45 protein-coding genes, 1 CRISPR repeat array and 1 riboswitch (2 of these 47 only partly in view) are annotated in these 57671 nt (G+C 59.7%); of the genes, 25 read left to right on the top strand and 20 right to left on the bottom strand.

The features are described 5' to 3' along the window. Positions 1–159 carry the 3' portion of a multidrug resistance outer membrane protein MdtQ gene (gene mdtQ / locus CMQ96_RS09430; protein WP_064371598.1) on the top strand. It extends 1281 nt beyond the left edge of the window, so only the last 159 of its 1440 coding nucleotides appear in the window; the start codon falls outside the window, past its left edge; it ends in the stop codon at positions 157–159. Between the two features lie 105 nt (positions 160–264). Here the strand turns inward: mdtQ and CMQ96_RS09435 are convergent, their stop codons facing one another. Then, entirely contained in the window at positions 265–834 is a 570-nt protein-coding gene (locus CMQ96_RS09435; RefSeq protein WP_024359200.1) for a DedA family protein, read from the bottom strand. A gap of 155 nt (positions 835–989) precedes the next feature. On the opposite strand from CMQ96_RS09435, the gene CMQ96_RS09440 reads away from it, so the two are divergent. Together CMQ96_RS09440 and pbpG are read left to right on the top strand one after the other, a co-directional pair. Further along, the gene (locus CMQ96_RS09440) at positions 990–1577 is read left to right on the top strand and encodes a Yip1 family protein (protein WP_004122818.1); all 588 of its coding nucleotides are present in this window, start codon (positions 990–992) and stop codon (positions 1575–1577) included. 174 nt (positions 1578–1751) lie between these two features. Continuing rightward, positions 1752–2699: a D-alanyl-D-alanine endopeptidase gene (gene pbpG / locus CMQ96_RS09445; RefSeq protein WP_004138574.1), complete on the top strand. Its 948-nt coding sequence runs from the start codon at positions 1752–1754 to the stop codon at positions 2697–2699. A gap of 138 nt (positions 2700–2837) precedes the next feature. On the opposite strand, the gene CMQ96_RS09450 is transcribed toward pbpG, so the two are convergent. Together CMQ96_RS09450 and dld are read right to left on the bottom strand one after the other, a co-directional pair. Further along, on the bottom strand, positions 2838–3392 hold the full coding sequence (locus CMQ96_RS09450; RefSeq protein WP_004138576.1) for a GNAT family N-acetyltransferase: 555 nt from the start codon (positions 3390–3392) through the stop codon (positions 2838–2840). A 97-nt stretch (positions 3393–3489) separates the two neighbouring features. Then, a complete protein-coding gene (gene dld, locus CMQ96_RS09455) occupies positions 3490–5232 on the bottom strand; it encodes a D-lactate dehydrogenase (RefSeq protein ID WP_004138578.1) in 1743 nt (580 codons plus the stop codon). A gap of 194 nt (positions 5233–5426) precedes the next feature. Here dld and bglX point away from each other — a divergent pair, with 194 nt between their 5' ends. From bglX to CMQ96_RS09480, 5 genes are all read left to right on the top strand, one after another. Next, positions 5427–7724, top strand: a complete 2298-nt coding sequence (gene bglX / locus CMQ96_RS09460) for a beta-glucosidase BglX (RefSeq protein WP_064342994.1) — start codon at positions 5427–5429, stop codon at positions 7722–7724. Positions 7725–7891: 167 nt separating this feature from the next. After that, entirely contained in the window at positions 7892–8809 is a 918-nt protein-coding gene (locus CMQ96_RS09465; RefSeq protein ID WP_024359196.1) for an ABC transporter substrate-binding protein, read from the top strand. A gap of 7 nt (positions 8810–8816) precedes the next feature. Continuing rightward, on the top strand, positions 8817–9974 hold the full coding sequence (locus CMQ96_RS09470) for an ABC transporter permease (protein ID WP_098066655.1): 1158 nt from the start codon (positions 8817–8819) through the stop codon (positions 9972–9974). Then, a complete protein-coding gene (locus CMQ96_RS09475; protein WP_024359194.1) occupies positions 9967–10914 on the top strand; it encodes an ABC transporter ATP-binding protein in 948 nt (315 codons plus the stop codon). The genes CMQ96_RS09470 and CMQ96_RS09475 overlap by 8 nt, the downstream gene beginning before the upstream one ends. Beyond that, positions 10898–11635, top strand: coding sequence for an ABC transporter permease (locus CMQ96_RS09480; protein ID WP_024359193.1), 738 nt, complete (start codon positions 10898–10900; stop codon positions 11633–11635). Before CMQ96_RS09475 ends, CMQ96_RS09480 begins: the two co-directional genes overlap by 17 nt. On the opposite strand, the gene CMQ96_RS09485 is transcribed toward CMQ96_RS09480, so the two are convergent. Next, positions 11610–11723, bottom strand: a complete 114-nt coding sequence (locus tag CMQ96_RS09485; RefSeq protein ID WP_004103838.1) for a protein YohO — start codon at positions 11721–11723, stop codon at positions 11610–11612. The two genes, CMQ96_RS09480 and CMQ96_RS09485, sit on opposite strands and share 26 nt — an antisense overlap. A 416-nt stretch (positions 11724–12139) precedes the next feature. Then, positions 12140–12898 (bottom strand): MerR family transcriptional regulator, encoded by a 759-nt coding sequence (locus CMQ96_RS09490; protein ID WP_004138594.1) that lies wholly within the window; start codon positions 12896–12898, stop codon positions 12140–12142. Positions 12899–13108: 210 nt separating this feature from the next. On the opposite strand from CMQ96_RS09490, the gene CMQ96_RS09495 reads away from it, so the two are divergent. The 3 genes from CMQ96_RS09495 to CMQ96_RS09505 are packed head-to-tail and all read left to right on the top strand — an operon-like array spanning position 13109 to position 16031. Next, complete coding sequence (locus tag CMQ96_RS09495; RefSeq protein WP_004138597.1) at positions 13109–14797, top strand: sensor histidine kinase; 1689 nt, start codon at positions 13109–13111, stop codon at positions 14795–14797. Continuing rightward, the gene (btsR, locus tag CMQ96_RS09500) at positions 14791–15510 is read left to right on the top strand and encodes a two-component system response regulator BtsR (RefSeq protein WP_098066657.1); all 720 of its coding nucleotides are present in this window, start codon (positions 14791–14793) and stop codon (positions 15508–15510) included. The genes CMQ96_RS09495 and btsR overlap by 7 nt, the downstream gene beginning before the upstream one ends. A 53-nt stretch (positions 15511–15563) precedes the next feature. After that, complete coding sequence (locus CMQ96_RS09505) at positions 15564–16031, top strand: DUF1456 family protein (RefSeq protein ID WP_004138601.1); 468 nt, start codon at positions 15564–15566, stop codon at positions 16029–16031. 110 nt (positions 16032–16141) lie between these two features. On the opposite strand, the gene CMQ96_RS09510 is transcribed toward CMQ96_RS09505, so the two are convergent. From CMQ96_RS09510 to metG, 8 genes are all read right to left on the bottom strand, one after another. Next, entirely contained in the window at positions 16142–16603 is a 462-nt protein-coding gene (locus CMQ96_RS09510; RefSeq protein WP_004138602.1) for a YehR family lipoprotein, read from the bottom strand. Between the two features lie 12 nt (positions 16604–16615). Further along, complete coding sequence (locus CMQ96_RS09515) at positions 16616–18622, bottom strand: SWIM zinc finger family protein (RefSeq protein ID WP_098066659.1); 2007 nt, start codon at positions 18620–18622, stop codon at positions 16616–16618. After that, positions 18619–19755 carry a VWA domain-containing protein gene (locus CMQ96_RS09520; protein ID WP_098066661.1) on the bottom strand — a complete coding sequence of 379 codons (1137 nt, stop codon included), beginning with the start codon at positions 19753–19755 and terminating at the stop codon, positions 18619–18621. Before CMQ96_RS09520 ends, CMQ96_RS09515 begins: the two co-directional genes overlap by 4 nt. After that, a complete protein-coding gene (locus CMQ96_RS09525; protein ID WP_098066663.1) occupies positions 19755–22040 on the bottom strand; it encodes a DUF5682 family protein in 2286 nt (761 codons plus the stop codon). The genes CMQ96_RS09520 and CMQ96_RS09525 overlap by 1 nt, the downstream gene beginning before the upstream one ends. 10 nt (positions 22041–22050) lie before the next feature. Beyond that, a complete protein-coding gene (locus CMQ96_RS09530) occupies positions 22051–23139 on the bottom strand; it encodes an AAA family ATPase (protein WP_004138609.1) in 1089 nt (362 codons plus the stop codon). Between the two features lie 77 nt (positions 23140–23216). Continuing rightward, positions 23217–26813: a DUF4132 domain-containing protein gene (locus CMQ96_RS09535; RefSeq protein WP_098066665.1), complete on the bottom strand. Its 3597-nt coding sequence runs from the start codon at positions 26811–26813 to the stop codon at positions 23217–23219. A 14-nt stretch (positions 26814–26827) separates the two neighbouring features. Beyond that, a complete protein-coding gene (locus CMQ96_RS09540; protein WP_098066667.1) occupies positions 26828–30547 on the bottom strand; it encodes a WGR and DUF4132 domain-containing protein in 3720 nt (1239 codons plus the stop codon). 142 nt (positions 30548–30689) lie between these two features. After that, the gene (gene metG, locus CMQ96_RS09545) at positions 30690–32723 is read right to left on the bottom strand and encodes a methionine--tRNA ligase (RefSeq protein WP_004138615.1); all 2034 of its coding nucleotides are present in this window, start codon (positions 32721–32723) and stop codon (positions 30690–30692) included. Positions 32724–32874: 151 nt separating this feature from the next. Between metG and apbC the strand changes: the two genes are divergently transcribed. Together apbC and CMQ96_RS09555 are read left to right on the top strand one after the other, a co-directional pair. Next, on the top strand, positions 32875–33984 hold the full coding sequence (apbC, locus tag CMQ96_RS09550) for an iron-sulfur cluster carrier protein ApbC (RefSeq protein WP_004122768.1): 1110 nt from the start codon (positions 32875–32877) through the stop codon (positions 33982–33984). A gap of 350 nt (positions 33985–34334) precedes the next feature. Then, positions 34335–34664, top strand: coding sequence for a hypothetical protein (locus CMQ96_RS09555; protein WP_024359185.1), 330 nt, complete (start codon positions 34335–34337; stop codon positions 34662–34664). 59 nt (positions 34665–34723) lie between these two features. Here CMQ96_RS09555 and CMQ96_RS09560 read toward each other — a convergent pair whose 3' ends face one another. After that, positions 34724–35041, bottom strand: coding sequence for an RcnB family protein (locus CMQ96_RS09560; RefSeq protein WP_024359184.1), 318 nt, complete (start codon positions 35039–35041; stop codon positions 34724–34726). Positions 35042–35210: 169 nt separating this feature from the next. Here CMQ96_RS09560 and CMQ96_RS09565 point away from each other — a divergent pair, with 169 nt between their 5' ends. Together CMQ96_RS09565 and CMQ96_RS28865 are read left to right on the top strand one after the other, a co-directional pair. Next, positions 35211–36131: a LysR family transcriptional regulator gene (locus tag CMQ96_RS09565; RefSeq protein ID WP_024359183.1), complete on the top strand. Its 921-nt coding sequence runs from the start codon at positions 35211–35213 to the stop codon at positions 36129–36131. A gap of 25 nt (positions 36132–36156) precedes the next feature. After that, entirely contained in the window at positions 36157–36285 is a 129-nt protein-coding gene (locus CMQ96_RS28865; protein ID WP_255256985.1) for a hypothetical protein, read from the top strand. 2 nt (positions 36286–36287) lie between these two features. On the opposite strand, the gene CMQ96_RS09570 is transcribed toward CMQ96_RS28865, so the two are convergent. Next, on the bottom strand, positions 36288–37631 hold the full coding sequence (locus CMQ96_RS09570; RefSeq protein ID WP_024359182.1) for an NCS2 family permease: 1344 nt from the start codon (positions 37629–37631) through the stop codon (positions 36288–36290). Positions 37632–37633: 2 nt separating this feature from the next. Further along, positions 37634–39445: an adenine deaminase gene (locus CMQ96_RS09575; protein WP_064410732.1), complete on the bottom strand. Its 1812-nt coding sequence runs from the start codon at positions 39443–39445 to the stop codon at positions 37634–37636. A 120-nt stretch (positions 39446–39565) separates the two neighbouring features. Here CMQ96_RS09575 and CMQ96_RS09580 point away from each other — a divergent pair, with 120 nt between their 5' ends. Next, positions 39566–40492 (top strand): LysR family transcriptional regulator, encoded by a 927-nt coding sequence (locus CMQ96_RS09580; RefSeq protein ID WP_162685374.1) that lies wholly within the window; start codon positions 39566–39568, stop codon positions 40490–40492. Between the two features lie 176 nt (positions 40493–40668). Beyond that, positions 40669–41063: a CRISPR direct-repeat array (repeat unit 28 nt; unit sequence GTGTTCCCCGCGCCAGCGGGGATAAACC). Positions 41064–41130: 67 nt separating this feature from the next. Here CMQ96_RS09580 and CMQ96_RS09585 read toward each other — a convergent pair. Then, positions 41131–43107: an alkyl/aryl-sulfatase gene (locus CMQ96_RS09585; protein WP_049087126.1), complete on the bottom strand. Its 1977-nt coding sequence runs from the start codon at positions 43105–43107 to the stop codon at positions 41131–41133. 232 nt (positions 43108–43339) lie between these two features. After that, a riboswitch (TPP riboswitch) is annotated at positions 43340–43436 on the top strand. 34 nt (positions 43437–43470) lie between these two features. On the opposite strand from CMQ96_RS09585, the gene thiM reads away from it, so the two are divergent. The 3 genes from thiM to fbaB all read left to right on the top strand — a co-directional run bounded on the left by thiM (position 43471) and on the right by fbaB (position 46242). Next, positions 43471–44244, top strand: coding sequence for a hydroxyethylthiazole kinase (thiM, locus tag CMQ96_RS09590; RefSeq protein ID WP_004138623.1), 774 nt, complete (start codon positions 43471–43473; stop codon positions 44242–44244). After that, positions 44241–45041 carry a bifunctional hydroxymethylpyrimidine kinase/phosphomethylpyrimidine kinase gene (thiD, locus tag CMQ96_RS09595; protein WP_004138624.1) on the top strand — a complete coding sequence of 267 codons (801 nt, stop codon included), beginning with the start codon at positions 44241–44243 and terminating at the stop codon, positions 45039–45041. The genes thiM and thiD overlap by 4 nt, the downstream gene beginning before the upstream one ends. A gap of 148 nt (positions 45042–45189) precedes the next feature. Next, positions 45190–46242 (top strand): class I fructose-bisphosphate aldolase, encoded by a 1053-nt coding sequence (gene fbaB / locus CMQ96_RS09600; protein WP_004103793.1) that lies wholly within the window; start codon positions 45190–45192, stop codon positions 46240–46242. 598 nt (positions 46243–46840) lie between these two features. On the opposite strand, the gene CMQ96_RS09605 is transcribed toward fbaB, so the two are convergent. Together CMQ96_RS09605 and CMQ96_RS09610 are read right to left on the bottom strand one after the other, a co-directional pair. Beyond that, on the bottom strand, positions 46841–48448 hold the full coding sequence (locus CMQ96_RS09605; RefSeq protein WP_024359178.1) for an FGGY-family carbohydrate kinase: 1608 nt from the start codon (positions 48446–48448) through the stop codon (positions 46841–46843). Between the two features lie 30 nt (positions 48449–48478). Then, positions 48479–49228 (bottom strand): SDR family oxidoreductase, encoded by a 750-nt coding sequence (locus CMQ96_RS09610; protein WP_024359177.1) that lies wholly within the window; start codon positions 49226–49228, stop codon positions 48479–48481. A gap of 256 nt (positions 49229–49484) precedes the next feature. Here CMQ96_RS09610 and CMQ96_RS09615 point away from each other — a divergent pair, with 256 nt between their 5' ends. Beyond that, positions 49485–50486 carry a substrate-binding domain-containing protein gene (locus CMQ96_RS09615; protein ID WP_049087594.1) on the top strand — a complete coding sequence of 334 codons (1002 nt, stop codon included), beginning with the start codon at positions 49485–49487 and terminating at the stop codon, positions 50484–50486. A gap of 21 nt (positions 50487–50507) precedes the next feature. Here the strand turns inward: CMQ96_RS09615 and CMQ96_RS09620 are convergent, their stop codons facing one another. Then, complete coding sequence (locus CMQ96_RS09620; RefSeq protein WP_024359175.1) at positions 50508–51449, bottom strand: sugar-binding transcriptional regulator; 942 nt, start codon at positions 51447–51449, stop codon at positions 50508–50510. A gap of 206 nt (positions 51450–51655) precedes the next feature. On the opposite strand from CMQ96_RS09620, the gene dalD reads away from it, so the two are divergent. The 5 genes from dalD to CMQ96_RS09645 all read left to right on the top strand — a co-directional run. Beyond that, the gene (gene dalD / locus CMQ96_RS09625) at positions 51656–53023 is read left to right on the top strand and encodes a D-arabinitol 4-dehydrogenase (RefSeq protein WP_024359174.1); all 1368 of its coding nucleotides are present in this window, start codon (positions 51656–51658) and stop codon (positions 53021–53023) included. A gap of 9 nt (positions 53024–53032) precedes the next feature. Continuing rightward, complete coding sequence (gene xylB / locus CMQ96_RS09630) at positions 53033–54496, top strand: xylulokinase (protein WP_064371592.1); 1464 nt, start codon at positions 53033–53035, stop codon at positions 54494–54496. A 68-nt stretch (positions 54497–54564) separates the two neighbouring features. Beyond that, positions 54565–55842: a D-arabinitol transporter gene (gene dalT, locus CMQ96_RS09635; protein ID WP_004138639.1), complete on the top strand. Its 1278-nt coding sequence runs from the start codon at positions 54565–54567 to the stop codon at positions 55840–55842. 48 nt (positions 55843–55890) lie between these two features. Continuing rightward, the gene (locus tag CMQ96_RS09640) at positions 55891–56553 is read left to right on the top strand and encodes an HAD family phosphatase (protein ID WP_049087591.1); all 663 of its coding nucleotides are present in this window, start codon (positions 55891–55893) and stop codon (positions 56551–56553) included. 299 nt (positions 56554–56852) lie between these two features. After that, positions 56853–57671: the 5' portion of a mandelate racemase family protein gene (locus tag CMQ96_RS09645; protein WP_024359170.1), read on the top strand. 336 nt of this gene lie beyond the right edge of the window; 819 of the gene's 1155 nt are visible here — the first part of the coding sequence; the start codon lies at positions 56853–56855; the stop codon falls past the right edge of the window.

Below are 57671 nucleotides of genomic sequence, written 5' to 3' on the forward strand. Positions count from 1 at the left end.
ATGAATGCCGGGATTATTTCCGGTTCGCGCGTCAGCCTGGCGAAGCTGCCGGCGCTGCAGGAGCGCGTCACCGCGCTGCGCCTGCGCGGCCAGTGGCTTGATGCCAGCATTCAGCTGACCTCCGCGCTGGGCGGCGGGTATCATCAGGCGGCGAAGTAGTTCTGTTTCCCCGGCTCGCGCTGCGCTTAGCCGGGCTACAGATTACGTGGTCTGTGGAGTTTGTAGCCCGGATATGGCGTTTACGCCGCCATCCGGGAACTCTCGTCACTCTTTCTTCTTTGCCTCGCGACGCTTTAGCCACCAGTGCGCCGCAACCACCAGCGCCACCGCCAGAATCAGCCAGATCCAGTGTTTCAGATGCGCGTCCAGATGATGCAGCCACGGGCCGATCGCTTCGCCGCCGAGATAGCCGAGCGTGGTAAAAATTAACGCCCAGATAATCGCGCCGACAATATTCAGCGGCAGAAACACCTTCGGCGGCAGGCGGCTGGCGCCAATTAACAGCGGGCCGATAACCCGAAAGCCGTACATAAAGCGGGTACCGATGACGAACAGATAAGGACGCCGTTGGATCATCCGCTGGGCCTTCTGGATCCGTTTTTTCTGGCGCGCAAACCGCCGCAGGATCCGTCCGCCAAAGCGCCTGCCGAGCAAATAAAGCAGCTGATCGCCAATCATGCCCCCGAGGGCGACCGAAATAACCACCAGCCAGAACTTCAATAATCCCTGATGTGCCGCCACGCCGCCGAGCAGCGTGATGGTTTCGCCTTCCGCCATGCTGCCAATGACCAGCGCCGCGTAGCCGTACTGGGAAATCAGGTTATTGATATCCATATAAAGATTAACTCCATAAAACGTCAGTCCCTTAATCATACACCCTGATGCTAAAAATGCGGGGGAAGCGCATTTTTATCGCTGTACACAAAATAATCTACAAGGTGAATTATACTTGGATCAGTGCTGTACCACGCCGTGACAAGGGGGACGCTATGAACCATGTCTGGGGGCTCTTCTCTCATCCTAATCAAGAGATGAGCGTTATTAAAAGCGAAAACGAAACCGTTTCGCATCACTATACGCACCATGTGCTGGTCATGGCGGCGGTTCCGGTTATCTGCGCCTTTATTGGCACCACGCAGCTGGGCTGGAATTTCGGCGACGGCACGGTGGTAAAACTGTCGCTGATGACCGGGCTGGCCCTGGCGGTGCTGTTTTATGCCGTGATGCTCGCCGGGGTGGCGGTGATGGGGCGGGTTATCTGGTGGATGGCACGAAGCTATCCGCAGCGGCCATCGCTTAAGCGCTGTATGGTTTTCGCCGGCTATGTCGCCACGCCGCTTTTCCTTAGCGGGCTCGTGGCGCTCTATCCGCTGGTGTGGCTGTGCGCGCTGGTGGGAACCGTTGCGCTGCTTTATACCGGCTATCTGCTGTATCTCGGTATTCCGACTTTCCTTGGCATCAATAAAGAAGAGGGGCTGAGCTTCGCCAGCTCGACCCTGGCGATCGGGGTGCTGGTGCTGGAAGTGCTGCTGGCTATCACCGTCATTCTCTGGGGATACGGCTACCGACTCTTCTGATTTAACTCATTGCCGGCATAAATAGATTTTTATGTCGGCAATGCAGCATTTGTTCACGATTCTTATTAGCCAGCTCGCGTTCTGACAGGGTATGATGATTTTTGCCAGCGGTGTTATCCCCAGCGCCGCGGCGTACGTTTATAACGTGCAAAAATACTTTTCAGAATGTTCACGATGACCAAATTTCGAGTTTCTTTGCTCAGCCTGACGTTGCTGCTGGCTGTGCCTTTTGCGCCCCAGGCGATGGCTAAAACTTCCACGGCGGTGACCGCCTCCCAGCCGGATATCGCTTCCGGCAGCGCGATGATCGTCGATCTTGCCAGCAAAAAAATCATCTATGCCAGCCAGCCGGATCTGGTTCGCCCGATGGCGTCGATCACTAAGGTGATGACCGCGATGGTGGTGCTTGACGCCCATCTGCCTCTTGATGAAATGCTGACCGTTGATATCAGCCAGACGCCTGAGATGAAAGGGATCTATTCGCGCGTGCGCCTGAACAGCCAAATCAGCCGCCGCAATATGCTGCTGCTGGCGCTGATGTCGTCGGAAAACCGCGCCGCCGCCAGCCTGGCGCACCATTATCCGGGCGGCTACGACGCGTTTATCCGCGCGATGAACGCCAAGGCGCAGGCGCTGGGGATGACCCGTACCCGTTACGTCGAGCCTACCGGCCTGTCGATTCATAACGTCTCTACCGCCCGCGATCTGACTAAGCTGTTGATCGCCAGCGAGCAGTATCCGCTGATTGGCCAACTGAGCACCACCAAAGAGGATATGGCGACGTTCGCCCATCCGGCCTATACGCTGCCGTTCCGCAATACCAACCATCTGGTCTACCGCGACAACTGGAATATTCAGCTGACCAAGACCGGCTTTACTAACGCGGCGGGCCACTGCCTGATTATGCGGACGGTGATTAATCAGCGCCCGGTGGCGCTGGTGGTGATGGATGCGTTTGGCAAATATACCCACTTTGCCGACGCCAGCCGTCTGAGAACGTGGATTGAAACGGGAAAAGTGATGCCGGTTCCGGCTTCCGCGCTCAGCTATAAAAAGCAGCGTGAAGCGCAGATGGCCGATGCGATGCTGAAAGGCGGCGCGCAGACCGCGCAGAACGATTAACCCCCATTTCCCCGGATTGCGGCGCGCAGAACGCTGGATACCTGTAGCCCGGCTAAGCGCAGCGCGAGCCGGGGGATTTTCCCGGAGGCGGCGCCGGCGCGCCTGTCCGGGCTACCGCTTACCCACTACGCCGAGAGGCTACTCCGGCAGCGTCCAGTCGCCATCGCCGAGCGGGCGCTGCATAATCAGGGTATCCCGCCAGTCGCCCATCTTATAGCCGACGCTGCGCAGCTGTCCCGCCACGCTAAAACCGAACTTTTTATGAATCGCAATCGACCCGGCGTTGCTATGCCCGTCGCCGATAATCGCCAACATCTGCCGCCACGGTCCCTGTTCGCATTTCTCAATTAGCCGCGAGAGCAGGGCGCTGCCAATACCGCGTCCGCCCATTCCCGCCTCAACGTAAATCGACTCTTCAAGCGTGTAGCGATAGGCCGGACGCGGGCGGTAAAAGGTGGCGTAGCAGTAGCCGACGATGGTGCCGCGCCACAGGGCAACCAGCCACGGCAGACCGCTATCGCGCACGGTTTTGATACGTTTACGCATCTCATCGACGGTTGGCGGGATCTCTTCAAACGAGGCGCGTCCATTGAGCACGTGCCAGACGTACAGCGCGGCGATGGCGTGGGCGTCATCGGGCAGCGCTTCGCGGATCTCTAAGTCAGCGTCATGTAGCTTATCCACTGCGGACATGATGGGTGGGTTCCTTAAACGGGTTTGCCGGAGAGGAGAATTCTCCGGCGTGCAGCGTAATACAGAAGCCCCGGGGCTGAACAGTCCCCCGTGCGGATTATTGCGGGTCGGCGGCGCTTGTCGTTTTATCCGGCGCTTCGCCCCAGTATTTTTGCTTACTGGTTTTACCGATCCCCGGATTCATGCTGTTGGTGGGATCGTTTTCGCGATAAAAGCGTTTTAAGCTTTCCGGCGCTTCATACAGATGGCCGACGTTATGCTCGGCCGGATACTGAGCGCCGCGCTCCTTCAGCAGCACCAGCATTTTCTCTTTCAGTTCGTGGGCATCGACGCCTTTTTTCACGATGTAATCCTGATGGAAAACGTGGCACATAAAGTGGCCGTAATAGAGCTTATGCACCAGCTGGCTATCGATATCGGCGGGAAGATGCTCAAACCAGTCGGTATCGTTACGGCGCAGGGCGATGTCCAGCGCCAGAATATCTTCCACTTCATCGGCGTGAACCGCCTGGTAGCGGATCGCCGCGCCCGCGGCGGCAAAGCGGTGCAGAAAGGCTTTGCTGCCTTCTTCCGCGGTGCAGACGAAGAAATCGCCTTCGGCGTTCTTAAAATACTCCCCGAGCCAGGCCTGGGCTTCTTCAATGCCGTCGCCCGCCATCTTCAGCAGCAGATGGTGTTCGTATTTATCGCGCCAGGTTTTCATTCGCTCCGGCAGATGCGCCGGGAAGACGTGACCCAGCTTTTGCATAAAGCGGTCGGTGAAGTGCGGCTTAAACAGCGACACTTTCTCCAGCATCGCGTCGGTGCGGCCCTTCATGGTAAAGAAGAACGGCATTTTATCGGTGCCGAGCTTATCGATCATCAGGAAGGTATCTTTCCCGTACTGCTCGGCGATATCGTAAATATCGCGATGCATGTACTCGCCCGCCACCGGCAGATGGTTGAATTCGGCGAGAATATGGCGGCGAATTTCGGTCAGCACTTCCGGGCGGTTGGTGCCGATGTAGAAGACCTGCTGGCGTTTTGCCGCCGGGAAGGTATCGAGGCGCACGGCGAACACCGCCAGCTTGCCGGCGCAGCCCGAGGATTCAAACAGGCGGTCCGGGTCGGCGTTGTAGCGCGCTGGGGTATCGGCATTCACGTCGCGCACGCGGGTGACGTAATCATGATCGTGGGCGTGGCGACCGTCGTGGCGGACATCTTCATCTTTAACCCGCTCGTCGTCGAGGCGGCTAAGAATTTGCTCCGGCGTCGTGCCGAGGTCGATGCCGAGGTGGTTCACCAGGCTGAGCTTGCCGTTTTCATCGATTTGCGCATACAGCGACATTTCGGTGTACGCCGGGCCGCGCTGGACCAGCGAGCCGCCGGAGTTGTTGCAGATCCCGCCGACCACCGATGCCCCGATGCAGGATGAACCAATGACCGAGTGCGGCTCGCGGCCCAGCGGCTTCAGCGCTTTTTCCAGCGAATAGAGCGTCGTGCCGGGATAAGCCAGCACCTGCTCGCCTTTATCCAGCAGATGCAGTTTATCCAGGCGCAGAGTGCTGATAATCACGATATCGCGGTCATAATCGTTGCCGTTCGGCGTTGAGCCTTCGGTCAGGCCGGTGTTGGCCGCCTGCATCAGAATGATTTTGTCGGCGTTGACGCAGGCGTTCAGCACGCGCCACAGCTCCAGCAGCGTACCGGGAAAGACCACCGCCAGCGCGTCGCCCTGGCCGGAGCGAAAGCCTTTACGGTAGCGCTGGGTTTTAGCCGGGTCGGTGAGCAGATGGGACGAGCCGACCAGACGGGTGAGTTCAGCCAGAAAAGCGTTGTTATTGGTTGTTGCAGATGACATGTTCCACTCCTTGTGGTGGTACAAAATTATCAAAAATAAGAATAGCGCTTTGTATGACAATTTGATGCATCAATGTTTCGAAAAATCAGAGAACAACGCGCGCTTTATTCAGGCGTCTCGTTTATGTTTATGGCAGACTTCGACTTTTGCTATCTTTTCGCCGATCTGGTCGACTGGAACAATGAGGGATAAAAATGAAATGGCTTTGTACTGTAGGCGTCGCTGTGAGCCTGGCGCTGCAACCCGCGCTGGCGGATGAATTGTTCGGCAATCATCCTCTAACGCCGCAGGCGCGGGATGCGTTTGTGACGGAACTGCTGACGAAAATGACGGTGGATGAAAAAATCGGTCAGCTGCGCTTAATTAGCGTCGGCCCGGATAACCCGAAAGAGGCCATCCGCGAAATGATCAAAGAAGGTCAGGTGGGGGCGATTTTTAACACCGTGACCCGCCATGATATCCGCACTATGCAGGATCAGGTGATGGAACTCAGCCGCCTGAAAATTCCGCTGTTTTTCGCCTATGACGTGCTCCACGGTCAGCGCACCGTTTTCCCGATTAGCCTTGGTCTGGCCTCCTCTTTTAACCTCGACGCGGTGAATACCGTCGGGCGAGTATCGGCGTACGAAGCGGCCGATGATGGCCTGAACATGACCTGGGCGCCGATGGTCGACGTCTCCCGTGACCCGCGCTGGGGCCGCGCCTCGGAAGGATTCGGGGAAGATACCTACCTGACTACCGAGATGGGCAGGGCGATGGTGGAGTCGATGCAGGGGAAAAGCCCGGCCGATCGCTACTCGGTGATGACCAGCGTCAAGCACTTTGCGGCCTACGGCGCGGTCGAAGGCGGCAAAGAGTACAACACCGTTGATATGAGTCCGCAGCGCCTGTTCAACGACTATATGCCGCCGTACAAAGCGGGGCTGGATGCGGGCAGCGGCGCGGTCATGGTGGCCCTTAACTCGCTTAACGGCACCCCGGCGACCTCCGACGCCTGGCTGCTCAAGGACGTGCTGCGCGACCAGTGGGGCTTTAAAGGCATCACCGTCTCCGACCATGGGGCCATCAAGGAGCTGATTAAACACGGCGTGGCGTCGGACCCGGAAGACGCGGTGCGCGTGGCGCTGAAGTCCGGCATCAACATGAGCATGAGCGACGAGTACTACAGCAAGTATCTGCCCGGGCTGGTGAAGTCCGGGAAGGTGACGATGGCGGAGCTGGATGACGCGACCCGCCACGTGCTGAACGTCAAATACGATATGGGCCTGTTTAACGACCCCTACAGCCACCTGGGGCCGAAAGATTCCGACCCGCAGGATACCAACGCCGAAAGCCGCCTGCATCGCAAAGACGCGCGCGAAGTGGCGCGCGAAAGCCTGGTGCTGCTGAAAAACCGTCTCGATACGCTGCCGCTGAAAAAATCGGGCACTATCGCGGTGATCGGCGCCCTGGCCGACAGCAAGCGCGACATGATGGGCAGCTGGTCGGCGGCGGGCGTTGCCGATCAGTCGGTGACCGTGCTGACCGGTATGCAGAACGCGCTGGGCGACAAAGGCAAGATTATCTATGCCAAAGGCGCCAACGTGACCGACGATAAAGGCATCGTCGACTTCCTCAATCTGTATGAGAAAGCGGTGCAGGTTGACTCGCGCTCGCCGCAGGAGATGATTGACGAAGCGGTGGCGGCGGCGAAGCAGTCTGACGTGGTGGTTGCCGTGGTGGGTGAGGCGCAGGGCATGGCCCACGAAGCCTCCAGCCGCACCGACATCACCCTGCCGCCGAGCCAGCGCGCCCTGATTAGCGCCCTGAAAGCGACCGGCAAGCCGTTGGTGCTGGTGCTGATGAACGGCCGTCCGCTGGCGCTGGTGAAAGAAGATCAGCAGGCCGATGCGATCCTCGAAACCTGGTTTGCCGGTACCGAAGGCGGTAACGCGATTGCCGATGTGCTGTTCGGCGACTACAACCCGTCGGGCAAGCTGCCGATGTCCTTCCCGCGCTCGGTTGGGCAGATCCCCACCTACTACAGCCATCTCAACACCGGTCGTCCGTACAATGCGGATAAGCCGAACAAGTACACCTCGCGCTACTTTGACGAGGCCAACGGTCCGCTCTATCCGTTTGGCTACGGCCTCAGCTACACCACCTTTAGCGTTTCCGACGTGAAAATGTCGGCGCCGACCCTGCAACGTGACGGCAAAGTGACCGCCAGCGTGCAGGTGACCAATACCGGCAAGCGCGAAGGGGCGACGGTGATTCAGCTTTATCTGCAGGACGTTACCGCTTCCATGAGCCGTCCGGTGAAAATGCTGCGCGGCTTTAAAAAGGTGACCCTTAAGCCGGGCGAGACGCAAACCGTCAGCTTCCCGATTGACGTTGAGGCGCTGAAGTTCTGGAACCAGCAGATGAAGTACGACGCCGAGCCGGGTAAATTCAACGTCTTTATCGGCGTCGATTCCGCCCGCGTGAAGCAGAGCGAGTTTGAACTGCTGTAATGGCGATTTGTCGCCCGGGTAAGGCGCCAGTCGCAGCCCGGGAACACGCTTTCCGTTATCCTAAAGGCCGATTAATCGGCCTTTTCTTTTTCCGCTCCGCCCTAAATGAACTACGCTTTTCTCTTAAGCTCCTGTTAATGGAGCGCAAATTAAAGAGGGACGCGAGGATGATAAAGGCAAGTGTTTGGTCAGGCGCGCTGGCGCTGGCGGCCCTGATTAGCCTGCCGCTGCAGGCGGCCGAGCCGGTTAAGGTCGGCTCAAAAATTGACACCGAAGGGGCGCTGCTCGGCAATATTATTTTGCAGGTGCTGGAAAGTCATGGGGTGAAAACCGTCAATAAAATCCAGCTCGGCACCACCCCGGTGGTGCGCGGGGCGATAACCGCCGGTGAGCTGGATATTTACCCGGAATATACCGGCAACGGCGCGTTCTTCTTCAAAGAGGAGAACGACCCGGCGTGGAAAAACGCGCAGCAGGGATACGAAAAAGTCAAAAAGTTGGACGCGGAAAAGAATAAGCTCATCTGGCTCACCCCGGCTCCGGCCAACAATACCTGGACTATCGCCGTCCGTCAGGATCTGGCGGAGAAAAACCACCTCGCCTCATTAAGCGACCTCGCCGGCTATCTGCAAAAGGGCGGCGACTTTAAGCTGGCCGCCTCGGCGGAGTTTATTGAACGCCCGGACGCGCTGCCGGCGTTTGAAAAAGCCTACGGCTTTACGCTCAAGCAAGATCAACTGCTGTCGCTGGCGGGCGGCGATACGGCGGTCACCATCAAAGCGGCGGCGCAGCAAACCTCCGGCGTGAATGCGGCGATGGCCTACGGTACCGATGGCCCGGTCGCCGCGCTGGGTCTGCAAACCCTGAGCGACCCGAAGGGCGTGCAGCCGATTTATGCGCCCACCCCGGTAGTGCGTGAAGCGGTGTTAAAAGCCTATCCGCAGATAGCCGACTGGCTACAGCCGGTATTTGCCAGCCTGGATGAAAAGACGCTGCAAAAGCTGAACGCCAGCATTGCGGTAGAAGGGCTGGATGCGAAGAAAGTCGCCGCCGACTATCTGCAACAAAAAGGGCTGCTGAAGTAGCGCGCGCGTGACGATTCGTTGCGGTAACCGGGTTGCGCTGCTGCTGGCGTTGCTACTGCTGCTGGCGATGGCGCTGCCGTTTATCAATTATGCCCCTAACCGGCTGTTATCCGGCGAGGGGCGTTGGCTATGGCAGGTCTGGCCGTGGCTGGCGGGGGGGCAGGCGGCGGTCGCGCTGCTGATAGCGCTGCTGAGCTGGCGTTCAGGGCGCCTCCCGCTGCTGCTTATCTTCCTGCTAGCGGATCTGCTGCTGCCTTTATTGCTGTGGGGGGCCGGCAGGGCGGCGGTGCAGCTGGCCCAGAACGGTTCTCCTTTAGCCCGCACCTCGCCGGGCAGCGGTCTGTGGCTGGCGCTGGCGCTTTGCCTGCTTATTGCCAGCGATGCGGTTCGTCGCCTGACCTCCCGCGCCCTGTGGCGCTGGCTGCTAAATGCGCAAATCTGGCTGCTGCCCGCGCTGCTGCTGGGACTCGGCGCGCTCAATGACCTCTCTTTGCTGAAAGAGTATTTCAATCGCCGCGATGTTTTTGACGATGCCCTGTCTCAGCATCTGCTCCTGCTGTTCGGCACCCTGCTGCCGGGGCTGCTGATTGGGCTACCCGTTGGCGTTTGGCTCTGGCGGTATCCCCGCTGGCAATCGCCGGTTTTTGCGGTTCTCAACGTGATTCAGACCGTTCCCTCCGTCGCGTTATTTGGCCTGCTTATCGCGCCGCTGGCCGGGCTGGCGCGGGAGTTTCCCTCGCTGGCGCAGATCGGCGTTTCCGGGACCGGCATGACGCCAGCGCTGATCGCGCTAGTGCTGTATGCGCTATTGCCGCTGGTGCGCGGGGTGACGACCGGCCTGCAGCAGGTGCCGGGTGAAGCGCTGGAGAGCGCGGCGGCGATGGGGATGAGCGGCGGGCAGCGCTTTCGCCAGATACAGCTACCGCTGGCCTTGCCCGTACTGTTGCGCAGCCTGCGGGTGGTTAGCGTGCAAACCGTCGGTATGGCGGTGGTGGCGGCTCTGATCGGCGCGGGCGGTTTCGGCGCGCTGGTTTTCCAGGGGCTGCTCAGCAGCGCGCTGGATCTGGTGCTGCTGGGGGTAATCCCGACCATCGCGCTGGCGGTGGTGGTGGATGCGTTATTCGCGCTGTGGGGCGCATTACTGAAAGGAGAGGCCGGTGATTGAGTTTGACGGCGTCAACAAAGCCTTTGCCGGACAGCCTGCGGTGAAAGACCTCAATCTGCATCTGCGCGAGGGGGCATTTTCGGTGCTGATCGGCACCTCCGGTTCGGGGAAGTCGACCACGCTGAAGATGATTAATCGTCTGGTGGAGCACGATAGCGGGACGATCCGTTTCGCCGGGCAGGATATCCGCCAGCAGCCGGTGCTCGAACTGCGCCGCAAAATGGGCTACGCCATCCAGTCCATCGGCCTGTTTCCCCACTGGACGGTGGCGCAGAACATTGCCACCGTCCCGCAGCTGCTGAAGTGGTCGCGACAGAAAACCCAGGCGCGAATCGATGAACTGATGGCCTTGCTGGGGCTGGAGCCCGGCCTGCGCGAACGCTACCCGCATCAGCTTTCCGGCGGGCAGCAGCAGCGCGTCGGCGTGGCGCGCGCGCTGGCGGCCAACCCGGAAGTGCTGCTGATGGATGAGCCCTTCGGCGCGCTCGATCCGGTGACGCGCGAAGCCTTGCAGCAGGAGATGATCCGCATTCATCGCCTGCTGGGTCGCACGATAGTGCTGGTAACCCACGATATCGATGAGGCGCTGCGGCTGGCGGACCATCTGGTGTTGATGGACGGCGGCGAAGTGGTACAGCAGGGGGAGCCGCTGCAGATGCTGCTTGAGCCGAAAAATGCGTTTGTGCAGACCTTCTTTGGCCGCAGCGAACTGGGCGTGCGCCTGCTATCGCTGCGCGGCGTCGGCGATTATCTGCGCCGCGACGAGCGCCTGGCGGGGGATGCGTTAAACGTGGCGATGACCCTGCGCGAGGCGCTGTCGCAGTTCGTTGCCCATCGCCGCGAGGTGCTGCCGGTGGTCGATGAGCAGGGAGAGGCCTGCGGGACGCTGCATTTTGCCGACCTGCTGCGCGAGGAGGCCCGGCGTGAAGGCGCTGCGTGATCCGCTGCTGTGGCTCAGCGCCATGTTTATCGCGCTGCTGCTGGCGTTGCCCTACAGCGCGCCGCTGTTCAGCGCGCTGTTTCCCGAGCTGCCGCGTCCGGTTTATCAGCAGGAGAGTTTTGTCTCTCTCACCCTGGCGCACTTTTGGCTGGTGGCGCTCTCCAGCCTGGCGGCGACGATCGTGGGCGTCGGGGCCGGGATTGCGGTCACCCGTCCGGGAGGACATGAGTTTCGTCCGCTGGTAGAGACCATCGCCGCAATGGGGCAGACGTTTCCGCCGGTCGCGGTGCTGGCGATTGCGGTTCCGGTGATGGGATTTGGCTGGCAGCCCGCGCTGATCGCGCTGGCGCTGTATGGCATATTACCGGTTTTGCAGGGCACGCTGGCCGGAATTGGGGCGGTACCGTCCGGGGTATTAACCATCGCTCAGGGGATGGGGATGAGCGGCTGGCAGAGACTGATGAAGGTTGAGCTGCCGCTGGCGGCGCCGGTGATGCTCGCCGGAATTCGTACCTCGACTATCGTCAATATCGGTACGGCGACCATTGCTTCAACCGTTGGCGCGAATACGCTCGGTACGCCGATTGTTATCGGCCTCAGCGGATTTAATACCGCTTATGTCATTCAGGGGGCGCTGCTGGTGGCGCTGGCGGCGATTATCGTCGACCGCGGTTTTGAACGGCTGAACCGGCGAATCAGCCGACACCGCCGCGAACAATAAATGAATAACCGGCCAGCATCACGCCGCCGATGCCGCTGATGGCCATAAATAAGAACAGGGTAATCACCGCAATTTTCGCTGGCTTCATAATAGGCTCCTGATGTTAACGCAGGGATTATACGGTGAAGCGCAGGTGTTAATAAAACATTAATTGCTTTTTAGCGACGACAATATCTCCGGCTCGCGCTGCGCTTAGCAGGGCTACGGATCCTACGGACCCACAGCAATCTGCGATCCGGTAGCCCGGACAGGCGCATCAGGCGCCGCCTCCGGGGATGCGCCCGGGCTGAAATCGTCTGCGTTGGTTTATCCCGGTGGTGCTGCGCTGACCGGGCTACGGACCCACAGCAATCTGCGATCCGGTAGCCCGGACAGGCGCGTCAGGCGCCGCCTCCGGGGATGCGTCCGGGCAGAGATCGTCTGCGGTGGTTTATCCCGGTGGCGCTGCGCTGACCGGGCTACAGATCTCCAGCAATCTGCGATCCGGTAGCCCGGACAGGCGCCTCAGGCGCCGCCTCCGGGAGACGCGGCGGTGGCGTGATTGAGCCAGATAATCTGCCCCTGCTGCTCCCAGAGACGCATTTGGTTGACCTGGGCGCTGCAGGGCGTCTCTCCGCACCAGACCATCAACGTACTCTCGGGGAAAAGTTCCGGCCGGAGCTGGTTTAGCGAATGGGCGAGAATATCCACCCGCCAGCCCTGCTCACTGGCTATCCATCCCTCCAGCCATAGCCGGGTAATATCGCTAACGTTCCAGCCCACAACCAGCGCATGGTTACCGGGATATTTTGCCGTGGATGACAGACTGCGGGCGATATGATTAATCAGAATACCGTCAAGGATGCCACGCAGCGCCAGCAACGTCGGCTGCGGGCTAAGCAGGCGCTGGCGCAAAGGATTAATCAGGTGCTTGACCAGAATTTGCGCAGAGTCGCTGTGGTTGCGCTCCTTAAGCCACATGCGCAGGCGATGATAGCTACCGGTTTGCAAATAGCCGAGCAGGATCTCCTGCTGAGCGCGCCAGCCGTCGGCCACCTCCTGCTCGTTATCCATCAGCAGCGTTTTCACTTTCCCGACCTGCACGCCGGAGTCAATCCAGCGTTTAATTTCGCGAATGCGGTCTATTTCATATTCGTTGAACAGACGATGACCGCCGTCGGTACGCTGGGGTTTCAGTAATCCGTAGCGCCGCTGCCAGGCGCGTAACGTCACGGGATTGATATCGCAAAGCTGGGCAACTTCGCCGATTGTATAAAGCGCCATTTTCTCCTCCCGCTGTGTTCTCCTCCATTAACTGTAGAAGCTGTTTGCCGAAGCGGGAATTTTTGTCTGTTTTTTGTACAAAAATGGACCGTCGAGACGCGGAGAAGTGTGATCTTAACCATGAATTATCATTTTCATGTATTGCTTCAAAGAAAGTTATAAGCAAGCAGTGTATGTTACGCGCTTTCAAATGAAGTGTGGTCTGCGGGTATGTACGAGTTCGATCTGGTGTTGCTGCTGCTTCAGCAGATGTGCGTGTTTTTGGTCATCGCGTGGCTGATGAGCAAAACGCGGCTGTTCATCCCGTTAATGCAGGTCACCGTCCGATTACCGCACAAGCTGCTGTGCTACGTGACCTTTTCCATTTTCTGCATCCTCGGCACCTACTTCGGCCTGCATATCGAAGACTCGATCGCCAATACGCGGGCCATCGGCGCGGTAATGGGCGGCCTGCTGGGCGGCCCGGTAGTCGGCGGTCTGGTGGGGCTGACCGGCGGCCTTCACCGCTACTCGCTGGGCGGCATGACGGCGCTGAGCTGCATGGTGTCCACCATCGTCGAGGGTCTACTCGGCGGCCTGGTGCACAGCATTCTGGTCAAACGCGGGCGGCCGGATAAAGTCTTTAGCCCGCTTACCGCCGGCGCGATCACCTTTTTCGCCGAAATGGTGCAGATGCTGATTATTCTACTTATCGCTCGCCCGTTCGAAGATGCGCTGCATCTGGTACAGAGCATCGCCGCGCCCATGATGGTTACCAACACAGTCGGGGCGGCGCTGTTTATGCGCATCCTGCTGGATAAGCGGGCGATGTTTGAAAAATATACCTCGGCTTTCTCAGCCACGGCGCTGAAGGTTGCCGCGTCGACGGAAGGGATCCTGCGTCAGGGATTTAACGAAGAGAACAGCATGAAGGTCGCGCAGGTGCTGATCCAGGAGCTGGATATCGGCGCGGTGGCGATAACCGATCGCGATAAGCTGCTGGCGTTTACCGGGATCGGCGACGATCACCACCTTCCCGGTAAACCCATCTCTTCGCTGTATACCCAAAAGGCGATAGATTCCGGCGAAGTCGTTTACGCCGACGGCAACGAAGTGCCTTACCGCTGCTCGATTCATCCCAACTGTAAGCTGGGATCGACGCTGGTTATCCCGCTGCGCGGCGAAAATCAGCGGGTGATCGGCACCATTAAGCTCTATGAAGCGAAAAACCGCCTGTTCAGCTCGATCAACCGTACGCTGGGAGAGGGGATTGCGCAGCTGCTGTCGGCGCAGATCCTGGCCGGTCAGTATGAACGGCAAAAAGCGCTGCTGACGCAATCGGAAATCAAACTGCTGCACGCCCAGGTGAACCCGCATTTCCTGTTCAACGCGCTGAATACGCTAAAAGCGGTGATTCGCCGCGATAGCGACCAGGCCGGACAGCTGGTGCAGTATCTGTCGACCTTTTTTCGCAAAAACCTGAAGCGGCCTGCGGAAATCGTCACCCTGGCGGATGAAATTGAGCATGTGAACGCCTATCTGCAGATTGAGAAAGCGCGTTTTCAGGCCAATTTACAGATTCAGATGCTGGTGCCCGAAGCGCTGGGACAGCATCAGCTTCCGGCGTTTACCCTGCAGCCAATCGTCGAAAACGCCATTAAACACGGGACTTCGCAGCACCTCGGGGTGGGCGAGATCACCATCCGCGCCAGTCAACACGAACGCTGGCTGCAGCTGGATATTGAAGATAATGCCGGGCTGTACCAGGACAAACCCAGCGCCAGCGGGCTGGGCATGAACCTGGTCGACCGCCGGCTGCGGGCGCGCTTCGGCGCCGACTGCGGGATCACCGTAACCTGCGAGCCGGAATGTTTTACCCGCGTTACGCTGAGACTGCCTGTGGAGGACAACGCATGTTAAAAGTATTAATTGTCGACGACGAGCCGCTGGCGCGTGAAAACCTGCGTATTTTGCTGGAGGCCCAGCCTGATATTGAGATCGTCGGCGAATGCGGGAATGCCGTCGAAGCGATTGGCACGGTGCACAAGCTGCGCCCGGACGTGCTGTTTCTGGATATCCAGATGCCGCGCATCAGCGGCCTGGAGATGGTCGGCATGCTCGATCCCGAGCATCGCCCCTATATCGTCTTCCTCACCGCGTTTGACGAGTACGCGGTGAAGGCCTTTGAAGAGCACGCGTTTGATTATTTACTGAAGCCGATTGAATCCGCCCGGCTGGAAAAAACGCTGGTTCGTCTGCGCCAGGAGCGCAGCCTGCAGGATATGACCGTCCTCGACGATACTCAGCAGGCGCTGAAGTACATTCCCTGCACCGGACACAGCCGGATCTGGCTGCTGCAGATGGAAGACGTGGCCTTCGTCAGCAGCCGGATGAGCGGGATTTACGTCACCGACTGCGAAGGAAAGGAGGGCTTTACCGAGCTGACCCTGCGCACCCTGGAGAGCCGCACGCCGCTGCTGCGCTGCCATCGCCAGTACCTGGTCAACATGTCCCATCTCAAGGAGATCCGCTTTGAGGAGAACGGCCAGGCGGAGCTGCTGATGCGCGCCGGGCAAACGGTACCGGTCAGCCGCCGCTATCTGAAGAGCCTGAAAGAGGCGATTGGGCTGTAAAATGGCGGAATCGTGATAGACTGAGCGGCAGAATTTTTCATCATGAAGGCAATATGATCAGTAACGATATCTTACGTAGCCTGCGCTACACCCTGAAAACCAACAACAACGGCCTGGTAAGTATTTTTGCGCTGGCGGATGCGCCGGTGAGCGCGGAACAGCTGGTTCCCTGGCTGAAAAAAGAAGACGAAGAGGGGTTTGCGCGCTGCCCGGATATTGTGCTGTCCAATTTCCTTAACGGCCTGATTTACGCGAAGCGCGGTAAAGATGAATCCGCGCCGCCGCTCGCTGTCGAGCGCCGGGTCAACAACAACATCGTGCTGAAAAAGCTGCGAATCGCCTTCTCCCTGAAGACGGATGATATTCTCGCTATCCTCACCCAGCAGAAATTCCGCGTCTCCATGCCGGAAATCACCGCCATGATGCGCGCCCCGGAGCATAAAAACTTCCGCGAATGCGGCGACCAGTTCCTGCGCTACTTCCTGCGCGGGCTGACCGAGCGTGAACACGCGAAATCCTGATATGCCTCCCCCGGCTTGCGGCGTAAACGCCTGAACCGGGCTACCCGAAGGCACGGCCCCGTAACCCGGCTTGCGTAGCGCCAGCCGGGAATTCTCCAGACCAGGCAGGGCTATTTCACTTCTTTAAAACCCTGCGATTTCAGCAATTTCTCCGACTCGCTCAGCGAAATAAACTTTTGTGAACAGTCGGAAAAGCTGGCCCCCGGCAGGTGACATAGCTCGCTGATTTTAGCCTGATTAAAGTCGATGGAGAGGTGTTCCTGCGCGACGTTCTCTTTATAGTCGACGCTGTGGGTGACGCCTTTGATTTTGCTGTAGGCCGCGCCGATGGGGTCGATGACCTTGCGCGCCTGCTCTTCGTTGCTCACCCCGAGCGATTTATAGGGGATAGTGTTATCCGCGTCCTGGCGGGTAACGACATCGTCTTTGTAGTGATAGGTGTAGGTCAGGTCAACGCCGTTGATCGTGTTGTTGAACGTTTTGACCTCATCTTTGTTGTTATCGCAGCCGACAAGCGTGGCCATCAATAGCGTTGCGCCCAGAGCGACGGTGATCCTGCGGTTAAATTTCATTATCATTCCTTGTTAATCAATCATCATCTCTAATTGTATACAGAGTTGCGCGATGGCGCTGAGCGTATCCTCGGCGGTGGCCGTTTCGCTCTCGCCCAGTTGCTGAAGCAGACGCGCAAGATGGCTAAAACCCTGGTTCGTCAACTCGCCGCCCAGCGTGGCGGCCTCGCGAAACAGGCTCTTTTGCTGATAGCGCAGGCCGTTGTGCGCTATCTGGATCAGTAGCGTCCGGGCGCGCTGCAACAGGCTCAGGGCCGGTGAGCGCGGCGGCAGTACATCGCCAACAGGCAACGGCGTGACGGGAAGCGGCTCGGCGTTCAGCGCCCAGGCGCGGGTACGGGTCATCATGACCAGCGGCTCCAGGCTAAGCTGCCCGTGATGAAAGCTGACCAACCCGGAAACCATCACCACCGGATCGTCCTCTTGTCTGAGCAGCGCCGCCATCCGCTCAACGGCATACGGCGCGCTGGCGGAGGCGGGAAGGGACAAGTACAAAACGTTGTTTTCCCCCTCGCCGCTGAGGACCTGCGCATCCAACGTTTGCCGGGCGGCGTCCCATCCGACGGCAAGGCAGGCCTCCACCGGTAGAATAAACAGGTTATCAACCTGATTGAGCGGGCGCACCCAGGCCGGGGGGCGCTGGCGCAGATACTCACGCAGGGCCGCGGCGCCCGGCTGCCGCAGCGGCGCGCTGAGCAAAAGCCAGGCATCTTCGGTGAGCGGAAGGCTGCTGCTCAGACGCTGACGGGCGCTCAGCAGCAGCTCGCCGCCGGCAGTGCGGCGCGCTGACCGGGTAATGATTTGCCCGCCCGCCAGTATGCCGGCCTGAAAGGTAAACAGGCGGCGCTGCCATAGCGGATTTTGCGCCCGTTCAGCCAGCGGCCAGCGGTGCGACAGATGCAAAATGCTGCCGGTATCCGGATCGCTAAACCAGAGACGTAAGCCGTACTGCTGGTTATCCTGCCAGCCGCGCATGCCAAGGGAAATCAGCCGCAGATGATCGAGCTGCGCTTCACCGGCAATACCCTGACCGACGACGGTGCGCCACGGCAGGGGCGGCGTCTGGCCGGCATCGGCAAGCTGCGCCATTCGGTCGGCGCTCTCAAGACGGGCATTAAGGCCCGCGAGCTGGGCCAGCAGCTGCTCAGGCACGTAGTGGCTGGCGCGCTGCTGGCAGGCATCGACGCCTTCGCGCAGCTCGGCAAGCGCGCCGATGACCCAGCGCCAGTTGGCCGCATGCGCTGCGCGCTGCGCGCGGGTGAACGCGGCTTCGAAGCTGATTGGCGGCTGGCTGACGCCGTTTTGCCACAGCAGTTGGCTTAGCTGACGGAGGCTTTGTCGACAGGCTTCGCCCTCGGGCGTAGCACAAGGTCCGCCGCGGGCGGCGACCCTGCGGCTGCGGGTTTGCCAGACCAGATGCGTAAAGCCCGGCTGTTGGGCTTCGGCGTCGGTAAAGGCCTGCACCGCCAGCGCGATATGCTCGCACAGGGAGCCTTCGATGCAGTCGCAGCGGGCAAAGCGGATACTGCTGCGGGAATAAAAACGCACATCGCTCATCGGCAGCTTTGCCGACGGCGTTTCGTTGGGTCGGCAGAACAATTCCACCGTCAGCCCTTTATCCGCCAGCTGCTGCGCCCGCTTGAGAATCGACTCGGGCAGGGTGGCCAGCTCCTCCTGCCACAGGCCGGGATGCCAGCGCTCGTCAGCGTTTGGCTCCCCTTCAGGAGCCGCGTGACCGGCGTTGGCGCGCTGATAGCTCAGGATAAGCATCACGCGATGGCGGCACATGCCGCTAGCGCCGCAGGTACAGCTGGACTCTTTGAGGGCCCGATCTTTTTCCAGCCGGGTACGGGTACCATCGCGAAAAACGGCGGTCAGCGTACCGGCCTCATCCTGCTCCAGCGCGGGGATATTGCCGTTATCCAGCTCTTTTTGAGCGCGTTTCACAAACCCGGCGTTGCTCAGCGCGGTGAGCGCCTGCGGCGTGAGCTCCAGTAATTCAGGGCGTAAAGGCATCATGATTGTAAATTCTCCGCCAGCCAGGAGGCGAGCTCGCCAGGCGTCATGGCGGCGATTTGCGCCCCGACGTTGACCAGCGACTGGGCCATTTCATGGTCATAACAGGGGGATGCCGCGTCGTCCAGCGCCGCCAGGCCGAGGACTTTGATGCCGCTTTGTACGCTCTGCTTGACCTGGTTAATCAACAGCGAGTTCGCTCCGCCTTCAAAAAAGTCGCTCACCAGCACAATCACGCTCTTGTGCGGTTGCTCAATCAGCTGCCGCGCATACTCTACGGCCTGGGCGATATGGGTGCCGCCGCCGAGCTGAACTTTCATCAGCAGCTCGACCGGGTCGGCGACATCCGCCGTGAGATCCACCACGCTGGTGTCGAACGCCACGAGGTGCGTGCGAATGCCGGGCAGCTGCCATAAGCAGGCCGCCATGACCGCGGAATGAATCACGGAATCCACCATTGAACCGCTCTGATCGACCAGCAAAATCAGCTGCCATTTTTCGCTGTGGCGCTTCACGCGGCTGATAAACTTTGGCGATTCAATGTACAGCTTGCCGCGCTGCGGGTCCCAGTGCTGGAGGTTGGCGCGCAGGGTGCCTTTGAAATCAAAGTTGCGCGCCAGCGGGATGCGCGAAGGCCGCTGCCGGTCGCGCGCGCCGGAAAACGCCTGACGAACCTCTTTTGCCAGCTGGGCCATAATTTGCTCCACCACCTGGCGCACCAGCTGTCGGGCGGCGTTCAGCACGTCAGGATTCATCAGATGTTTGGTATGCAGCACCGCGCGCAGCAGGCTTTCGGAGGGTTGAATTCGTTCCAGCACTTCCAGATTCGTCACCACCTCGTCAATGCCGTAGCGCAGCACCGCATCGCTCTCCAGCCGCTCGATAACCGGCTGCGGAAACAGCATATGAATGGCGTTGATCCACTCCGGCGTCGTCAGGTCGGACTCTTCCAGTCCGCCCAGCCGTTCGCCCCGCTGCAGCCGTTGCGGATCGCGGCCGTAAAGCCACTCCAGGGCCCGGTCTACCTGGCGGGCACGCTCGTCGAGACCGCCGAGGCTATTGTCGGCGGCCGGGCCCAGAATCAGCCGCCAGCGCTGGAGTTCACGGGTTGTCAAAATATCGGATAGCGGATGCATTAGCGTCCTCCCCAGTGGCGAAGCGCCGCCAGCGCCTGCTGCTCCAACAGCTGGTGATGGATTAACCGCTGCGGCGAGCAGGAAACCGGCGCCTGTAGCGCATGGGTCGGCAGCATGGTCATGTGATAGTGATCGAGCACCTGGCGGGCCAGCGCGCCGCGTTCGCAGGGCGGCAGCCAGGCCATCGCCGCGCGTAAATCCGGCAGCGCGAGAATAAACTCCTCTTCCGCCAGACGGGCGAGACGCTCGCTGAAGCCAGCGATAAAGGCGGGCTGACAGGCAAGCTGATGGCGGGCCAGCGCCAGCATGCCATGTACCGCCTCGCCCAGACGCTGCGCGGGCAGCCGCGTCAGCAGGGCCAGCGCCGTTTCAGCGGTAGCGGCGGGGTGCTCGAGACGCATCAGCGCGCCAAGCGCCGCGCCGCGGTCGAGCGGTGCGGCATCGGCTGCGTGAATTCGCCGTTCAAGCAGCGCGAGAGCGGCGCTGAGCGAAACGCCCGGTAAAACGCTGCCGCTGTGGAGATCGCGCAGGATGTGGCACAGGGTCTGCCAGCTATGCAGATGGGCGTGAAACTGCTTCTCGTCGGCGACGCCGCTGGATTCGCAGAGCCACAGCGTCCGGTCAAGCGCCGCGCTGAGCGTGATTTCCAGCACGACGGCGTTCTGCATGCCGCCGATATCATCCCGCTGCCAGAGGGCATACAGCACCTCCAGCGCTGGCCCCATTTCGGCAAACTGGCTCTCTTCGGCAATCAGCTGCGCCAGCTGTTCCAGCATCTGCTGGCTAAAGGTGGCGAGCCCCGCCAGCGCCGCCTGATTGAGGCTGGCGGCGAGGCTTTTGATGCCAAAGGAGGAGAGAATATTCCCTTCCAGCCGCCGTCGCGCGGCATCCGCGAGGGAGGCGCCGTAGCGGGCGGATTCAATCAGGACGGCATGCTGTTCCATGGTGCGAAACACTCCCCAGCGCTCTTCGCCATCGCCGGAAAGGGCTACCGCGCTGCCGGTTCGCTGCTGGAACCCGGGGATTTCAAGAATGGCCAGCCGGTGTAATACCTGACTTTTCGCTAATCCGTCGGGCGCAAAGCGGTTGAGGTTCAGATTCGCCGGCGGGGCAATCCCGACGCGCGCCAGCTCGCGTTCGACGTCCTGCGGCAGCGGCGGCAGCGGCGTTCCCGGCGCGAGCTTGCCGAAATCCGCCCCTGCCAGCACATCCACGATGGTCAGCAGAATAGGATCGGTTTGCGGATGGATGGCGCCGCGATAGCTCCACGGCAGCGGGGCGTTTAGCGCTTCTTTGATTAACGAGCCCGCCAGCGCGTCAAGCCAGTCGCAGCGCAGGGGCTGGGTATGGCCGCGCATCCGGGCCAGCGCCATGGCGCGCAGATGGGCGGCTGCCAAATCGGCGGTTGAGGCCGGAAGGCGATGCTGACGCAGGCGGGCGAGCAGGGTTTTCAGCAGCTGTTCCCCGGCCTGCCGCTGACCGAGCTGCCAGCACCAGCGCTGCCAGACCGGCGCCGGCATCCCGGAAAGATAGCCCGCCAGTACGTCCAGCCGCTTTTCGCTGTACGGCGTCAGATAGCAGCCGGTGACGGCATCGGGCGTCGGCGGAGGCGGTAATGCCGGCTCCTGCTCCTGCGCCGGGCAGTTCCGCCACAGGGTAGCCAGCGCCGGAGCGTGCCAGCCGCCGCAGACCACCACCACCGGGCCGTTATTTTGCCGCATCGCCCATGCCAGCCAGCGGGCCATATAAGCTTCCCGTCGCCGGCTGTTTTCGCCGCCGTCGCTGTCGCCGCGTAGCTGGACAAACCAGGTCTCCAGCGCCTGTTTCAGCCCGGCGCGCTGGTTTTCATCTTCGAACAGATGGTCCCACAGCGCGTCGGTATTCTCCATGCCGCTGACCTCGAGCAGGCGCTGATGGTCATCGGCGCGGCGGGCGTCAGAGGGATCGCTGTCGTTGTCGTCCTGCGCCCAGACGGGTAAATCGATAAAGCGGATATGCGCCCCCGTTGCCCGCGCGGCCAGCAGCGCCTGCCACTCCGGCGAGAATTCGGCGAACGGCGTCCAGGCGCTGCGTCCTGCCGCGCCGCCATGCTGCTGCTGGCAGTAGCTGTAGACGGCGATGGGCAGCTGATGGGGTAAAAAAAGCTCGTCCAGGCGATGGTTAAAATCCGCCGGACCTTCAATCAGAACGTAGCGCGGGCGCACGCGTTCTATTCGTTCTTTCACCAGGCTGGCGCAGGCCGGGCTGTGGTGACGAACGCCGATGATTAACGGCTGTTCTGGCATGCGTGTTCCCTCACGGCAGGCGGTGGCGGGCCTGATAATAGGCCTGCCAGTGGGCTTCTTTATGCGTGCCGACGCGTTGTTCAAAATAGCGGCGCAGGCGGGCGCGGTCATCTTCATTGTCTTTCACGATGGTACCGGCGATGCAGTCTACCAGGTCGGCGGGTTCGCCGGCGCGACCGGCGAGGAACCATGCCCGCACGCCGACGGCGTGGGCGACGTTGACCGCTTCGGCGGTGGACATCACCGCGCTGAGGGTATCCATCGCGGTTTTCTTACCCCCGTCGGCGCGCAGATCGCGGAAGGTCTGGATCAGCAGTTCCAGTACGACATCGGGGACTTTATGCGGGATGCCGCTATGCTCCAGCAGGCGGGCCGACGCGTTAGCCACCAGTTCCAGCTCCTGCTGAAAATCCATAATCGGAAAGACGGTTTCGAAGTCGAAGCGGCGTTTTAGCGCCGCGCTCATTTCGTTAACCCCGCGATCGCGGGTATTGGCGGTGGCAATAATATTAAATCCGGCGCGGGCATAGAGCTGGCTATCGTCGCCGGTTAGCTCCGGGATCGCCATGACGCGGTCGGATAGCATCCCCAGCAGGCAGTCCTGAACCTCCAGCGGCGTACGGGTAATCTCTTCAAAGCGGACGATTTTACCGTCACGCATGCCCTGATACAGCGGGGCGGGCACCAGCGCCTGCGTCGACGGGCCCTGGTTTATCAGCAGCGCATAGTTCCAGGCATATTTGATTTGATCTTCGGTAATCGCCGCGCCGCCCTGAATGGTGAGCCCGGCGTCGCCGCAGATGGCGGTGGCCAGCAGCTCCGAGAGCAGCGATTTAGCCGTGCCCGGCTCGCCGACCAGCATCAGGCCGCGCCCGGTCGCCAGCGTGACCAGCATCCGCTCGACGGCGGCCGGACTCATGACCACCTTGCGGCTGATGTCGCGAGCGCTATCGCCAAGGATAAACGCGCGCGCCGCAGGCAGGCTTAGCTGCCAGCCGGGCGGGCAGGGGAAACAGTCGTTCTGCTGCAGCCGGGCGAGCTCATCGGCGTAGAGTATGGCGGCAGGGGGGCGCTGAAGATGTGGTTCCTGTTGTATCATCGTTTCTTCCTTAAAGAGACCGCGGTAATGGGAGCGTTTTTATCCTATGTGCAGCGAATAGCGTAAACGCGCTTTGCTTATCCACGGAAAATGATCTCAATCGTGCTTAGCGCCTCGCTGAGATCCTGTGGATCGAGCTGTGAGAACGCAGCGGGCCGTTCGCCATCATAGAGTCTGATGGCGGCAAACCGCTGAGGAGCCTTCGCATCCATGTTGTAGTGCACGAACCCTGGCGTGATTTCCAGAATCAGTCGATGCCGCCCGACGTCGTAGCAGAAACGGTTTTCAGCGCCCTGCCACCAGCCGCGACTGCGGATGCCCAATAATTGCCCGCAGGTTGTTGATTTTCCCTGCCAGCGCGTAAGCTCGCTGCGGGCGGTTTCTTCCGCCAGCAGCTGCACCGTCTGGCGCGTCAGCTGGCGGAACGGTGGCAATAGCTGATAATCGGCAAAAATTTGGCTAAATGCTGCCCGCGTCGCGTCATCCATTTCCAGCGGATGAACAAGGCCGAACAGCGCCTCTTCCGGTAGAGCGATAGGGTCATCCTGGCCATCGCAGAATTCCTCTTCTGCGGCGACGCGAAAGGCGTTGAGCAGGCGACGGGGTTCACTGGCGGCGTAGATTCCCCATACCAGGCGCCGGGTAAGATTGTTGGTCAGCGGATGATCGACAAACAGCGATTGAAACTCCGTTCGCGTCCAGCGCCGTGCCAGCCGCAGGGCGTTTTCCAGATGCGGCAGCAGGCGTTTGGCCACCTGGGCTGCGTCTTTTTTCAGGCCTTTCAGCCTGGCCAGCGCTTCCGCGGCTTTTACCTGGTCATCTTCGGCGCGCAGGCGCGGCAGGCTCTTTTGCCGCGCTCCCTGCTGGTCGTAAATCACCGGCAGCAGATTTTCATCAAAACGGACATAAAAGCCGCGGGAACCAAAATCAAAAGCCAGCGTTTGGGGATCGTCCAGCCCCAGCGTAGGCGTTAGCCGATCCTGCAGCTGCTCTTCGCTGAGATCGCGGGCTTCGGCGACCTCTTTAAGAGACTGCCTGGCGCTTTCGCGCAGCGGGCGGGATTTGGCGCCCTGCGCGATGTGGTGCAGCTGCAGCAGCGCCATATCGCTGCCGATGCGGGTGAGAAGATGCAGCCCGCTGGCGGCGCGGGCGGATTTCCCTTCCTGCGGCCAGGCCAGGATAAGCTGGGTTAAATCACGCACTGTCGCTTCATCGCCAAAAATCCCCAGCGCCTGAAACGCCCAGTTATCTTTGGCTGGGGCTCCGGCAGTCTGCCATGCGTTAAATAAATCCCAGACGAAAGCGGCCAGCGATTGGGGCTGGCAGGCGGCTTTGGCTAAATCCAGCCCGCCGTAATGATGGCCGCCCTGGGCGAAGCGCAGCATTTCGCCAAAGATCTCCAGCGCATCGTCGGTCAACGGCTGGTCGGTGCCGATAAGCCGCGGCCTGCGCCAGAGCGTCGGTTGCCAGAAGTCAGGCACTTTTGGAATGCGGACAGGGTAGTTGTCCAGCGGATCCTGCGTCAGCAGCTGTTCCAGCTTCGTCCACAGTGCCGGTTCGTTCCAGCGTTGTGCTACCGCTTTCAGCCGTTCATGGTGGCCTTCCTGGTACAGCAGACGCAGCGCGTTAATAGCCGCCTCGCGGCTATCGCCCGCTTTATCGAACGCCAGTGGGATTAACGCGGCGGCTGCGTGCTCCGGCCACTGCAGGAGCCACTGACGAGCCAGTTGGCTGTGCGCCTGCAAGCGTCGCCAGACGCGGGCCATCGGTAGCGCCAGCTCCGTTGCGCCGAGATGCGTCAGCAGGGGGAAGATCTCCTTTGGCCGATGCTGCAGCGCCAGCAGCAGGCCGGGTAGGGCATCGGTACCGAGAATGCTCAGCGCATATTCGGCGCCGACAAATCTAAAGTTAGCGGCATTGATGCCCTGCCAGGCCACCAGCGCCCGCTCGCGAGGCAGCTGCATAAGCAGATAAAGATTCCAGCAGTCGTTAGGGTTGTAGGCCTTTACCAGGTAATCCCCCCATGCCTCCAGTAGCGTACCGATATCGAAGTTTTGCAGTGCGTGGCAGGCGTTGCCCCACCAGACATAGCGATGAAAATATTTCTCCGTATCGAAATGGTCCCGCTTGCCGCATAACGTGTACTGGTGGAACAGGTATTCAATACTCTGAAAGCCCAGCTCCTGCATGACGATGGTGCAACCTATGCTGGCGAGACGTTCATCGAGCGGAAGGTTATTAAAGAAACAGGCGGGTTTGCTGGCAGCCAGCGCTTCCCGCTCTCCTGGCTGCCAGTGCTCCTGAGGCGCAACGGTCAGCGACGTTAGCGCAAAACGCGGGGGCGCGACTTTTTTCTTTTTGCTGCGCCACGGCGGCGAGCGCAGGATCTCCGGCAGGCAGGAGCGATCGGTTGCCAGCGTAACGTCTGAAGGCATCGATGGTCGGCTGGCCGCCAGAAGTTCCTGTGCCTTCGTGCTTAGCCAGGGAGTAACCTGCTCAGCCAGCTGAGGATGCGTATTGAGCAGCGTCCGCAGCAGCATTCTCCAGCTTTCTTCACGCTTTTTCTGCTGCTGTGGACGCTTTTTCTCTGCGATCTCAGGATAGCCCGGACGAGCGGGCGGTTCCGGCAGCGCCAGCAATTCCGCTACAGCGGCCAGAGCGGCATGGGGATATTTTTTGGCGAATGTTGACACGCGCTGCTGGCTGGGTTTGTTTTTATCCGCCACCAGCAGCAGCAGCCGGATAGCCTGCGGATGGTTAATTTGCGCCAGCAGGCTGCCGCAGTCATCCCGGTGCGCATATATCGCCAGCCTGGAGATCGCCGCCAGCCCCTGCTCGCGCAGCAGGGCCGCGCAGGCGGAGTAACCGTAGCGGTTTTCGTCGCACATCTCGCTGGCCTGACAATCGGTAAAGACATCAAGCCAGCAGGATTGCTCCAGTACTGCCAGCTTAGCAGGATCTGTCGCTACCGCTTTCAACCACTCGCTTGATGAACGGCTGGCGTATTTATCAGCGTCGAGCAGGCTATTCGCAACGTCCGGTCGTTCCGGCAACAGCAGGGCAATAAACGGTTTACGATTAAGCTCGATATCAGGGAGCGCGCGGATAAGTTTGTCAGCGCAGCGTAGCCAGATCGCCTCTTCAGCCAGCGAAAGGTGTTTTCGCAGACGCAGATCGAATTCGTGGTAAGTATCGCAGCGAAAACCGTACTGGTACGCTTTTTTCGGATGAGAAAAAACGATGCTGGGTGGCTGAAGATTGCTGTGGGTCACGGTGATAAATTGCCGTTCAATCACCACTTCGGTGGCATATTCCACGCCCCTTAGCTGGACGATTTCATCGAGTAGCTCGGGACTGTCATCTTCTGCCAGCCGGGTAAGCGCCGCCAGCGCGCGGGGGGGCATTGCCGGTTTGGCTTCGCCCACATAGCCGACCGCCTGCGCAATAGCCTGCCGCCATTCGGCAGTGCATGTTTCATAGTCCCACGTAAGGGCCTGAATATGCTGATAGCGCGAGAGAATATCGTTCGCCAGTCGTTGCAGGCGTCCCTCTTCGATCGGCGGTACCGGGTCGCCAGGCCAGCGGCGATGGCTTAACGGTTGTTTGCCCTTTTTAAAGGATAGCTCCAGCTGCGCGTCATCCGCCAGCCATGGCGGGAGTGCTGTGTTGTGCATAAACGTTCCTTGTGTTACTCAAACAGCCCGTCGATATCGTTAATCAATTCGCTGAGGGTGACGTTATCCAGCACCGAAAACGTGGCCTGCTGTTTGCCGTTGCCGCCCCAGCCGTACTGGTGCGCATTTTCGGCACACAGCCATATTTTGCTCAGCAGCTGCTCGGCGCTGAGTTCATCCGGCAGCAACCCGACGGCAAAGCCTTCGTCGATTTCCATCACCAGCGTCCACTGGCCCAGCGGTTTAAGCATCCAGCCAATCCAGCCTGCATCCTGCGGTTCGCCGCGCAGCCAGCCTTTATTCGCCAGCCCTATTACCCGCCCGCTCGGGCATTTGCGCCCGGCCCAGCGGGTCAGCTCGGTGGCCGCCAGTTCGGCGGTCGTCAGGGTGTAGCAGCTGCGGTCAAGCTGGCGGAACGGCGGCAGCAGCTCATAATCGGCGAACAGCTGACCGAAGGCGGCGGCGTCTTCCGCGGGTATTTCCAGCAGATGCGGAAGACCGATTTGGACCGCGCCTTGCGGCAGGGTGAACAGATCGTCATCGGCGTTACCGTAGCTGTTGTCTTCCGCCACGCGGAAGCAGGCCAGCAGCCTGTTTTCGGCGTCGTAGACTCCCCATACCAGGCGGCGGGTGAGGTGGCAGACCAGGGGATGATTAACCAGAAACTGCCGGAAGTTTTCCGCCGTCCAGCGGCGACGCTGGCACATGGCGGACTCCATGCGCGCGATTTGCTGGGCGGCAATCGTGCGGGCGTCTTTTTTCAGGGCTTTGTAGCGATTAACGGCCTCGGTAGCCAGCGCCTTATCATCGCTTTTATTCGGCTTCGGCAGGTCCTTAAGGCGGCTGCCGTTTTCATCGCGCACGTAAGGCCTGAGGGCTTCATCAAAGCTAATGATAAAGCGCCGCGGGCCGAAATCGAGGGTCAAGGTTCCGTCGTCGTTGAGTCCCAGATCCGGCGCGAGGCGGTCCTCCAGCTCTTCCACGGTCAGCGCGCGGCTTGCGGCGATATGGCCGATTTTCTCTCTGGCGCGCTCCTGCAGGGCTTTGAACTTGAGTTTCCCGGCGATGCCGTTCAGCTGCATCAGGGCGATATCGGTGCCGATGGCGGCGAGAATATCCAGCCCGACGGTAGCGCGTTTATGTTGGGATTCTCCCGGCCAGGCGCGGATCAGCGGGGTGAGCGCGCGGGCGGTATCGTCGTTACCGAAGATGCCGAGCGCGGTAAAGGCCCAGCTCTCTTTCGACGGCGCGCCGGCGGTTTGCCAGGCGCTGAACAGATCCCAGGCGAAGGCGGCGAGTGATGCCACGGTACAGAGATCTTTTACCTGCTGCAGGCCGGGGTAAATACCTTCCTCTGACGGGAAGCGCAGCATTTCGCCGAGCGTTTTTAATGCGTCGTCCGGCAAGGCAAGGCCATTTTCCCGCAGCAGCGGTCGCGCCCACAGCGCGGGCTGATAAAACGCGGGCAGCGGCGGAATTTTCGTCGGATGGTTATCCAGCGGATCGAGCGCCAGTAGCGCGCCGACCGCCGCCATCACCTCCGGCCGATCGTAGCGGCGGGCAACCTGTTCAAGCAGCGGCTGATGACCGTTATCCATCAGCATGCGTATGGCCAGGCGCGCACTGTCCTGCGCTTCGCCCGCTTTACCAAGGGCGGCGGGCAGCAGGCCGGCAATGGCGTGCTCCGGATAGGCCAGCAGCCACTCGCGCGCCTCTTCGCGCAGCGTTTTCAGCTTGTGAAAGGCGCGGGCGACGATGGGGGCCAGTTCGCTGGCGGCAAACCAGATAGCGACCGGTAAATTCTCCTGCGGATAGCGGGACAGGGCGTGAATAAAACCCGGTAGCCCGGCAAGACGCAGATAGGCCATCACATATTCCCCGCCGGTATGGGGCTCTTTACTCAGCGAGCTCCAGGCATCGGCTGCCCGGCCGGCGGGCAGCGCGGTGAGCATATAAAGATTCCACTCCCCCGGATAAGGGGCGTGGTAAGCGTGGAATTCGGCGATCAGCGCGGGATAATCCTGCCGCCGCCAGGCATCTGCTGCGGCGTCGGAGGCGTGTTCATAGCGATTGTTTTGACGGCTCCAGACCCTGAAACCCAGGCGCGTAAGGTACGCTTTCTCACTCTCCTGTTGGCTCATCTCCACCTGCTGCGCGTACCAGTTCCGCTGGGCGAGAAGCGCGTTGGCCGCCTCTTCCGTCAGCATACAGGCCGGTTCTAAAGCCAGCGGCGTTAAGCTTAGCTGAGGGATCGGTGATTTTTTCTTTTTCGCCGTCCACGGGGGCGAAACCAGCAGCGGCGGCAGAATATCGGCCCCGGCGCAGTCGACCCGCTGGCTTAACTGCCGTTGGCAGGCTGCCAGCAGCGTTGCGGCCTGCGACGAGAGCCACGGCGAAATTTGCGCCGCCAGCTCCGGCTGCGCGCTCAGCAGGGTCATCAGCATAATGCGCCAGCGCTTCTCTTCTTTCTGCGCCAGCAGTTCGGCCAGCGCCGCCAGCGCCGCGTGCGGGAAGCGGGCGCTGGCGCGGGCCATCCGCTCGTGGCAGCGTTTGCCTTGTTCGCTCACCCGGATCAGCTGCATCAGCGCCTGGGGATGGTTCACGCCGCTTACCCGCTCTCCGCACAGGTCATCGTGAACGTAGGGCGCAAAGCGGGCGATACCGGCGACGCCCTGTTCGCGCATCACCGTCGCGTTCCAGACGCTGCCGTGGTAATAATCGTTAAACAGATTTTCCGTCTGGTAAGGCTCCAGCGCTTTGACCACCTGCGGGTCGCGGGCGACGACCTTCAGCCATTCCGCCGTCTTCACATTTTTGTGCGCCAGTACCCGACGGGCGATATCGTTCACGATATCCTGGCGTTCCGGCAGCAAGAGCGCCACCAGCGGCTGTTGCCCGATGGGCATATCCGGCAACGCGGCGATCAGTTTATCCACGCAGCGCCGCCAGAGCGCCTCATCCGCATGAGCCAGATGGGCGCGCAGGCGCACGTCGAGCAGCGCCGGCCCGCGCGCGCGGGTGGGTTCGGCGCGGAAAGTCACCTGAAGGGTTTGATAATTATAATCAAACTCAATGTGCTGCAGGGCGATAAACATCTCGATGGCATATTCCAGACCGTAAACGTAAACAATCTCGTCCATCAGACAGGCATTATCAGCGCTGCGCCAGCCGCGGCGCGTGGCTACCGCCACCTGAACCGCCAGCGCCGCGGGTGAAAGCGGGCCATCGGTCAGGGCCTGGTTGATGATTTGCTGCCAGTACGCGGAGCAGTCGGTAGAGTTAAAGGTGACGATATTCCCTGATTGTTTGTGGATCTCGTTGCCGAGGTCCATCAGTTTGCTATTTTCAGGCGCGGCGATCGGTTTACCGGGAAAGAGGCGAGAAGGGAGCACCTCTTCAAGCAGCTCATCCGATAAAAGCAGTTCGCCATCGTCCGCCAGCCACGGACGGGTGATGTCTGAGGGCGTTGAGGCGTATTCGGGCTGTGGGGCGGCTGGTGGCGATGCGGGTAAGGCAGGCTGCTCGGTGCGAGTAACTTCAACGTAGCCTTTGCGGGTTTTTTCGTTAATCAATTTGACTTCAGCCTTGCTGGCCGCCGCCGCGTCGGCAAAGGTTTTGATCTGGCTCTGCCCGTGTGTGCCAACCTTGCCCCAGCGTAGATGCAGCTCGTGGCCCTGCTGCTCAATCGCCCAGAATTTATGTGATTTTTCGTCCTGATAAATAAAGGTTTTCATCAACGTCCCTGTGTTTTTATCCAGCCTGGCGTTGATGCTAACAGCTATTGACAGGAACACCGAGGGTGGGGGTAGCAAGAATACAATTTTCAGAATTTATAAAATAAAAAAAAGCGCTGCCGGAGCAGCGCTTTATGCGTCATTACTTGACCTGCTGGCCCGGCTGGGCGCCGCTGTCCGGGCTGAGCAGGAAGATATCTTTCCCGCCAGGACCCGCGGCCATCACCATGCCTTCAGAAACGCCGAAGCGCATTTTGCGCGGCGCCAGGTTGGCGACCATCACCGTCAGGCGGCCAATCAGCACCTGCGGGTCCGGGTAGGCGGAACGGATGCCGGAGAAGACGTTGCGCTTCTCGCCGCCGAGATCCAGCGTCAGGCGCAGCAGCTTGTCGGAACCGTCCACGAACTCGGCGTTTTCAATCAGCGCGATGCGCATATCGACTTTGGCGAAATCGTCAAAAGTAATGGTTTCCTGAATCGGATCGTCCGCCAGCGGGCCGGTGACCGGCGCTGACAGCGCTTTGACTTCTTCTTTCGACGCTTCGACCAGCGCGTCAACCTGCTTCATCTCAATGCGGTTGTAGAGCGCTTTGAAAGCGTTAACCTTGTGACCGAGCAGCGGCTGCTGGATAGCATCCCAGCTCAGTTCGCCGTTGAGGAACGCTTCGGCGCGGGCGGCCAGCTGCGGCAGGACCGGCTTCAGCCAGGTCATCAGCACGCGGAACATATTCAGGCCCATGGTGCAGATGGCCTGCAGGTCGGCGTCGCGCCCTTCCTGTTTAGCCACCACCCACGGCGCCTGCTCGTCAACGTAGCGATTCGCCACGTCGGCCAGCGCCATGATTTCGCGGATAGCTTTACCGAACTCGCGGCTGTCCCACGCTTCGCCAATGCTTGTTGCCGCATCGGTAAAGGTTTTATACAGCTGAGGATCGGCCAGTTCGGCGGACAGCATGCCGTCGAAACGCTTGTTGATGAAACCGGCGTTGCGCGAGGCGAGGTTAACCACCTTGTTGACGATATCGGCGTTAACGCGCTGCACGAAGTCTTCCAGGTTCAGGTCGATGTCATCGATACGCGACGAGAGCTTGGCGGTGTAGTAGTAGCGCAGGCTGTCTGCGTCAAAATGATTCAGCCAGGTGCTGGCCTTAATAAAGGTGCCGCGCGACTTGGACATCTTGGCGCCGTTGACCGTCACGTAGCCGTGAACGAACAGGTTGGTCGGTTTGCGGAAGCTGCTGCCTTCCAGCATCGCCGGCCAGAACAGGCTGTGGAAGTAGACGATATCTTTACCGATAAAGTGATACAGCTCGGCGGTGGAGTCTTTCTTCCAGTATTCGTCGAAGCTGGTGGTATCGCCGCGCTTGTCGCACAGGTTCTTGAAGGAGCCCATGTAGCCGATCGGCGCGTCCAGCCAGACGTAGAAGTATTTGCCCGGCGCGTTCGGGATTTCGAAGCCGAAGTACGGCGCATCGCGGGAGATATCCCACTGCTGCAGTCCGGACTCGAACCACTCCTGCATTTTATTCGCCACCTGCTCCTGCAGCGCGCCGCTGCGGGTCCACGCCTGCAGCATTTCGCTGAACGACGGCAGGTCGAAGAAGAAGTGCTCGGACTCGCGCATCACCGGCGTCGCGCCGGAGACAACCGATTTCGGCTCGATAAGCTCGGTCGGGCTGTAGGTCGCGCCGCACACTTCGCAGTTATCGCCGTACTGATCCGGTGATTTGCACTTCGGACAGGTGCCTTTTACAAAACGGTCCGGCAGGAACATGCCTTTTTCCGGATCGTAGAGCTGAGAGATGGTGCGGTTTTTGATAAAACCGTTCTCTTTCAGACGCGTATAGATAAGCTCCGACAGCTCGCGGTTCTCGTCGCTGTGCGTGGAGTGATAGTTGTCATAGCTGATGTCGAAGCCAGCAAAATCGGTCTGATGCTCCTGACTCATTTCGCCAATCATCTGTTCCGGGGTGATACCGAGCTGCTGCGCTTTCAGCATGATCGGGGTGCCGTGGGCGTCGTCGGCGCAGATGAAGTTGACCTCGTGGCCGCGCATTCGCTGGTAACGGACCCAGACATCAGCCTGGATGTGCTCCAGCATATGGCCGAGGTGGATTGAGCCGTTTGCGTACGGCAGCGCGCACGTTACCAGAATTTTCTTCGCGACTTGAGTCATAGTGGGCATTACATCTTCTATTGTAAAAAGGGGTTTCGATGTTACCGCAAAGGCAATAATTTGGTAAGCCCAAAGCTTATTGTGGGGGAATTATTCCCTTTAAGGTAAACTTAACGCACAAGATTCAACTCACAATAACAAAGGAGTCGGGATGAGTTCGCAATCCCAGGCCAAATCCCCCGAGCGTCTGCGCGCGATGGTCGCCGGGACCCTGGCTAATTTCCAGCACCCAACCCTGAAACATAACCTCACTACGCTGAAGGCGCTGCATCACGTCGCCTGGCTGGACGAGACCGTGCACATTGAAATTCAGATGCCGTTCGTCTGGCATAGCGCGTTTGAGGTGCTCAAGGAGCAGTGCAGCGCCGAGCTGCTGCGCATTACCGGCGCTAAAGCCATTGACTGGAAGCTGACGCACAGCATCGCCACGCTGCAGCGGGTAAAAAATCAGCCCGGCATCAACGGCGTGAAAAACATCATCGCCATCAGCTCCGGCAAGGGCGGGGTGGGTAAATCGTCTACCGCGGTCAACCTCGCGCTGGCGCTGGCGGCGGAAGGGGCGAAAGTCGGCATTCTGGATGCCGATATTTACGGCCCGTCGATTCCGACCATGCTCGGCGCGGAAGATCAGCGTCCCACTTCGCCGGACGGCACCCATATGGCGCCGATTATGAAATTTGGTCTCGCCACCAACTCCATCGGCTATCTGGTCACCGACGACAACGCCATGGTCTGGCGCGGCCCGATGGCCAGCAAAGCGTTAATGCAGATGCTGCAGGAAACCCTGTGGCCGGATCTCGATTACCTGGTGCTGGATATGCCGCCGGGCACCGGTGATATTCAGCTGACGCTGGCGCAAAACATTCCGGTCACCGGCGCGGTGGTGGTGACCACGCCGCAGGATATCGCCCTGATCGACGCCAAAAAAGGTATCGTGATGTTTGAGAAAGTCGAAGTGCCGGTGCTGGGGATTGTGGAAAACATGAGCATGCATATTTGCAGCAACTGCGGACACCACGAGCCTATCTTCGGTACCGGCGGCGCGCAAAAGCTGGCCGAGAAATACCATACCCAGCTGCTGGGCCAACTGCCGCTGCATATCACCCTGCGCGAAGACCTCGACAAGGGGACGCCGACGGTGGTGGCGCGCCCGGAAAGCGAGTTTACCGAAACCTACCGCCAGCTGGCAGACCGCGTCGCGGCGCAGTTGTACTGGCAGGGCGAAGTTATCCCCGGTGAAATAGCTTTCCGCGCGGTCTGATTTTCCCTCTCTTCTGAACCGTACGGCACGTTGCGCCGTACGGTTTGTTATCGTATCCGCCCCGTTTTCTCTTTCCAAAATAATCACCGCGTGAATGATATAAGCGTTAAATATTACTTGTTTTTATTCACATTTAGCGATGTTGAGATTTGTCAATAAAACATATTGTTAACATTGTTTTCCTCTGGCGGTTGTGCGAGCTTGATTAGCATAGAAGTGAAGTATTTTAATTCGCCGTGACGATGTTTAATTTTGGCTGTGTGATTTGGCGAAACGTGGAAGTTATCAGTACTACGTCAATAAAAACGATGGAAGGAAAGTATAGCCGTAATACATTTCCGGAGTGCATGATGAACAATATTGCTCTAATCGTTAAGTTACGAGAACTGCTGGTTATTTTTATGCATACGCGCACGCTGCCGGAGAAAGCCGCAGACGCGTTACGCTATTGCCAGGAGCATCTCCCGATGGCTGAAATTCCGATTGGTGCTTATGGTGAATACAGTGATATTTTTGAACAGCTTGTTTTTTTATCGGATGAAAAGAGTCGTACTGCCCCGGATGATTTATTGCGTAGCGGCGGCGATTTGATATTAAGTATTTTAATGCTCTATGAGCACGTGGCTTCCGGTATTGCCGTCGAGGAATTTATGCATAAACAAAACCGCTTTAACGGATAGCGTTATCGCATCGAAAAACAAAACGCCAGCGGCAGGGATAGCGCGCTGGCGTTCGGCTTTTAGCGATGGTAGAAAATCTCGCCATCATAGATTTTGAGGATTTTTCCCTCGGTTTCGGTAATCAGAACGTAGCTTCCGCCCATATAGGTCCAGCGGGTCCCGGCATCCGGGGCAGGCAAATTGCGCTGCTGCCACTGCTTGATGTTGTATTCTGGCGTGAGGTACAGCGGCGGTACGGTGTCGCCGATGTGGAATTGTTTGAAGTCTGCGGTCACCCCATCCAGCTCATATTTCTGTATACCTTCGCCGGACGCCGCCCACGCTCCGCTGGAGCAGGCCAACAGTACGCCCAGAAGCATCATTTTTGTTTTACGCATAATTTCCCCATTATTATCCTGGACACAAAATCGCAGCCTCGTATGATTCCTGATAGGTCAAGGAAATGGCAAGCATTGGTTTGGTTAAAAGTGTAAGCAAACGGTGATACGGCGACGTTTTTCATCGGGGCGCGTCTGTTTTGAGAATAATCCGGGGTGGGGAGTGGGTATGTTCAGGCTGGAAGATCTGGCATTGTTTGTCCGCGCAGCGGCGTTAAGCAGCTTCAGCGATGCGGCGCGGGAGGCCGGGCTGCAGCCCTCGCAGGTCAGCGCGGCGATAAAGCGTCTTGAAACGACGCTGAATATCCGTCTTTTCGCTCGTTCGACGCGAAGCTTACGCCTGACGCCGGAGGGCGAAACCTGGCTGCCTTATGCCACGCAGATGATCGATACGCTGCACGCCGGGCTGCAAAAAATCCACACGCCGGATGACGAAGTCCGCGGAACGTTACAAATCGCCGTGCCGTCTGACCTTGGGCGCAATTTGCTTCTGCGCGTGTTTCGCGATTTTCGCCAGCGGCATCCTGCGCTGCGCCTGCGGATACTGTTTTCCGATCATCGGACCGACGTGTTTAAAGACCCGGTGGACGTCGCGTTTCGCTACGGCGATAACGACGATGCCTCGTTTATTTCTCTGCCCGTTGCGCCGGATAATCGCCGGGTGCTGGTAGCCTCGCCCGGCTGGATAGCCGAAAACGGCGAACCGCAGACGCTGGAAGATTTGGCCCGACACAACGCGCTGACCTACGTGCTGCGCGGCAGAGCGTTCGACCGCTGGCCGTTGAGCCTGGAGGGGAAAGTCCATCACGTGCAGGTTTCCGGCACTATCGTGAGCGATGACGCCGAGGTGATACGCCGCCTGGCGGTTGCCGGGGAGGGCATCGCCTTCAAGTCTGAACTCGACGTCGGCGATGATATCCGCGAAGGGCGGCTGCGGGTGCTGTTGCCGCACTATCAAGGAGACGTGGTGCCGCTGAATATGATTTGCCCGCACCGTAAACAGCTTTCTCCCGCGGTACGGCTGCTGTATGACGCAGTGAAAGAAGCGTGCGAAGCGGTTAATTCCCGCGCGCCCTCTGCGGGCCGGTAGCGCCGCCTGCGGGAACGGTGTTGGGATGATGAATCGGCGTGGCTTTTTCCCGGTGGCGCTGGGCTTAGCCGGGCTACGGGTTCACAGCTGTCTGCGGGCCGGTAGCCCGGACAAGGCGCGCCAGCGCCGCCTCCGGGAACACGATTGGCACTAACCTTAATGCTTCACCAGCGTGGCAAAGTAGTACACCAGCGGAATTGCCAGGATCCACAGGCCAATCGGGATTTCTCGCCACTTCCCGGCGATGGTTTTGATCACCACATAAAACAGCAGCCCGCCGGCAATTCCGGTGCCGAAGCTATTGGCAATCAGGGTAATCATCACCATCATCAGCACCGGCAGGCCGTCGGTGAAGTTTGCCAGATCCACTTTGCGCAGGCCGCTGAACATATTCAGGCCGATCAGGATCAGCGCCGGCGCGGTCGCCTCTTTGGGGATCATCAGCGCCACCGGAGTAAACAGCAGCATCAGCAGGAACATCACCGCCGCCGATAGCGCGGTTAACCCGGTTTTGCCGCCGGCTTCCGCGGCCGCCGAGGATTCAATCAGCGCGGTCGCCGCCGGAATGCCCAGCCAGGGGCCAACGGCCGCGGCGATCGAGTCAACCATAAACGGGCGATTGATATGCGGCATATTGCCTTCTTCATCCAGCAGACCCGCTTCGCCGCCCACAGCCAGGGTAGTGCCCATGGTGGAAAAGAACTCTGAAGCGAAGAACACAAACAGGAACGGCAGGAAGGCGATATTCAGCGCGCCCAGCATGTCGATTTGCCCCAGCACCGGCGTCAGCGAGTGCGGCATATCGATAAAGCTGCCCGGCAGCCTGGTAACGCCCATCGGAATCCCGACCAGGGTGGCAAAGAGAATCGCCCACAGAATCGACCCGGGAATTTTTCTCGCCTGCAGGGCGATGGCCAGAAACAGCCCGCAGAGCGCCACCAGTGCCCCCGGCGAGAGAAAATCGCCGAGCATCAGGGCGTTGGTTTTGGCGTTGGCCAGCACCAGCCCGGCGTTACGGAAGCCCAGCACCGCGACGAAAAGTCCGATCGAGGCGGTTAATCCGAGCTTAATTGACTGCGGCACCGAACGGGTCACCACTTCACGCAGGCCGAACTTCGTTAGCAGGAAAAACAGAATCCCCGACCAGCAGGCGATACCGAGACCGACCTGCCAGCCAATGCCTTCGCTGCCCGCCAGCGTGACGCCGACCAGCACCGAGCCGCCGATGCCCGGCCCGACGATAAACGGCAGGTTGGCATAAAACGCCATCAGCAGCGTACCGCCGACGAACACCAGGATCGTGCCGGTGGTTGCCGCGCCTTTATCCATCCCGCCAACCGCCAGCAGGCCGGGGATAACCACCAGCAGATAGGCGGCGGCGAGAAAGCCGGTGATGCCCGCGAGGCATTCGGTGCGCAGCGTACTGCCGCGGGAATACAAGGCAAAACGGCGCTCCAGCCAGCTACCTTGCGCGGATGAGTTAAGGGTATTGTCGGCCATGCTCAGGCTCCCTGATGATTATTGTTGTGTTCTGGGCGTTCCGGGATTTCCCGGCTCTCTATCAGCGGCTCGACTATCTGGCGAGTGCCGCCGTCGGTCAAACCTAAATCCGTCAAATGCGGACCGGCATTACAGGCCAGGCAGGTACCCTCAATCGCCTTAAATACGCGGTAGGGCGGCTCCCAGTCGGCGATTTCCGCGCTCAGGTCGCGAAGCTCGCGGAACTGCCGCGCCAGCTCCGTGGCGGGTAAGTCGGAGAGCATCCCGGCAATCGGCATCGCTACGTGGGCGAGGATTTTTCCCTGCTGCGACAGCGCCATGCCGCCGCCGGATTCGATCAGCCGGTTTGCCGCCAGCGCCATATCGTCAGGATCGCGGCCGAGCACCACCAGGTTGTGGGAATCGTGGGAGTAGCTGGTGGCGATAGCGCCGCGCAGTTCGCCCCAGCCCTCTAATAGCGCAATTTGCGGTTTTGCTTCGTGGCGGCCGTGGCGATGCTTAACCCAAATCAGGCTAAATCCGTCCGGGATTTGCACTTTGCCATCGCGGACCTGTACCTCAACCTCTCCCCACTGGGTGAAGCGTGCGCCGCGAATATGCCGCAGGCGGGCGACGCCGTGGCGAATAGCGCCGACGCGAAGGATAAAATCGGCTGGGCTGAGCGGCGGCATCTGTAGGGTATCGCGCGGCGGGGTCACGCCGCTCGCCGACGGAATCGACTCAAGTAGGGCGCCCTCGCGGGCAATCAGCTTACCGGCGACGTAAACTTCCCGCGCGGCGAGCTTTTCTAATGAATCGAAAACTACCAGATCGGCACGGCGTCCGGCGGCAATCAGCCCCAGATCGTTACGTTGCAGCCGGATCGCCGCGTTTAAGGTGGCGAAACGCAGGACGTCTGTTGCCGGCAATCCGTGCTCAATCAGCAGGTTGAGCAGGGCGATAATGCCGCCTTTTTCCAGCAGCATATCCGGCGGCACATCGTCGGTGCAGACGGTGATTTGCGAGGAGAGATGCGGCAACGATTTCAATGCGTTAACGATATCCGGCAGCAGGTAAGGGTGCGAACCGCGGATCTCTACCGTCAGCCCGGCGCGCAGTTTTTCCAGCGCATCTTCCGCCGAGGTGAGTTCGTGATCGGAGGTGACCCCGGCGGCGAGATAGGCCTGCAGATCCGCGCCGCTCAGGCCGCGCGCGTGGCCTTCAATCAGCTTGCCGCTGTCCAGGCCGGCCTGGATAATCTCCTGCATCCTCTCGCTGCCGTGCAGCACGCCATGCATGTCCATCACTTCGGCGACGCCGCAAACTTCCGGCCAGGCCAGCATGGTGGCCATTTCCGCGCCGGCGAAATCGGCGCCGGACATCTCCAGCCCCGGCGTGGACGGCACGCTGGAGGGGGCGGCGACCATCACCTGTAGCGGCAGATGGCGGCTGGCGGCGACGGCGTAGCGCACGCCCTCAACGCCCAGCACGTTGGCCAGCTCGTGCGGGTCCCAGAATACCGCCGTCGTGCCCTGAGCCAGGACGATTTCGGCATAGCGTTCAGGCGGCAGGTGAGAGCTTTCAAGATGGACGTGGGTATCCATCAGCCCCGGAGACAGGAAACACCCCGCCAGCGAGCGGCGTTCGCGGGCATCGGAGCGGCTGCCGCGCGGGTGCACGCTGGCGATCCTATCGCCGACGATCCCGACATCGGCCTCGCGAATTTCGCCGGTGGCCATGTCGACAATCTGCGCGTCGGTTAATAAGAGATCGAAAGGGGATTCTCCGCGCGCGGCCTGCACGGCGCGGCGGCGAGTTTCAGCACTGCTGGACATAACAACTCCGGCACAAGGATAATGGGGATACTCTAGGGGCAGAGCAAACGTTTGCCCAGATGAATAAATTTATCGCCCGATAACCTCGGGTTATTCTGCATGCTCACCGTTGACGAAAACATGATGACCGAACCCTGGCAACGTCTGCCCGCGCTCTCTCTCAAGCAGATTCAGTACTTTGTGACCCTGGCCCAGCTGCGTCACTTCACCGACACCGCTAACCGGTTGGCTATCAGTCAGCCGGCGCTAAGCAGCGCGCTGCGGCAAATCGAGACGGTGCTGGGTGGTAAGCTGGTCAACCGCACCGCCTCGGCGGTCACCTTAACCGAACTGGGGGCGGCGATTTTGCCCCACGCCCGGCGGGTGCTGAGCGTGGCGCAGCTGGCGTTTCAGGATATGCAGCAGATAGTCGAGGCCGGCGGCGACGGTACGGTGCGTATCGGTCTGGTGCCCTCGGTGAGCTCGCTGCTATTTCCTCTGCTGCCGCAAACGCTGGCTCAGGCGTTTCCGCGCCTGAGAGTGGAGTTTCACGATCAGACTAACGACGCCCTGTTTTGTGAGCTGCAGTCGGGAAAGATAGATTTTGCCGTAGGCGCAATAGACCGTTCGTTACCGCCTGAGCTGCAGGTTTATCCTCTGCGCGAAGATCCGTTTGTGGCGGTGCTGCACTGCGACGATCCGCTGGCCGGGCAGCCGCATCTGCCGTGGAAGCTGCTCGCGGGGCGCGATATCGCGGTGTTCTCAAAGGGCAATATTCAGCGCCTGGTCGGCGCGCTGGCGGAGAGCCATCGCCTCACGCTGCATACGCGTTATCAGGTTGACTATATTGAAACGCTTTACGGCCTGGTGCGTTCCCGGCTGGCGGTGGCGATTCTGCCTGAGCTTTATACCACCCACCTTCAGGATCCGGCGTTAAAGGTGGCGCAACTTCAGCAGCCGGCGCTGACGCGAACCGTGGCGCTGATGCGCGGGCCGCAGCCTCTGCCGCCGCTGATAGAAGCGTGTTTTACATTATTACTGAGTTCGCTGCGGGAAGTGAATCTGTAGAGGCCGTTGCTCTCTCAGCTTGTTGTGGTGAAATGCGAGAGAGGTAACGGAATAGTTTGTTGTGCCTTTTAAAATCAAATAGTTATGGCTCTTTAAAAACATCAATTTGTTGCAAAAATGTCGGTAGATTGTTCTTGGCGGATAAATTTATTATAAAACAATAAGATATGGTTAGTGTGTTCCCCGCGCCAGCGGGGATAAACCGCGATTGCCGCAACAATGCAAACCATTACAATTGTGTTCCCCGCGCCAGCGGGGATAAACCGACACAGTGTGAATTTATCGGGCTTGTTAACGGGTGTTCCCCGCGCCAGCGGGGATAAACCGTTGACCCTGTGCAGCAGTTGGCCAACCAGCACGTGTTCCCCGCGCCAGCGGGGATAAACCGTACACCCTTCTGGATGTGGCAAAGACTCTTGAGTGTTCCCCGCGCCAGCGGGGATAAACCGCTACCGGGCGATATGCCAGCTCACCGATGGCAGTGTTCCCCGCGCCAGCGGGGATAAACCGCCAGTTCCCTCTTCGCTCTGCTGCATGCGGATGTGTTCCCCGCGCCAGCGGGGATAAACCACAGTCAATGTTTCCCGAACATGGTTCTAAAGAGTGTTCCCCCGCAGCTGGCCGCCGCGGGGGCTGATTTACGGCGTCACGATATTGAACCAGAACTCAAATTTATCCATATAGCCCAGCATCTCATCCAGCTTCGCGCCATCGCCGGTCACTTTCACTTCACCCTTATCTTGCGCCTGTTTTAGCGTTTCCTCTTTCAGGATGATTTTGTTCAGCGTGGCGCGATCCAACGCAATGGTAGCATCCGCGTCCTTGGCTTCGGCATCGGCGGTGTGGTTGAGCACGCCGTTTTCCAGCTCCAGCTTATATTTACCGCCATCGTTACCCAGGTCGATATTGAACACCGCTTTGGCGGTTCCGGCTTTCTCACCATTAATATGCACCGCAAGGTAATCGAAGAACATTTCCGGGGTCATCGCCCGTACGGTATCCGGGCTGGCGGTGTTCGGCGTCGGGCCTTTCACTACGCCGTTGCGTAGCTCCTGAGCGCCGGTCAGGTAGAAATTACGCCACGGTCCTGATTCCGCCTGATAGCCCAGCTGCTCCAGGGCATCGGCTTCCAGATTGCGCGCCTCCAGATTACCAGGATCGGCGAAGACAATTTTACTCACGACCTGCGCTACCCAGCGATAGTTGCCCTGGTTGTAGTCCTCTTTGGCTTTCTTGAGGATAGCGTCGGCGCCGCCCATATAATCAACGAATTTCTTCGCCGCTTCTTCCGGCGGCAGTTCATCCAGCGTAGCCGGGTTGCCGTCGAACCAGCCGAGGTAGAGGACGTAAGTCGCTTTTACGTCATGGCTGACGGAACCGTAGTAGCCGCGGTTGGCCCAGGTGTTGGCCAGGCTGTCCGGCAGCTTGAATTTGGCGGCGATCTCATCGCGGGTCAGGCCCTCGTTGGCCATGCGCAGGGTCTGGTCATTGATGTATCGATACAGATCGCGCTGGCTCTTCAGCAGGTTAACCACGTTCTCATTGCCCCAGGTCGGCCAGTGGTGCTGGGCCATAATGATTTCGGCCTTGTCCCCCCAGCGTACGATGGCGGCGTTGATATATTTCGACCACGGCAGCGGTTCACGAATTTTCGCCCCGCGCAGCGAGTAGGTGTTATGCAGGGTGTGGGTGACGTCTTCTGCGGATTCAATCAGCTTCTTCTCTTCGATATACCACAGCATTTCCGACGGTGCTTCTGAGCCCGGCGCCAGCATAAAATCGTAGGTCAGCCCGTCGATGGTCTCTTTCTGGCCATCTTTCTCGATGATATTGGTGGGAGCAATCAACGTGACGGTGCCGGCGGAGGTCGTGGTGCCGAGGCCTGCGCCAACCTGGCCGGTGGCATCCGGTTTCAGCAGGTTGCCGTACATATAGCTGGCGCGGCGGCTCATTACGTTCCCGGCCATAATGTTTTCAGCAACGGCGGCTTCCATAAAACCGGAAGGCGCGTAGATTTTGACTTTACCGGATTTCACATCGGCTTCATCGACCACGCCGCGAACGCCGCCGTAATGATCGACGTGGCTGTGGGTGTAGATCACCGCAACGACCGGCTTATTGCCGCGATTTTTGTAATACAGATCCATTCCGACCTTTGCGGTCTCCGCCGATACCAGCGGATCGACAACGGTGATGCCTTCTTTGCCTTCGATAATGGTCATGTTGGAGAGATCGAGGTTGCGGATCTGGTAAACGCCTTCGGTCACTTCAAACAGGCCGCTAATATTGATCAACTGGGATTGACGCCAGAGGCTGGGGTTGACCGTATCCGGCGCCTTTTCACCCTCTTTAACAAAGTTGTACTGCTGCGGGTTCCAGATAACGTTGCCCTGTTCGCCTTTAATCACCTCCGTAGGGAGCGCGGCGATAAAGCCTTTATGCGCGTTGGTAAAGTCGGTGTTATCGGAGAAGGGAAGCTGTTTGTACAGCGCGTCGTTTGCCTGTTTGGTTGCCGCGGCGGCTGCTTTGGGAGACGTTTCCGCCCAACTGGTCATGGGGAGGGTCGAAATGATTCCTGCCAGAGCCAGACTTTTCATAATCGGTGTTAATTTCATCGGAATCCTCATGGGTTTACGCTGATTCACTCGTTAATTTCGATATGACGCCGGGTTACATCCTGTAACGCCTCCTAAACTATAAACACGTATCTGAAAAAGTGTTTATTTTGTTAATTATTTGATTTCTTATTGTTAAATTCAGATCGGCGTGCGCTCCTCTAACCGCGCCAGGCCAGCTTGCGTTGTCCCGCGACTTACCGTAACCTGCCCGCTGAGAACGTTTTTATCTCTCAATGACTCGGGGTGCCCTTCTTTGTGAAGGCTGAGAAAAACCCGTACCACCTGATCTGGATAATGCCAGCGTAGGGAAGTCAGAGACCGCAGGGTCGTCGCTTCTTCATCGCCTGGCGGGAGCAAACGATGTCTGACCTGCTGAACCCCGCGCATATCGCCCATCTGCGGCACCTTTTTCACCGTCATTCCCCTCTTGTGCACTGCATGACGAACGACGTGGTGCAGACCTTTACCGCCAACGTCCTGTTAGCGATTGGCGCATCCCCGGCGATGGTTATCGACCCGGACGAAGCCAGCCAGTTTGCCGCTATTGCCGATGCGCTGCTGATTAATGTCGGTACGCTGACCGTCGAACGCGCGGCGGCGATGCGTGCGGCGGCGCATAGCGCAACGCAGGCGGGCAAGCCCTGGGCGCTGGACCCGGTGGCGGTCGGCGCGCTGACCTTACGGACAGAATTTTGCCGGGAGCTGCTGGCGCTGCAGCCTGCCGCTGTTCGCGGTAATGCCTCGGAAATTATGGCCCTGGCCGGAATGAGCGGCGGCGGGCGCGGTGTCGATACCACCGATACCGCCGCCGCAGCGCTGCCCGCGGCGCAGGCGCTGGCCCGCCAGTTGAATACCGTGGTCGCGGTCACCGGCGAGGTCGATTACATCACCGATGGCCAGCGCACGCGCGCGGTCACCGGCGGCGATCCGCTAATGACCCGGGTAGTCGGCACCGGCTGCGCGCTATCGGCGGTGGTTGCCGCCGCTGCGGCGATGCCCGGCGATCGGCTGGAGAACGTGGCCGCGGCCTGCGGTCTGATGAAGCTGGCGGGGGGAAAAGCGGCGCGGCAAGGCGGCCCCGGCAGCTTTACTCCCGCCTTTCTCGATGCGCTCTACGCGGGAGGTGACCTGTGAAACGAATTAACGCGTTAACCATCGCCGGCACCGACCCGAGCGGCGGCGCTGGGATCCAGGCGGATCTCAAAACCTTCTCGGCGCTGGGCGCTTACGGCTGCTCGGTCATCACCGCGCTGGTGGCGCAAAACACCCGCGGCGTCCAGTCGGTGTACCGTATAGAGCCTGATTTTGTCGCCGCGCAGCTCGATTCGGTCTTCAGCGATGTGCGCATCGATACCACCAAAATCGGGATGCTGGCGGAAACCGATATCGTCGAGGCGGTGGCGGAACGGCTGGCGCGCTACCGGATAACCAACGTGGTGCTGGATACCGTCATGCTGGCAAAAAGCGGCGATCCGCTGCTCTCAGCCTCGGCGGTGGAGACGCTGCGCCAGCGCCTGCTGCCGCAGGTGTCGCTGATCACCCCGAACCTGCCGGAGGCGGCGGCGCTGCTGGATGCGCCACATGCCCGAACGGAAAAGGAGATGCTGGAGCAGGGCAGAGCGCTGCTGGGAATGGGCTGCGGAGCAGTATTAATGAAGGGCGGCCATCTTGATGATGCGGAAAGCCCTGACTGGCTCTTTACCCGCGACGGGGAACAGCGCTTTACCGCGCCGAGAGTCCAGACCAAAAACACCCACGGTACCGGCTGTACGCTGTCGGCGGCGCTGGCGGCGCTGCGTCCGCGTTACGATGATTGGGGGCGAACCGTGGAGGAAGCCAAGGGCTGGCTCTCTGCGGCGCTGGCGCAGGCCGATTCGCTGGAAGTGGGGCACGGCATCGGTCCGGTCCACCATTTCCACGCCTGGTGGTAACCGGCAAGACAACGTGTCAGCAGACTATGCTGAAAAAATAGGCTCCCGGCTGGAAAATATGCTGAGTCGGTACCAGGCTTAACCTGCCCAAAATAATTGGGTTGGGAAAACGCATGCCGGTTTCGACCGGCACTTACGGGAGATAGCTATGACTGATATTACGCAGTTGCTTGGCAAAGATGCCGACACGCTTTTACAGCACCGCTGTATGACGATTCCAGCCGACCAGCTCTATTTACCGGGGGCGGATTATGTCGATCGGGTGATGGTGGATAACAATCGTCCGCCGGCGGTGCTGCGTAATATGCAAACCCTGTATAACACCGGCCGCCTGGCGGGAACCGGATATCTGTCGATCCTGCCGGTCGACCAGGGCGTAGAGCATTCTGCTGGCGCCTCTTTTGCCGCCAACCCGCTGTACTTTGATCCAAAAAATATCGTCGAACTGGCCATTGAGGCCGGTTGTAACTGCGTGGCCTCCACCTATGGCGTGCTGGCCTCGGTGTCGCGCCGCTATGCGCACCGCATCCCCTTCCTGGTCAAACTGAACCATAACGAGACGCTGAGCTACCCGACCGAATACGATCAGACGCTGTACGCCAGCGTTGAGCAGGCATTCAATATGGGCGCCGTGGCGGTCGGGGCGACGATCTATTTCGGTTCCGAGCAGTCTCGTCGGCAAATCGAAGAAATCTCCGCTGCGTTTGAACGCGCGCACGAGCTGGGCCTGGTGACCGTGCTGTGGGCCTATCTGCGTAATTCGGCATTTAAGAAAGATGGCGTCGACTACCATGTTTCCGCTGACTTAACCGGCCAGGCCAACCACCTGGCGGCGACCATCGGCGCGGATATCGTGAAGCAGAAAATGGCGGAAAATAACGGCGGCTATAAAGCGGTGAACTTTGGCTATACCGATGACCGGGTTTACAGCAAGCTCACCAGCGATAATCCGATCGATCTGGTGCGTTACCAACTGGCGAACTGCTATATGGGCCGCGCCGGGCTGATTAACTCCGGCGGCGCGGCGGGTGGCGAAACCGATCTCTCCGACGCGGTGCGCACGGCGGTTATCAATAAGCGCGCGGGCGGCATGGGGCTGATCCTGGGACGTAAGGCGTTTAAAAAATCGATGGCCGACGGCGTGAAGCTGATCAATGCCGTGCAGGATGTCTATCTGGACGGCAAAGTCACTATCGCTTAAGCACTCGCGTCGTCTGCCTTCCCCGGCGGCGCTGCGCTTGGCCGGGCTACCGGTTCACCGCCGTCTGAGGATCGGAGCCCGGACAGGCGCGTCAGCGCCGCCTCCGGGAATATGCAGAGCAGGGTGACCGGTTCACCGCCGTCTGCGAGCCGGTAGCCCGGACAGGCGCGTCAAGCGCCGCCTCCGGGAAGCCATGCAGAGCAGGCGACGGGTTCACCGACATCTGTGGGCCGGTAGCCCGGACAGGCGCGTCAGCGCCGCCTCCGGGAATATGCAGAGCAGGGTGACCGGTTCACCGCCGTCTGCGGGCCGGTAGCCCGGATAGGCGCGTCAAGCGCCGCCTCCGGGAAGCTATGCAGAGCAGGGCGACGGGTTCACTGCCGTCTGAGGATCGGAGCCCGGACAGGCGCGTCAAGCGCCGCCTCCGGGAAGCCATGCAGAGCAGGCGACGGGTTCACTGCCATCTGAGGATCGGAGCCCGGACAGGCGCGTCAAGCGCCGCCTCCGGGAAGCTATGCAGAGCAGGGTGACCGGTTCACCGCCCTCTGCGGGCCGGTAGCCCGGACAGGCGCGTCAAGCGCCGCCTCTGGGATCCCGCTTATTCGCGAATCAGCCGCGCCGTGTGCTGTAGCGTTTTATACGCTTCATAGCGCCGCTGATGCTCGGCGCTATACTGCGCAACGCAGCGATAGGTTTTATCCACCCGCGTAAACTGCTTCATCGCTTCCGGCAGTGAAGGGGCGACTTTACCTGCTACCGCGCCGAGGATGGCCGAACCTAACAGCACCGGCTCGCTGCTGGCGGTGCTAACTACGGTAACGCCGCAGGCATCGGCGAGTAGCTGGCGCACCAGCGGATGCTGCCCGGCTCCGCCGCTGATGATGATATTCTCGCTGCGGATGCCGCACGTCTTCTGCGCGTCAATAATCTGCCGCAGGCCGTAACCGATCCCGCACAGCCCGGCGACGTAGAGCGCCATCAGGTTGTCCAAATCCCGTTCCATCCCCAGTCCGGCGATAATCGCTTTCGCATGCGGGTCGGCCAGCGGCGCCCGATTACCTAAAAATTCAGGCACCACGTGCAGCCCGGCGGCGAGGTTAACCGCCGCAGAAGAACTTTCCACTTTCGCCAGCACGCTATCGGCAAGATAAACCGGTAGCGGGACGCCGCGCGCCTTGGCCAGCGCCTTAGCCTCGGCGGCGGCGGGATGGAAGCTCAGCAACTGGTCGATGGCCGCTCCGGCCGCGCTCTGTCCGCCTTCGCTCAGCCAGAACCCTGGCACCATCGCCGAGTAATATGGTCCCCAGACGCCGGGCACGAACACCGCTTCCTGAGTGGTGGTCATGGTGCAGGAAGAGGTGCCGAAAACGTAGGCCATGTTATTGACCGCGCCGTTCAGCACGCCGACGGTGCCGATGCCGCCCGCGTGGGCGTCGATCATACCGACCGCCACCGGGGTACCGACCGGCAGGCCCATCTCTTCTGCCGCCGTGGCGCAGAGGCCGTCGCCGCAGGGGGTTCCCGGATCGACAATCCGCTGGCCGATGCGGACAAAATCTTCATCCGCCAGCTCTTCGAGGCCAATCTGGCGGAAGTACCCGGCGTCCCAGCGTTGTTCATGCGCCAGGTAGGTCCATTTACAGGTCACGGTACACGCCGAGCGGGCTAAATCGCCGCTTGAGCGCCAGGTCAGATAATCCGCCAGATCGAAAAAGTGGCGCGCCTGCTGGTAAATGTGCGGGCGGTTCTCCTTCAGCCAGAGAATTTTCGGCGTTTCCATCTCCGGCGAGATTTTGCCGCCAACGTACTGCAGCACCGGGTGGCCCGTGGCGTTAATTTTTTCCGCCTGGCCAGTGGCGCGATGATCCATCCAGACGATAATGTTACGGTCCGCATCTTCCGAAGGCCCGACCGCCAGCGGCGCGTCGTTTTCGCCGATCACCACCAGCGAGCAGGTGGCATCGAAGCCGATACCGGCAATTGACGATGGAGCGACCCCGGCGCTGGCCACCGCCGTTTTAATGCAGTAGCACACCGCCTGCCAGATCTCGCGGCTCGACTGTTCCACCACATTTCCGGCACTGCGAAACAGGGTAATTTCCCGGGTCGCGTGGGCGACAAGGTCGCCCCGCAGATTGAACACCCCAGCGCGAACGCTGCCCGAACCGACATCGACGCCAATAATATGTTGCGTATCGCTTTGCATAAAATCCTCTCACACAGGCTGGTTGAACGGTCAGAGATCGACGCTGTTAGGCAGAATCACGATGTCGCGTACGGTGACGTTTTTCGAGCGCGTGACCATAAACAGTATCGACTCGGCCACTTCAATCGGCTGCATCAGGCTGCCGTTGGCCAGCGCTTCGTCCATTTTTGCTTTTGGCCAGTCGTCCAGCAGGGCGGTGACCACCGGACCCGGCAGCACGGCGCCGACGCGCACGCCGTACTGGGAAACCTGGCGACGGGTGGTATGCACAAACGCCTGGACGGCAAATTTCGACGCGGTATAGATAGGTTCCCAGATCACCGGCACCACGCCCGCGATAGAGCTGGTGAAGATAATGTCGCCGGATTTTTGCGCGATAAGATGCGGCAGGACGCTGCGCACGCAGCGGAAGGCGGCGTTGATGTTGAGATGCAGCACGCGGTCCCATACGTCCGGGTCGCCTTCAGCCACCGGCCCGCCGATATAGGCTCCGGCGTTGGCGTGGAAAATATCGAGACGTCCGGCAAGGCGTAAAATGCCCTGCAGCAGGTTATCAACCTGTTCCGCCTGCATCAGGTCAACCTGCAGGGCGAAGGCGTTTTCGCCTAGTTCAGCGACGATTTTGTTGAGCTTCTCGCCTTCGCGGTCGATAAGCACCACTTTAGCGCCAGCCCCGAGCAGGGTTTTCGCGCATTCGAGGCCGATACCGGATGCCGCGCCGGTGATAGCGGCGACTTTACCGCTGAGGGAAGTATTCATAGAGGAGACAGAGTGGTTCATTTTATAATCCTTTACAGAGTCAGTTGGCGCTAACGAACACGAGGGCATCACGTTCGACGCCAGGGGCGAAAACTTGTTAAGGTATTGAATATGAGCCTCATTATTTGATGTTCGCTGGAATATTAACGCTCAATGCGTGAAGGCTCCGGCGGGTAAAATGCAAGCTCAATCGATGAAGCTCATGTTGCTCCAGCTTCATCGATTGAGCAAGTGGGGAAATTAACAGCGAAATGATTTTGTGACGCAAGTTGGAAAAATGAAGAAAATCACGATTTACGACCTGGCGGAACTCTCCGGCGTTTCGGCGAGCGCGGTCAGCGCCATTCTTAACGGCAACTGGAAAAAGCGCCGCATCAGCGCGAAGCTTGCCGAAAAGGTCACGCGGATTGCCGAAGAGCAGGGATATGCCATCAACCGCCAGGCCAGCATGCTGCGCAGTAAAAAATCGCACGTCATTGGCATGATTGTCCCCAAATACGATAACCGCTATTTCGGTTCAGTCGCCGAGCGTTTTGAGGAGATGGCCCGCGAGCGCGGCCTGCTGCCGATCATTACCTGTACGCGCCGTAGCCCGGAGCTGGAAATTGAAGCGGTAAAAGCGATGCTCTCCTGGCAGGTTGACTGGGTGGTGGCGACCGGGGCGACCAACCCGGATAAAATTACCGCCTTATGCCAGCAGGCGGGGGTGCCGGTGGTTAATCTCGACCTGCCGGGTTCTCTTGCGCCATCGGTGATTTCGGATAACTACGGCGGCGCGAAGGCGCTGACGCATAAGATCCTCGCCAACAGCGCCGGGCGTCGTGGGACGCTGGCGCCGCTGACCTTTATCGGCGGACGCAGCGGCGACCATAATACCAGCGAGCGTTTACGCGGCTTTCACGATGCGCACCGGGAGCGGGGGCTGAGCGTGCCGCAGGAGAACATCCTGGCGCCCGGTTATTCGAAAGGTAAAGTCGAGGCCTGCCTGCAAGCGCGGTTTGGCGCCGCGAAGACCTCATTGCCGGGGATATTTGTCAACTCGACGATATCGCTGGAAGGAGTGGTGCGTTGGCTATCGCAGGCGGGACTGACCGGCAGCGAGCAGCCGCCGATGGGCTGCTTTGACTGGGACCCGTTTGTCTATCTGCTGGGGCACGATATCGACATGGTGCAGCAGGACGTGCCGGCGATGCTGGAAGCGGTGTTTCAGATTATCGATTCCGGCGATGCCAGCCAGCAGCGGATTGAAATCCCGCCGCTGTTGATGAGCAGCCGCTGAGCCGCTTGCTGGCGGTTGACGTTAGCGCGTCAGCAGCCAGCGGGCGGTATGTTCATCGGTCACCAGGCCATTGATCCAGCCGCCTTTAAGCGCCGCCAGAATCGCCGGACGTTTGTACTCGCCGCACGCCACCGCGATACGCGGACACTGGTTCTGGCGAATGTCATAGCTGGTAATCATTCTGTTGATTTCGCTGTCAACCACGCCGCCTTCGGCATCGATAAAGCGCCCCATGATCTCGCCGATGCCGCCGCGGGCGGTCAGCTCATCCATCTGCGCCTGATTGATAAAGCCGTCTTTGAAAATCGGGCTTTGGGTACCTAATGGCCCAATGCCGACAAAAATAACGTCCGCCCGGCGGGCGACGGCGGAAACGCTGCAAAACAGCCGGCTGGTGCACCACATGTCGTACTCCTCCTGGGTCTGCGCGTAGCGCGGCGCGGGCCACTGATAGTACTTGGCCTTAATTTTGCTGGTCAGCAGCAGCGGGACGTCATCGTAATAGTTGCACTGGCCGTCGGCGTCCATGGCGCTGATCAGCGCCACGCAGCGGGTATTCTGGCTATCGAAATCGATGCGCTGCAGCGCTTTTTTCAGGGTCAGGCCGGAACCCAGGCCGATGATTTTCTCTTTATCATCCTGCAGATAGCGGGCCATCAGCTGATAGCAGCCGAACGACACGCTATCGAGGGTGCTTTCTTCGTTAAAGGCGGGCACGATATTGCACTCGATAAGCCGGTACTTCTCCTGCAGCAGCTGCGCGTAATCGAGGCAGTTAGCCACTGGATGGTGCAGGCTAATCGACACGATCCCTTCTTCTTTCGCGGCGGCGATCAGCCGCTGCACCACCGGCCTCGAGGTGCCAAGCTGGCTGGCGATTTCGCTCTGATTCTGCCCGGCGATGTAGTACATCCACGCGGCGCGGACCTTCTGATCCAGCCGGATATCGTCTTCTTTGCTCATGGTTTCCCGCCCTAAGTTGCTGGCCGCGGCGATAATTTCACCCGGCGAATACCCGCATTCTGGCCGTGGTCGGGATAACTGGCAAGCTTTTGCTCTTTTGTGGTCATTTGTAATTTGGTTGGGTAATTGTTCTTTTGTGATCCATGGCTCTTATTTCGGTCAAATGATCAATTACAGTGAACTCATCAACTCAAGGAGAGCAGAACATGAACAATCAATTCACATGGCTTCACATTGGTCTGGGTTCTTTTCATCGCGCTCACCAGGCGTGGTATCTGCATCGTTTGATCGCTTCCGGAGATAAGCGCTGGCATATCGCGGCGGGGAATATCCGCAACGACGCCGAGCAGGTGGTCCAGGCGCTGGCGGCGCAGGGGGGGCGTTACGTGCTGGAAACCGTCAGCCCGGAAGGGGAGCGCGAATATGAAGAAATCACCTCCATTCAAAAACTGCTGCCGTGGCAGGCCGGGCTGCAGCCGCTGATTAACGAAGGGGCAAACCCGCAGACCAAAGTTATCGCCTTTACCGTGACGGAAGGGGGCTACTACCTGAATACCCGCCATCAGCTGGAAACCAGCAACCCCGATTTGCAGGCCGATCTGGCAGGGGAGTGCAAAACCATTTACGGCACCCTCGCGCGGATTCTGGAAAAGCGCATGGCCGACAACGCCGGGCCGCTGACCCTGCTGAACTGCGATAACGTGCGCCATAACGGCGAACGCTTCCACGACGGTATGGTTGAGTTTCTGCAGCTAACCGGCAAGCAAGCGGTGATTGACTGGATGGCCGTCAACACCACCTGTCCGAATACCATGGTCGACCGCATTACACCGCGTCCGGCGGCGGACCTGCCCGCGCGCATCAAAGCGCAAACCGGTATTGACGATAAAGCGCCGGTGATGGGCGAGACCTTTATCCAGTGGGTAGTGGAAAACAACTTCCGCGATGAGCGCCCGAAGCTGGAAGCAGTCGGCGTGGAGATGGTTGCGTCGGTGATCCCTTATGAAGAGGCGAAAATCCGCATTCTCAACGCTTCGCATAGCTGCATCGCGTGGGCGGGGACGTTAATCGGCCAGCAGTATATTCATGAAAGTACGCTGACCGACTTCATCTACGCCATTGCCGACCGCTACGTCACCGAGGATGTGATTCCGTGCCTCGGCGATAACGGCATTGACCTGCCGACCTATCGTGACGTGGTGCTCAAGCGCTTTACCAACCCGTATATCCAGGACACCAACCAGCGCGTCGCCGCCGATGGCTTCTCGAAAATTCCGGCGATGATCGCGCCAACCCTCCAGGAGTGCTACCAGCGCGGCGTCCGCCCGGAAGCGACCGCCATGCTGCCCGCGCTGTTCTTCGTCTTTATGGAACAGTGGCATAAAGGAACCCTGCCGTATCAGTACCAGGACGGTATCCTCGACGCTCAGGCGGTACATGAAATGTTTGAAGCTCAGGATCCGGTGGCCCTGTACGCCCGCAATACAGCGCTGTTTGGCACGCTTGCCGACAATGCCGATTTCCTGGCGCTGATGCGCGAGAAGATCGCCGCCGTTTATACGCTGATTAAATAAGAGGTGGCTATGTATCTGGGTATCGATCTCGGCACATCGGAAGTCAAAGCGCTGGTCATTGATGAGAACAATGAGGTTATCGCCAGCCATAGCGCGCCGCTGAGTATTCAGCGTCCCCATCCGCACTGGTCAGAACAGTCGCCGCAGTCATGGTGGGAGGCGACGGAGTATTTGATGGCCACGCTGCGGGAAAAATGCGCCCAGCACTGGCCGGCCATTAAAGCGATCGGCCTTTCCGGGCAGATGCACGGCGCGGTCCTGCTGGATGCCGAGGGGGAGGTGATTCGCCCGGCCATTCTGTGGAACGACACCCGCTGCGCCGCGGAGTGCGCGGAGCTGGAAGAGATGGCGCCGGAGCTGCATCAGGTGGCGGGAAACCTGGCGATGCCGGGCTTTACCGCGCCGAAGCTGCTGTGGGTACGCCGCCACGAGCCGCAATACTTTCAGCGCACCGCCACGGTGCTGCTGCCGAAAGACTATCTGCGCTACCGGATGACGGGTAAGAAAGTCTCCGATATGTCGGACGCCGCCGGGACGCTGTGGCTGGACGTGGCGAAGCGCGACTGGTCCGATTCTCTGCTGGATAAGTGCGGCCTGTCGCGCAGCCAGATGCCGACCCTGGTCGAAGGCTGCGAGGTGTCCGCCACGCTTGACCCGCAGGTGGCCGAGCGCTGGGGGCTGAACGCCTCGGTAGCGGTTGCCGGAGGCGGCGGCGATAACGCGGTCAGCGCCATCGGCGTCGGCGCGGTCTCGCCGGGAGACGCGTTTATTTCGCTTGGCACCTCCGGGGTGCTGTTTGTGGTGACCGACGCCTATCGTCCGGCGCCGCAGTCGGCGGTACACGCCTTTTGTCACGTTCTGCCGAATCTGTGGCATCAGATGAGCGTCATGCTCAGCGCCGCCAGCTGTTTGCAGTGGTTCTGCCGCCTGACCGGCACCACGGAGGTGGCGCTGCTGGAGGAGATTGCCCAACTTAGCGAGGAGGAGAAGGCCCATGCGCCGTTCTTCTTACCCTATCTCTCCGGCGAACGTACTCCGCACAACGATCCTGACGCGCGCGGCATGTTCTGGGGCATGACCCACTCCAGCCTGCGCGCCCAGCTCGGCTATGCGGTGCTGGAAGGCGTGAGCTTCGGCATCAACGACGGCCTGCGGGTGCTGAAAGAGAGCGGGACGCGGATCGAACAATGTTCACTGGTTGGCGGCGGCGCCCGCAGCCCGTTCTGGGCGCAGCTGTTGGCCGATATTCTCGATATGCCGGTGGTGACCCACAAAGGGGGAGAAACCGGCGGCGCGTTGGGCGCGGCGCGGCTGGCCTGTCTGGCGGCGGGCAAACCGCTTGCCGCCGTGTGTGAAAAACCGGAGGTCTGGCAGACCTGGCGCGCTGACCCGGTACGCCATCAGACCCTGATGCGCCGCTACGCGCAGTTTAACGCCTTGTATTTAAACGATCTGAACTATCGGCAGCACTAATTTTTATCACGATAACCGTTCCGGTGAACTGACCGGAACGGCCTCCTGTACCCTAAAACGAGGTCATTATGTCTATCAATAATAAACAGTGGCTCGGCTTACCCCTGAACCTGCTCTGGGGATACATCGCCATTGCCGTATTCATGACCGGCGACGGTTTTGAACTGGCATTTCTCTCGCATTACATCAAAGAGCTCGGCTTCTCCCCGGCGCAGGCTTCATTTGCCTTTACCCTCTACGGCCTGGCCGCGGCGCTGTCGGCGTGGATCTCCGGCGTGGTGGCGGAAATTATTACCCCGCTGAAAACCATGATGATTGGCTTCGTGCTGTGGTGCGTGTTCCACGTGCTGTTTCTCGTCTTCGGCCTCGGCCATGCGAACTATGCGCTGATCCTCGTTTTCTACGGTATCCGCGGCTTCGCGTATCCGCTGTTCCTCTACTCGTTTATCGTGGCCATTATCCACAACGTGAAAAGCGATAACGCCAGCTCGGCGATCGGCTGGTTCTGGGCGGTTTACTCGATCGGCATCGGCGTTTTCGGCAGCTATATTCCGAGCTTTACCATTCCGCATATCGGCGAGCTGGGGACGCTATGGCTGGCGCTGGCTTTTTGCGTCACCGGCGGCATCATCGCGCTGGCTTCCCTGCGCCATATTCAAACGCCGCGCCATATGCAGAACCTGACCACCCGCGAGAAGTTTTCCGAACTGGGGCGAGCGGCGACGCTGCTCTATACCAACCGTAATATTCTGCTGTCGAGCATGGTGCGGATTATCAATACCCTCTCGCTGTTCGGCTTTGCAGTGATTATGCCGATGATGTTTGTCGATGAGCTGGGCTTTACCACCTCCGAGTGGCTGCAGGTGTGGGCGGTGTTCTTCTTCACCACCATTTTCTCTAACGTGCTGTGGGGCATTCTCGGGGAAAAACTGGGCTGGATGAAGGTGGTGCGCTGGTTTGGCTGCATCGGCATGGCGCTCTCCAGCCTGGCGTTTTACTACATTCCGCAGCATTTCGGACATAACTTCGCGATGGCGATGATTCCGGCCATTGCCCTCGGGATCTTTGTCGCCGCGTTCGTACCGCTGGCGGCGGTCTTCCCGGCGCTGGAGCCGAAGCACAAAGGGGCGGCCATTTCGGTTTACAACCTGTCGGCGGGGATGTCGAACTTTCTCGCGCCGGCTATTGCGGTGATTTTGCTGCCGTTCTTCAGCACTATCGGGGTGGTGATCGCCTATACCGCGCTGTACGTGGCGGCCTTTTTCCTCTGCGCGTTTATTCGCGTCGAGCAGCCGGGTTTTACCCGCAAGGAAGCGCCGGCCGGCGAGCAGGTGGAGTTCTCTTAAGGTAATGCGGCTGGCATGCCCGGCATGCCAGCCTTAACGAGGTGGATGATGAGTATTCAGGCAGTAATTTTTGACATGGATGGCGTCATTATTGATTCCGAATCCCTGTGGCGACGGGCGCAAATCGAAGCCCTCGCCCGCTGGGGGGCAACGGCGAGCGATGAGGAGTGCGAAAGGCTGACCAAAGGTAAACGCCTCGACGACATTGCCCGCACCTGGTGTCAGTATTGCCAGCTTGACCTCGCCCCGCAGCGGCTTGAAGAGGCCATACTGCAGCGTATCACCGGCCTGATCGCCGCCGAAGGCGAGGCGATGCGCGGGGTGCATGAGGCGTTACGCTATTTTCGCCACGCGGGCTATAAGATTGCGCTCGCCACGTCTTCATCCCGGCAGGTTATCTCCGCGGTGCTGAACAAGCTCTCGCTCTGGCACTATTTTGACGTTATCTCCAGCGCGGATGATGAAGCGCAGGGCAAGCCGCATCCGGCGGTGTATCTGACGACGTTGCGTAAGCTCAATCTCGACGCCAGCCGGTGCCTGGTGATTGAAGATAGTTTCAACGGCTTTAGCGCGGCCCGGGCCGCAGGGATCGCCACGGTGATTATTGCCGAAGATAGCCAGCATGCGCGCTTCCAGGCCGCCGCTGGCCGCTATCAGGCTTTACCTGAGCTGCTGGAAACCCTCACCGCAGCGGCGGAAGCGGTCGAATAACTGACTCTTTCGTGGGCGCAGAACATCTCGGGATGTACCCGGTCGGTCACTCTCTTTTCTGCGCTCACGCCCCCCTTTTTCACCATGACGATCCTTCTCACATATCGCCCATCTTTTGTGAAAACAGTCACGTCCTGTTGTGCCAATGCCCAAATTTATTGCCTTGCTTAGCGGTGTTTGTCCGAGGCACTGCTACGTAATTGTGCTTAGATTAGATATTGAAACGTTTTTTCAATAATGTGAAACCACTTTACCGATTTACCTCTATAGATCGGATTTGGCCGTGATAAGGACCGAGCATGAAAATTGAATCTGTAAATGTCACCGTTTTCCAGTATCCCACGCGTCGGGTTTCCGACAGCGCCGGGCACTCCCATCCGGGAGCGGAAAGCATGGCGAAAATGGCGATGCTGACCATTACCGCCGATGATGGCACCCGGGGTTTTTCGTTTGCACCGCCGGAAGTGGTACGCCCGTTCGTGGTGAACACCTTTTTTCGCAAGGTGATGGTAGGGCAGGACCCGTTTAACCGCGAGCGTATCTGGCAGGATCTTAACCACTGGCAGCGCGGCAGCGCCCATCAGCTGACCGAGCGCGCGCTGTCGTTTGTTGAACAGGCGCTGTGGGACCTGATTGGCCGCAAGCTTAATATGCCGGTGTACAAACTGCTCGGCGGCTATCGCGATACCGTCCCCGCCTACGGCAGCACCATGTGCGGCGACGATCTGCCGGGCGGTCTGTCGACCCCGGAGGAGTATGCCGCCTTTGCCGAAAAGCTGGTCGCCCGCGGCTATAAGGCCATCAAGCTGCACACCTGGATGCCGCCGATCGCTTTTGCGCCCAATCCGAAGATGGACATTAAAGCCTGCGCGGCGGTGCGCGAAGCGGTAGGGCCGGATATCGACCTGATGATTGACGGCTATCACTGGTACAGCCGCGCCGAGGCGCTGTGGATTGGCAAAGAACTGGAAAAACTCAACTTCGCCTGGTTTGAAGAGCCGATGGAGGAGGATTCGATGTCCTCCTACGCGTGGCTGGCGGAAAACCTGTCGATTCCCATCGTCGGACCGGAGAGCTTCGGCGGCAAGCACCATATGCGCGCCGAGTGGGTCAAAGCC

The organism is Klebsiella sp. MBT K-1 (assembly GCF_002556465.1).
Lineage (GTDB): Bacteria > Pseudomonadota > Gammaproteobacteria > Enterobacterales > Enterobacteriaceae > Klebsiella > Klebsiella grimontii.

Bases quoted from the DNA above. Each gene is read 5' to 3' on its own strand.
- CMQ96_RS09585 (WP_049087126.1), bottom strand. From the start codon at position 43,107: ATGAAATTAACACCGATTATGAAAAGTCTGGCTCTGGCAGGAATCATT.
- CMQ96_RS09435 (WP_024359200.1), bottom strand. From the start codon at position 834: ATGGATATCAATAACCTGATTTCCCAGTACGGCTACGCGGCGCTGGTC.
- xylB (WP_064371592.1), top strand. From the start codon at position 53,033: ATGTATCTGGGTATCGATCTCGGCACATCGGAAGTCAAAGCGCTGGTC.
- CMQ96_RS09555 (WP_024359185.1), top strand. From the start codon at position 34,335: ATGAACAATATTGCTCTAATCGTTAAGTTACGAGAACTGCTGGTTATT.
- metG (WP_004138615.1), bottom strand. From the start codon at position 32,723: ATGACTCAAGTCGCGAAGAAAATTCTGGTAACGTGCGCGCTGCCGTAC.
- CMQ96_RS09640 (WP_049087591.1), top strand. From the start codon at position 55,891: ATGAGTATTCAGGCAGTAATTTTTGACATGGATGGCGTCATTATTGAT.
- CMQ96_RS09440 (WP_004122818.1), top strand. From the start codon at position 990: ATGAACCATGTCTGGGGGCTCTTCTCTCATCCTAATCAAGAGATGAGC.
- CMQ96_RS09490 (WP_004138594.1), bottom strand. From the start codon at position 12,898: ATGGCGCTTTATACAATCGGCGAAGTTGCCCAGCTTTGCGATATCAAT.
- apbC (WP_004122768.1), top strand. From the start codon at position 32,875: ATGAGTTCGCAATCCCAGGCCAAATCCCCCGAGCGTCTGCGCGCGATG.
- CMQ96_RS09570 (WP_024359182.1), bottom strand. From the start codon at position 37,631: ATGGCCGACAATACCCTTAACTCATCCGCGCAAGGTAGCTGGCTGGAG.
- pbpG (WP_004138574.1), top strand. From the start codon at position 1,752: ATGACCAAATTTCGAGTTTCTTTGCTCAGCCTGACGTTGCTGCTGGCT.
- CMQ96_RS09510 (WP_004138602.1), bottom strand. From the start codon at position 16,603: ATGAAATTTAACCGCAGGATCACCGTCGCTCTGGGCGCAACGCTATTG.
- dalT (WP_004138639.1), top strand. From the start codon at position 54,565: ATGTCTATCAATAATAAACAGTGGCTCGGCTTACCCCTGAACCTGCTC.
- CMQ96_RS09520 (WP_098066661.1), bottom strand. From the start codon at position 19,755: ATGCATCCGCTATCCGATATTTTGACAACCCGTGAACTCCAGCGCTGG.
- CMQ96_RS09605 (WP_024359178.1), bottom strand. From the start codon at position 48,448: ATGCAAAGCGATACGCAACATATTATTGGCGTCGATGTCGGTTCGGGC.
- CMQ96_RS09515 (WP_098066659.1), bottom strand. From the start codon at position 18,622: ATGATGCCTTTACGCCCTGAATTACTGGAGCTCACGCCGCAGGCGCTC.
- dalD (WP_024359174.1), top strand. From the start codon at position 51,656: ATGAACAATCAATTCACATGGCTTCACATTGGTCTGGGTTCTTTTCAT.
- CMQ96_RS09450 (WP_004138576.1), bottom strand. From the start codon at position 3,392: ATGTCCGCAGTGGATAAGCTACATGACGCTGACTTAGAGATCCGCGAA.
- CMQ96_RS09495 (WP_004138597.1), top strand. From the start codon at position 13,109: ATGTACGAGTTCGATCTGGTGTTGCTGCTGCTTCAGCAGATGTGCGTG.
- CMQ96_RS09540 (WP_098066667.1), bottom strand. From the start codon at position 30,547: ATGAAAACCTTTATTTATCAGGACGAAAAATCACATAAATTCTGGGCG.
- CMQ96_RS09575 (WP_064410732.1), bottom strand. From the start codon at position 39,445: ATGTCCAGCAGTGCTGAAACTCGCCGCCGCGCCGTGCAGGCCGCGCGC.
- CMQ96_RS28865 (WP_255256985.1), top strand. From the start codon at position 36,157: ATGATGAATCGGCGTGGCTTTTTCCCGGTGGCGCTGGGCTTAGCCGGG.
- CMQ96_RS09560 (WP_024359184.1), bottom strand. From the start codon at position 35,041: ATGCGTAAAACAAAAATGATGCTTCTGGGCGTACTGTTGGCCTGCTCC.
- CMQ96_RS09535 (WP_098066665.1), bottom strand. From the start codon at position 26,813: ATGCACAACACAGCACTCCCGCCATGGCTGGCGGATGACGCGCAGCTG.
- dld (WP_004138578.1), bottom strand. From the start codon at position 5,232: ATGTCATCTGCAACAACCAATAACAACGCTTTTCTGGCTGAACTCACC.
- fbaB (WP_004103793.1), top strand. From the start codon at position 45,190: ATGACTGATATTACGCAGTTGCTTGGCAAAGATGCCGACACGCTTTTA.
- CMQ96_RS09505 (WP_004138601.1), top strand. From the start codon at position 15,564: ATGATCAGTAACGATATCTTACGTAGCCTGCGCTACACCCTGAAAACC.
- CMQ96_RS09525 (WP_098066663.1), bottom strand. From the start codon at position 22,040: ATGCCAGAACAGCCGTTAATCATCGGCGTTCGTCACCACAGCCCGGCC.
- CMQ96_RS09485 (WP_004103838.1), bottom strand. From the start codon at position 11,723: ATGAAGCCAGCGAAAATTGCGGTGATTACCCTGTTCTTATTTATGGCC.
- CMQ96_RS09580 (WP_162685374.1), top strand. From the start codon at position 39,566: ATGATGACCGAACCCTGGCAACGTCTGCCCGCGCTCTCTCTCAAGCAG.
- CMQ96_RS09620 (WP_024359175.1), bottom strand. From the start codon at position 51,449: ATGAGCAAAGAAGACGATATCCGGCTGGATCAGAAGGTCCGCGCCGCG.
- btsR (WP_098066657.1), top strand. From the start codon at position 14,791: ATGTTAAAAGTATTAATTGTCGACGACGAGCCGCTGGCGCGTGAAAAC.
- bglX (WP_064342994.1), top strand. From the start codon at position 5,427: ATGAAATGGCTTTGTACTGTAGGCGTCGCTGTGAGCCTGGCGCTGCAA.
- CMQ96_RS09610 (WP_024359177.1), bottom strand. From the start codon at position 49,228: ATGAACCACTCTGTCTCCTCTATGAATACTTCCCTCAGCGGTAAAGTC.
- thiM (WP_004138623.1), top strand. From the start codon at position 43,471: ATGTCTGACCTGCTGAACCCCGCGCATATCGCCCATCTGCGGCACCTT.
- CMQ96_RS09465 (WP_024359196.1), top strand. From the start codon at position 7,892: ATGATAAAGGCAAGTGTTTGGTCAGGCGCGCTGGCGCTGGCGGCCCTG.
- CMQ96_RS09530 (WP_004138609.1), bottom strand. From the start codon at position 23,139: ATGATACAACAGGAACCACATCTTCAGCGCCCCCCTGCCGCCATACTC.
- CMQ96_RS09565 (WP_024359183.1), top strand. From the start codon at position 35,211: ATGTTCAGGCTGGAAGATCTGGCATTGTTTGTCCGCGCAGCGGCGTTA.
- CMQ96_RS09615 (WP_049087594.1), top strand. From the start codon at position 49,485: ATGAAGAAAATCACGATTTACGACCTGGCGGAACTCTCCGGCGTTTCG.